This window comes from Ottowia flava (assembly GCF_008017535.1).
GTDB classification, from domain to species: Bacteria; Pseudomonadota; Gammaproteobacteria; order Burkholderiales; family Burkholderiaceae_C; genus Ottowia; species Ottowia flava.
This window is the reverse complement of record NZ_VRUA01000001.1, coordinates 1-57,671: the sequence shown is the minus strand read 5'-3', so window position 1 is coordinate 57,671 and position 57,671 is coordinate 1. Positions and strand designations below refer to the sequence as shown.

Here is a 57,671-nt window from a genome sequence, read left to right as displayed (position 1 = left end):
ATCGACTGTGGTGGCGGTGCCGATCCCGTGTGACGCATTGCCGCTCAGGGAACAAAAGATGCAGTTTGCCGCATCGCCCCGGACACAAGCACGCGGGTTGTGGAGAATGGGTGCGTCTGTCCAGCGCTCCAAAAAATGAAGCACTCCAGAAGCATTGCGTTCGCTGCAGGGGACGGGGCAGGAGCCCGTTCACACCTGCCTTTCCTTCTTCGCACCTTGGTGGCGGTCGGCATGGTGTGGGCGATGAGCCACCCCGCTGCAGCGGACGTGCTGTTTGTCGATACCAACAATGCGCCCCCAGAAATCCAGGCGGTGCAGCGCACGCTGGCGCCCGGCGAAAAACTGTGGATCATTCCGTCGTACGCGCGCCTGCCGCAGGCACAGCGCGAGCGGGCCTCACGTGCCAGCACCGAGAACGAGCGCCTGACCAAGCTGGCGCTCGATTGCGCGACCGACGAGCCCGGTACCAATGCCGCCGCCTGCGATGCCGTGGGCGATGGACTGCGCCAGAGCGAGCTTGATCGGGTGGCCGCGCTGGAAGGTTATGTGGGCGACACCTTGCTGAACGAGCTGAACGACCTGGTGACCGACGGCCGGCGCTGGCATTCCGTTGTGGTGTCGGGGCACCACGAGAACGGGTTCTTCGCCGGCGAGCTGGTGTCGCTGTCCAGGCAGCAGATGCACCAACTGCTGTCCGTCAGCCTGAACCAGACCGATGCGGCGCCCAATCTCTACCTGCTTGGCTGCGACACCTTGACACCCCGGGCGCTCAACGAGGTGCTGCTGCCGGCAATGCAAACCCGCGGCGACGTGTTGATCGTGGGCGCTGAAGACAAGGCTCCCACCAAATACGAGCCGCGCAACATCGCATTCGTCGAACGGGCGTTCAAGCGGGCGCCCGGTCTGCGCCAGGTCAGCACGGTCGATCAGCTGCAGCGTGAGCAGCACGTTTTGCGGGCCAACAACTGGCCGGTTGCGCTGTGGCTGGATGGGCAGTATGTGGCCTTGCATGGCCACCAGCGCATTGCGGTGCCTTTGTCTGCGCCGTCGGCGTTGCCAGCGGTGGTGGGTGAATCAACCGCGACGCTGGCACTGCCTTCTGCGGAGCCGACGACCGAGAACGCCGCCTCGCCGCGCTAAACCGATCTCTTGACGCGCCCCGACAGCCAGGCGCGAGACGTGGGGCCACCGCCGGGTGCGGTCGTGAGCGCCGTGGCCAAGACGCCCGACCGGATGGTTACAGCCACGCGCTAACATTCCCGGTCTCTGCACGACCCCATAGAGCGCACCGATGCCCCTGACCTTTGCCCAACGCCTCGACAACGTCGAAACTTCCGCCATTCGTGAACTCTTCAAGCTGCTGGGCAAGCCCGGCATCGTCAGTTTTGCCGGCGGCTTTCCCGATGTGACGCTGTGCGATGCGCCCGGCATCACCGAGGCGGCCAACGCGGCGCTCAAGCAAGACACCGCCGCCGCGCTGGCCTACGGCGCGACCGAAGGCTACATGCCACTGCGCGAACAGCTGACCGCCTTCATGCGGGCCAAGGGCGCGACTGACGTCAAGGCCGAGCAACTCATCGTCACCACCGGCAGCCAGCAGGGCATGGACCTGCTGGCCAAATGCATGATCTCGCCCGGCGACAAGGTCATCGTCGAAGGGCCGACCTTTCTGGCCGCCATCCAGTGTTTCCGTCTCTATGGTGCCGAGGTCATCACCGCGCCGATCGACGCCGACGGCGTGCGGGTCGATGTGCTGGAAAAGCTGGTCGAGCAGCACCAGCCGAAGCTGGTCTACCTCATCCCCACCTTCGGCAACCCGAGCGGCGCCACGCTGACGCTGGAGCGCCGCAGGCGTGTGCTGGAAATGGCCGCGCGCACCCAGACCCTGGTGATCGAAGACGACCCCTATGGCGATCTGTACTTTGACGCACCGCCGCCGCCCACCCTGCTGGCGCTGTCGCAAGAGGTGCCGGGCAGCCGCGGCTACCTGGTGCACTGCGGCTCGCTGTCCAAGATTCTGTCCGCCGGCCTGCGCCTGGGCTGGCTGATTGCACCGCCCGATCTGCTGGCGCGCACCGTCATGTGCAAGCAGTTCAGCGACGCCAACAGCAGCACGCTGGCGCAGACCACCGCCGCGCAGTACCTGGCCGCGGGCCGCATGGCAGCCACGCTTGACCACGCGCGCGCCGCCTACGGCCAGCGCGCCCGCACCATGTGCGACGCGCTCAGCGCTGGCCTGGGCGACCGGCTCGAGTTTGTGCGACCGCAGGGCGGCTTGTTCGTGTGGGCGCGCCTCACGGGCGCTGGCGGCGCGTTGAAAGACGCCAAAGCGTGGAACGAGCGCGCCGTGGCCGAGGGCGTGGCCTTCGTGCCGGGCGCGCCCTTCTACGCCAGCAACGCCGACCCGGCCACACTGCGCCTGTCCTTCGCCACTGCCGACGATGCCAAGATCCGCGAAGGCGTGCACCGCCTGGTCAAGGCGCTGGGCTGACCGGTCGTGGTGCAGGGCGAGGGCGCGGCAGAGCAGGGCGCTGCGCCGCCCGGCGCGTCGGCGCAGCTGGAGCGCCTGGTCACCCTGTCCATGCCGTACGGCAAGTACAAGGGCCGGCTGCTGGCCGATCTGCCCAGCGCCTACCTGGACTGGTTTGCGCGCCAGGGCTTTCCCAAGGGCGAGATTGGCCGCCTGCTGGCGCTGATGCACGAGGTCGACCAGGCCGGCGCGCGGGCGCTACTGCAACCCCTGCGCGGTGGCGCTGCCGGAATTCAAGCCAAATCGGTCTCCAGCCCTAGATAGAACTGCGCAAGCAGCTATCAAAATAGAAGTAAAAATCGGCCGAAATGGCGGAGGATCGTGCGGGCTTTCGAGCGTGTTTCCGGGGCATCCCTCGCCCTTGCAATGGCCCGCACCGCCCCCACGTGCAGACCTATGAAAACCCTGCAATCCCCCTCTCGAACCGCGGCCGTGCTGGCGCAATTGCTGGAGCGGCTGGATGCGAGCCGCGTCCCCGTCGACGCGCACCAGTACCGCACCGTGGTCGCTCGGCTGGTCGAATTCCTATCCGACGACAGCGTCGACTGGCAACCGCTGCTCGACGAAAGCCCGGCTGCGGCCACCGTGTACGAAAACATGTTCTACAACGAGGCCGGCCTGTGCCGCTCTCAGCTCGACGCCGCCATGAACGCCGAACTGCAGGCCCGCAAGGCGATCGACACCGCACGCCGCACGCCGTCGGGCCCCGCCGCCGACAGCGCGGCCCCCGACGCCGCCCCTGCCGCCTAACCCGGAGATTGCCGTGAGCGAAGCCGAAGCCCTGCACATCGTTTGCCCCCACTGCCAGACCACCAACCGCGTGCGCGCCGAACAACTCGGCAGCGACCCCACCTGTGGCCAGTGCAAGCAGCCCCTGTTCACCGGCCACCCGGTGGCGCTGAACGACGTGACGGCTTTCGACAAGCAGATCGGCCGCAACCAGATCCCCGTGCTGGTCGACTTCTGGGCGCCCTGGTGCGGCCCCTGCCGCATGATGGCGCCCGCCTATGAAAAAGCCGCCGCCGAACTGGAGCCGCACGTGCGCGTGGCCAAGGTCGACACCGAAGCCGCGCCCGCCCTGGGCACGCGCTTCAATATCCGCAGCATCCCGACGCTGGCGCTGTTCGTGGGCGGCAAGGAAGTCGCCCGCCAGCCCGGTGCCATGACCAACCCAGCGCAGATCGCGCACTGGGTCAAGGCGCACACGCCGCCGGGTTGACCCCTTCCCAGGTCCTCAGACCTGCCTGCCTCCGACCTGTGTCGGGGGCTTTTTTTTGCCCGGCTCCGGCACAAGCGCCTTACCTGACGGGTAATTGCCGCGCAGCCGCCGCCTGCGGAAACTGCTACACAGGGCAGACCAAGGGGGTCTGCCCACCGTGACAGGAGAAACCGCATGAAGCACACCCATCCCACCTCTTTCCTGCGCCAGGTGCTGCTGGCGGACGGCGCCATGGGCCTGGCCGTCGCCGCTGTCCACCTGCTGGCCGGTGCGCTGCTGGCGTCGTGGCTGGCGCTGCCTTCCGCGCTGTTGCTGGGTACCGGCGTGTTCCTGCTTGGTTGGGGCGTCGGCCTGATCTGGCTGGGCCGCGCCGACGGGCTGGGCGCCGGCGCCGTCTGGGCCGTGATCGGTGGCAACGCCTTGTGGGCGCTGGCGGCGATCACGCTGCTGCTGGGCGACGTGGGCGCGCAGGCCAATGGCTGGGGCCGCGCCTACCTGGTGCTGCACGCGCTGATCGTCGTGGTGTTTGCCGAGCTGCAATGGTGGGGCCTGCGCCGCTCGCGCGCCGCGCTTGCCCTGCGCCCGGCCGGCGCCTGACGCTGCACCCACCGTTTTGGGGCGACACTGCCCCTTGTTCTAGGAGATCACCATGAACTTCGACCTGCTTCCCCTGGCCGTCGCCTTCATCGTCGGCGTGCCCGCCGCGGCGTCCTGCATCGGCATCGGCCTGGCCGCCGCGCACCTGCTGGACGCCAGTGCGCGCCAGCCCGAGTTGGGCACCGAGCTGCAAGGGCGCTTCTTCATCGCCGCCGGTCTGCTGGACGGCGCCTTCATCATCGCGACCGGAATCGGCCTGTGGTTCGCCACCGCCAACCCGTTCAAGGGATGAGCGCCATGCCTTCCGCCCACCCCGGCCGCGGCGCGCCGCACGGCCTGCGCACGGCGGCGCGCCGCGATGTCGGCCCGCTGCTGCGCGAATGGCGCCAGCGCCGCAAGCTCAGCCAGCTTGCCCTGGCGCTGGACGTGGGCATCTCGCCGCGCCACCTGAGCTTTGTCGAAACCGGCCGCTCGCGGCCTAGCCCGGAGCTGCTGCTGTCCATGAGCGAACACCTGGCCGTGCCCCTGCGCGAGCGCAACGACCTGCTGCTGGCCGCCGGCTACGCCCCGCGCTACGCCGAAACTTCGCTGGACGCGCCCGACATGCAGGCCGTGCGCGCCGCCCTGCAACGCCTGCTGGCCGCGCACGACCCGTACCCCGGCCTCGCGCTCGACCGGCACTGGAACGTGGTGCTGGCCAACACCGCCGCGCAAGGCATGCTGGCGCTGCTGCCGCCCGCGCTGGCCACCACGCCGATCAACATGCTGCGCGCCAGCCTGCACCCCGACGGCTTTGCCGCCCACACGCTGAACTTCGCCGAATGGGCGGAGCACCTGTTGCACGAGCTGGAACGCGCCCGCGCAGCCACGGACGATCCGGCGCTCGCCGCGCTGGCCGAAGAAATCGCCGCCTACCCCAACGTGATCGCGCTGCGCGACGGAGCGCCGGCGCAGCGCCACGGCTACGCCGAATCGCTGCTGATCCACTGCGTGCTGGCGGACGGGCAGGGCGGCCAGCTGTCGATGTTCACGACACAGGCCACGTTCGGCTCGCCGCGCGACGTGACGCTGGCGGAACTGACGGTGGAGCTGTTCTACCCCGCCGACGCGGCGACCGAGGCCACGCTGCGCGCTCAGGCTGAAGCAACGGTGGGTTGAGTGTTCCCGGTTGCTAGCAAAAGCATAGCTGTCCGCGCAGGTGATTGTAGCGCTTGAGGCCTATTTTTATGAAAAATTCGCCTGATCTTCGCTGCCAGCTCATGGGGGCGAAGCTGCGCGTCCTGCGGCGCCCATGCCACGCACGGTGTCCCGCGCCAGCGGGCCGATGAAGTCGGGCGCGCCCGCGTCGCCCTCCCACAGCTCAATGCGCATGGTGCTGGGCACGGGTACGCGGCCGATCATGGCGGGCGTCATCGGCGTTTCGATGATGGGGGCGATCAGCGCCCGCACGGCGCGGTCCTGGGCGGCGTCGCCCAGCAGCTCGTAGCGCTCGATCACGCCCTCGGACGAGATCCACAGCTGCAGCAGCACGCGCGGGTGCGTCGAGGGCCAGGGGCCGTCGGCCAGGCGCCAGGTGTTGTCGATGGGGGCGGGCGCCTGGTCGGCGTTGGTCGCCTCCAACCAGCCGCCCTGGGCGCGCGCGGTGCGCGATGTGTCGGGCAGGGCGCTGGACGCGGGCGGTTGCGGCGGCTCGGCGGGTGGCTCCGGCGCGACCGCGGGGGGCGGCGCTGGGCGCGGCGGTTTCGGCGCGGGGCGAACGCGCGGGCGCGGCTGGGGGCTGGGCGCCGGCGTGGTGGCGGGTTCAGGCGGCAGCGGGACGGGCGCGACCGGCGCAGGTATTGGGGCGGGCGCCGTGGCCGGCGCAGGCGCAGCCGCGGTGCGAAAGCTGACGTGCCAGGCAGCGGGCCGGGACTGCGCGGGCGGGCGAACCTCGACGCGCTGCGTCCACAGCAGCAGTACGGCGTGCAGCACCAGCGCGCCAGCCAGTGCCGCGGCCCACGCGGTCGGAGATGGACCCGACGGCCGCAACGGTGGCGACGGCCACGCTGGCACCGCCTGCGACTGCATTCAGCGCCGCACCTCGTCCACCAGCGCGCGGAATTCGTCGATATCCTCGAAGCTGCGGTACACGCTGGCAAAGCGCACGTAGGCGACCTTGTCGAGCTTTTTCAGTTCGCGCATGACCAGCTCGCCCAGGCGCGCAGAAGGCACTTCGCGCGCGCCGGTGGCCAGCAGCTTTTCTTCGATGCGCTCGATGGCGCCGTCGATCTGTTCGGTGCTGACCGGGCGCTTGCGCAGCGCGAGGTCGAGCGAGCCCTGCAGCTTGGCGCGCTCGAACGCCACGCGCCGGCCGTCTTTTTTGACGATGCTGGGGAAGCTGACATCCGGGCGCTCGTAGGTGGTGAAGCGCTTGCCGCAGTGCCCGCACTGGCGCCGCCGCCGCACGAAGCCGCCGTCGTCGGCCACGCGGGTGTCGACGACCTGGGTTTCGGTGTGGGCGCAGAAGGGGCAGTGCATGCGTGGAACCGGTGGTTTTGAATCAAAACGGCTTGCAGCGCTACAGCCATCTGCGCAGCCAGCTATCAATATAGCAGCGAATCAGACCTGGAAAAACGGCGCCGTCCTGACGGAGCGGCGCCGTGGTGTCGGCCCAGGCGAAGGATCAGCCGCCGTAGACCGGGAATTTCTTGGTCAGCTCGGCCACCTTGGCGCGCACGGTGGCCAGGTTGGCTTCGTCCTTGGGCTTGTCCAGCACGTCGGCGATCAGGTGGGCCGTGGCGCGGGCCTCGTCTTCCTTGAAGCCGCGCGTGGTCATGGCGGGCGTGCCTACGCGGATACCGCTGGTCACCATCGGCTTTTCCGGGTCGTTGGGGATGGCGTTCTTGTTGATCGTCATGTGGGCGCTGCCCAGCACCGCTTCCGCTTCTTTGCCGGTGATGCCCTTGGGGCGCAGATCCACCAGCATGACGTGGCTTTGCGTGCCGCCGCTGACGATGCGCAGGCCGCGCTCGGTCAGGGTGTCGGCCACGACCTTGGCGTTGGCTTTCACCTGCTTGGCGTACTGCTTGAACTCGGGCGCCAGCGCTTCCTTGAAGGCGACAGCCTTGGCCGCGATGACGTGCATCAGCGGGCCGCCCTGCAGGCCGGGGAAGACGGCGCTGTTGATCGCCTTTTCGTGCTCGGCCTTCATCAGGATGAAACCGGCGCGGGGGCCGCGCAGGCTCTTGTGCGTGGTGCTGGTGACCACGTCGGCGTGCGGCACGGGGTTGGGGTATTCGCCACCGGCAATCAGGCCGGCGTAGTGCGCCATGTCGACCATGAAGATCGCGCCCACGTCCTTGGCCACCTTGGCAAAGCGCGCGAAGTCGATTTCGAGGCTGTAGGCCGAGGCACCCGCGATGATCAGCTTGGGCTTGGTCTCGTGCGCCTTTTTCTCCATCGCGTCGTAGTCGATGGCTTCTTGGTCGTTCAGGCCGTAGCTGACCACGTTGAACCACTTGCCGGACATGTTCAGCGGCATGCCGTGCGTCAGGTGGCCGCCTTCGGCCAGGCTCATGCCCATGATGGTGTCGCCGGGCTTCAAGAACGCCATAAAGGCAGCGATGTTGGCGCTGGCGCCGCAGTGCGGCTGCACGTTGGCGGCTTCGGCGCCGAAGAGCTGCTTGACGCGGTCGATGGCCAGCTGCTCGACGATGTCGACGTACTCGCAACCGCCGTAGTAGCGGCGGCCGGGGTAGCCCTCGGCGTACTTGTTGGTCAGCTGGCTGCCCTGGGCGGCCAGCACGGCGGGCGAGGTGTAGTTTTCGCTGGCGATCAGCTCGATGTGGTCTTCCTGGCGCTGGTGCTCTTTCTGGATCGCGGCCCAGACGTCGGCGTCAACGGAAGACAGGGGATGGGTGCTGCGGTTGAACATGGCAGTCCTTGGTGCAAGGTGATCCCGGATCGGCGCGCAAAGCCAACCAGGGCTGCCCAGGCGAACGGCGGAAAACGCCGCGCGAGAAGAAAGGTTCTCAGCGGGCGGCGCGCTTCCCCGTGGTGGGTGGTCGAAAGCATCGACCGGAAATCCACGTCGGCTCCGCCAGGGGCGGGCCTATCGCCAGTTGCGCACGCGCGAGAGTTTAGCCGACGAAGCGACCAGTGCAGCGCGCCAGTGACGGCTGAGAAGACTTGTGCAAAAAAAGAAAATGGGCCCGAAAGGGCCCGTTCTGGCGGCAGCGTGGCCGACGTGTCAGGAAATCGACGCCACCTTGACCGCGTCGACCGTTTTGACCGGGGCAGGCGCTGGTCTGGCCTCGGCGCGCAGCCCCGGGCTGGTCGGCATGGGCTTGCCCTTGGCCACTTGGTACAGGCGGCCGTGCTCGGCCAGCACCTTGTCGGCGTAGCCGCTGTCGGAGGGCAGGTTGGCGGCGCCGACGTACCACTTCAGGCCGGCCTCGACCGAGCCGGCGCGGGCGATGCATTCCTGCAGCACCTTGACGCCGACGCGCAGGTTGGTCTTGGGGTCGAACGCTGCGTACTGCCCGCCGAAGTGCTGGTACTTGTCGGAATGGATTTCGGTCATCACCTGCATCAGGCCCTGCGCGCCCACGGGGCTTTGCGCGAAGGGGTTGAAGCTGGATTCGATCGCCATCACGGCCAGGATCAGGGTGGGGTCGAGCTTGTTGGCGCGGCCGACTTCATAGGCCTCGGCCACCAGCGCGGCGACGGGCTCGGGCGCGACGCGGTACTTTTTGGCGATCCACAGCGCCACCGTGGCCTGCTCGCGCGGCAGATCGCTCGGGTTGGCGGCGGTGGCACGCTCGATGGCGCCCAGCTCGGGCTGGATGCCCATGGCGGCCACCTTGCGGGCGGTCAACCAGCTGGTCAGGCGCTCTTCGCCCTGCGCACGCAGGTCGGGGCGGGTCGCCAGCAGGGCCGCGATAACGACGACGGCCACCCCGAGGAGGGCCAGGCTGTTGTGGGTGATCTCAAAAAAACCTTCGGCCACATCGGTGGCGAAGGTTCGAGCGCCGCGTCCCACTGCGGCGAATCTCGCTTTGGCTGTCATAGCACTCCTTGTCATGACGTCCCCGCACGCACCGTCCATGGGGCCAAGCGCCTCAGGAGCGAACGGGTACTGCGGGGGCGTCCTGCACTTCAGTCCATGGCCGTGGGCGGTGCCGGTCAGACGGTCGCTGACCCAAGGCACTGACGCATCGTGTGGGCGTTGGCCGCACGGCTTGCCGGGGATCGGCAGCAAGTCAGGATCTCTATCTCCTACCAATTTGGTCGGAATCGGTGGATTTTAGGATCCTCTATATGGCCGGTCAAGCTAAAAAACTGGAGTTGAAATTCTAAAAACGCATAAAAAACCCCGATGCCAGCCCATCGAAACCACGGGTTTACCCGCCACAAGCGCCGCAGCGCGGCGTTGGCAAGCGAGCGGGCACCAACCGATTGAGTTGCCCAATCTGACTGAAGCGGCATATTGAATTTTTCCGTTGGCGTGCGCACTGATCCGCTTCTAAAGTGAGACCGTCCGAGCTACTCGGGCATCAGGCTGACAGGAGCCGGTCAGTTGCAGACGATGCAGCAGAATGGGCCCACCTCCAGCCATCCATTGAAGGCAATCCTTGCCTTCCCGCATCTGGAAACAACCAGCTTTCCTGTGCGGAAAACCGGCAGATCACGGCGCTTTTGCCACACTGCCTAGAAAGCCCGGCGGGCAGGCCCCAGGCCTCGAAGCCGGGCTTTCCTCGCTCTGCACACCCTGTTTTCACGCGGCGCCGCTAGCCGCAACCGCTGCGCGGGGGAAGAGGGAGTGTGGCGTGCAGCGCACCTGCGTGTGATATCCCGCACAGATGTGCGCCCCAGTTGCATTGGGTTGCCAGGTTCTGACGTGGTTCGGCAACAGGGCTTGACCCTGCGGCGACAATGCGCTCATGACGTCTGGCGCCAGCGAATCCCCCGAGTCCACCCCCTCCGCCGCACCGCCAACTGCGCCGCCCCAACGCCCCGTAGGCGGGCGGTTGAAGCGCCACCTTCCCGCCAACCGCTGGGCGCGCCGCGCGGTCTGGACGGTGACCGGTGTGCTCGGCCTGTGGGCCGTCGGCTGGCTGGCCGTGCCGCCGCTTTTGAAATGGCAGGCGCAGAAGATCGCCAGCGAACAGCTGGGCCGCGCCGTGACCATTGGCGAGGTCGACTTCAAGCCCTGGACGCTAGAACTCACGCTGCGCAACCTGGCTGTGGCCGGCGCTGCGGGCGCCCCGCCGCAGGTGCAGATCCAGCGCGCTTACGTGGACGCCGACATCGAATCGCTGGTCCGCCTGGCGCCGGTGATGGACGCGATCCAGGTCGATGCGCCGGTCCTGCGCCTCAAGCACCTGGGCAACGGCCACTACGACATCGACGACATCCTGGCCAAGTTCGCCGCGCGCCCACAACCGGCCGAGCCGGGCGATCCGGCGCGCTTTGCCCTCTACAACATCCAGGTGCAGGGCGGCCAGATCGACTTTGACGACCAGACCGTCGGGCGCCAGCACCAGGTGCGCGATCTGCATCTGAACGTGCCTTTCATCAGCAACCTGCCGTCGCAGCGCGAGATCAAGGTGCAGCCCAAGCTGGCCTTTGTCGCCAACGGCAGCGCGTTCGACTCCAGCGCCTCGGCGCTGCCCTTCACCGATTCGCGCCAGACCGACGCCGCCTTCCGGTTCAGCAAGCTCGATCTGGCGCCCTACCTGGGCTACGTGCCGGCCGGCCTGCCGATCAAGCTGGAAGCGGCCACGCTGGATGCCGACCTGCGCCTGGGCTTCGAGCAGACGCCGCAGCCCAGCTTGCGCGTCCTGGGCGGGCTGGAGGTCAGCGGTCTGAAGGCCAAGGACGGGCAGGGCGCCGACGCCGTGGCCTTCGACGGCCTGAAGGTGCAACTGGCCGACGTGCGGCCGCTGGAAGGCAAGATCCACCTGGCCAAGGTCGATTTGACCAACCCGCACGTCGCCGTGCGCCGCGACAAGGGCGGGCGCATCAACCTGCTGGTGTCGGAGTCGGCAGCAAAAACTCCTCAAACAGTAGCTGCCCGCGCAGATGGCAGTAGGGCTGAAGGCACATTGGATGCCAAATCGCCGGTCAGCGCCGCCAGCGCAGCGCCGCCGGCCGCGCCCGCCTCCGCAACGGCGTCTGCTTCTGTGCTGACCCCCGCATCGCCCGCGTCCGAGGCCGCCCGGCGCGCGTCCGGCGCATCGGCTGCGGCCACCGGCGCCAAATCGGCGGCCCCGGTCTGGAAGGTGCAGGTCGACGAACTGGCCGTGCACGGCGGCACGGTCGATGTGACCGACGACACCACGCTGAGCGACACCAGCGCCGCCGCCACCGTGCGCCTGAACGAGGTCGAGCTGGCCGCCCAGCGCATCGCCTGGCCGATGGCACAGGCCGTGGCCTTCAACGGCTCGGCCGCGCTGGTCGGCACCGAAGGGCTGACCAAGGCCTTGCCCGCGCCAGCGACCGCCAAGCCGGCCACCAAAGCCGCCGCCAAGGCGGACGCGAAGGCCGCCAAAGCCGGCGGCAAGGCGGTTGCCAAGACCGACGACGCGAAGGCCGGCGCCCAACCCAAGGCTGGCGCCAAAGCCGACACCCCACCACATCTCCAGACCGCCGCAGCGCCCGCAGGCGCGGCCTCGGCGCCGGTGTCCACCGTGCACGCCTCGGCCCTGGGCGCCGTGCCTTCGCTGGAATTCCAGGGTACGGCCAGCCTGCAAGGCGCCGAGGTCAACGCCCGCATCGCCGCGCTGCCGCTGGCGCTGGCCGCGCCCTACCTGGCGCCGCACCTGGTGCCGCAGCTGACCGGCAACCTCGACGCCCACGTCGGCCTGCAATGGGCGCCGCCCAAGGCCGTCGACCTGCCGCCTGAGCTCAAGGTCGCCGCCGATCGCCTGGTGCTCAGCCACCTGCTGCTGACCGACGAGAGCGGCGCCACGGCGCCCGCCGCGCCGGCGCGCGGTGCCCGCAGCCGTGCCCGCGCTCCGGGCGTGCTGGGCAGCGTGGACGAATTGGCGCTGGACCAGGTGCTAGTCGACCTGCGCAGCCGCGCCGTCACCGTCGGCAAGGTCGCGCTGCAAAAGCCGCAGATCGACGTGGCGCGCGACGCCGAGCAGCGCCTGATGTTCGAGCGCTGGTTGCGCCAACCCGCAGGCGAGCCGGCCGCGGACAAGGGCAAGCCCGCTGCCAAGTCGCCCGCCGCGGCCAGCAAGGGCCCCAAGACCGACTTTCCCTGGAAGGTGCAGGTCGCCGAACTCGCGGTGGACGACGGCAACGTCGGCTGGCAGGACCTGGCCATGGCCGAGCCGGTGCGCGCCGAGCTGACCCAACTGCACCTGACGGCCAAGCAGATCGACCTGAACGCCGCCCAGCCGATGCAGGTGGCCCTGGTCACCCGCCTGGGTGCGGGCCGGTCCGACCCCGGGCGCCTGTCCTGGCGCGGCCAGGTCGGTGTGCTGCCCGCGCTCAGCGCGCAGGGGCAGGTCGACGCGGTGCGCCTGCCGGTGCACGCCTTCGAGCCGTACTTTGGCGAGGCGCTGAACATCGACATCCTGCGCGCCGACACCAGCTTCAAGGGCAAGGTCGACTTCACGCAGACCGCGCAGGGCCCGCGCGCCCGCGTCACTGGCGACGCGCTGGTGGAAGAGCTGCGCACCCACAGCCGGCCCGGCAGCGCCGCCAGCGGCGGTGCCGACGCACCGCCCGCGCCCGGCGCGCCGGCATCGACCACGCACCGCAACCTGGGCGGCAGCCGCACCACCACGGCCACCGGTCCGGCGCGCCCGGCGGCGGCCCGCGGTGATCAGGCAAGCGCCGTGGCGCGCGCCTCGGGCGGATCGCAAGCCCCGCTGGCACCCGGCGCCGGGGCCGACCGCGCCGGCGGCCTGGGCGAAGAACTGCTCAGCTGGAAGCAACTGCGCCTGGGCGGCGTGGACGTGCAGCTGGATCCCGGCAAGCCGCTTCAGGTCGACGTGAAGGACACGCAGCTGTCCGACTTCTACGCCCGCCTGCTGATCCACCCCAATGGCCGCATCAACCTGCAGGATCTGGTCAAGTCCAAGGACGGCGACGCCACGGTCACCGCCGCTGCCGCGCCAGTGGCCACGCGCAGTGCCGCCGTCGGCCAGCCCGCGGCCGGCGAGAACAGCGGTGACGCTACAGGTTCTGTAGCTGCCGCCGCAGGTCCAGCGACGGTCGCAGCCCCAATCGTTCAACAGGTTGATCCGAACGCGCCGGTCATCCGCTTTGGCCCGGTGAAGCTGAGCAACGGCAAGGTGTTCTTCTCCGACCGCTTCATCCGGCCCAACTATTCGGCCGATTTGACCGAGCTGAACGGCTCGCTCAGCGCCTTCAGTTCGGTGCCTCCGGGTGGCGCACCGCAGATGGCCGATCTGGAGCTGACCGGCCGCGCTGAAGGCACCGCCGGCCTGGACATCCGCGGCAAGCTCAACCCGCTGGCCAAGCCGCTGGCGCTGGACATCCAGGCCAAGGTCAGCGATCTGGAGCTGCCGCCGCTGTCGCCGTATTCGGTCAAGTACGCCGGCCACGGCATCGAGCGCGGCAAGCTCAGCATGGACGTGGCCTACAAGGTCGAGCCCGACGGGCGCCTCACGGCCACCAACAAGCTGGTGCTGAACCAGCTGGAATTCGGCGAAGCCGTCGCCGGGGCGCCCGCCAGCCTGCCGGTCAAGCTGGCCACGGCGCTGCTGGCCGACAGCAAGGGCGTGATCGATCTGGACTTGCCGATCAGCGGCTCGCTGAACGACCCGCAGTTCTCGGTCGGGCCGATCATCGTCAAGGCCATCATCAACATCATCGGCAAGGCCATCACCGCGCCGTTCACGCTGCTGGCTCGCGCGCTCGGCGGCGGGCCGGGCGACGACATGTCGAACGTGGCCTTCGCGCCCGGCAGTGCGCAGCTGAACGCCAAGGCGCGCGAGCAGCTCGACAAGGTCGCCAAGGCGCTGACCGACCGGCCGACGCTGAAGCTGACGGTGGTCGGCACCTCCAGCCTGGCGGCCGAGCGCGAAGGCTACAAGCGCGAACGGCTGAAGACCCTGGTCGCCGCGGAAAAACGGGCGAATCAGGGTGCAGCCAGCGCCACACCAGCGCAGGCAGCTTCGGAATCTGTAGCGGCTGCGGCCCCCGCGACGGGCGCGAGTGCGCCAGCGGGCGCCGCCTCGGGCGCCGCGGCCGCGGTGACGGTGACCGACGCCGAATACCCGCAGCTGCTGCGCCGCCTGTACCGCCGCGCCGACCTGCCGGGCAAGCCGCGCAACGCCATCGGCCTGCAAAAGGACATCCCGGTGGCCGAGATGGAGGCGCTGCTGATGGCCCAGATCGAGGTCGGCGAAGACGCCATGCGCCAACTGGCCACGCAGCGCGGCGTCGCCGTCAAGGACTACCTGGCCGCGCGCAAGCTGCCGACCGACCGCGTGTTCCTGGGCGCCGCGCGCAGCGGGGCGCAGCCGGCGAAGCAGGCCACGGCCGCCGACGCGCCCGCCAGCGCGGCCAGCGGGGCGGAGGGCGCGACCCGCAGCGCCTGGTCGCCGCGGGCCGAACTGAACCTGAGCGCCCGCTGAGGGCGCCGCGCCAGGGTTGCCCAACGGCCCTGCGGCGTGCCGGCCGATGGCCCTGATCGGCCTCTGTCATCGGCGCGATGTGCCCCGCCGATGACCGTGGGAAGGGCCCGGCATGGGTCCATCGGTGCCGTGGTCACACCTCGCCCGCAGGGCTGAAGCATTTCCGGGTGAAAATACCCAGTTCCGGGCGCGCCGTGTCTGCGCGCGCCAACGATCGATTCCATAGCCATGTTTCCCTTCTCTCGCGAACCCAAAGACCCCCAGCCCGAGGCCGCCGCACCCGCGCCCAAGGCCGTTGAAGCGCACCCGCTCGACGCCATGACGGGCGGCGTGTTTTCCGCCGCCACTTCGGGCGAACGCGCCCAGCGCGTACGCGATTGGCTGGCCAGCGACCCCACGCCCGACCAGATGCAAGAGGTCTACAAGGAACTGTCGTCCAAGGACAAAGGCGCGGCCAAGGCCTTGCGTGAAAAGCTCGAAGAGCTGCGCCGCGCCAAGGGCCAGGAGGCGGTCGCCGCCGAATGGGAAGCCAAGGCCCAGGCCCTGCTGCAGGCCGCGCGCCTGAACATCGCCGACTCCCTGGCCTGGCAGCGCGACGCCGCCAAGGCCGGCGCGCCGCTGTCGCGCGAGCCGCTGGCCAGCCTGCGCGCGCAGCTGGTCGACCGCGTCAAGAAGGTCGAAGACCTGCAGCAGCGCGTGATGGTGCAGCGCGAAGCCGCCGTCATGCTGGCGCAGCGCATCGAGCTGCTGTCCACCAAGCCGCTGGCCGACGCGCAGGCGCAGCAAGCCGGTCTCGCCACCGACGTCGAACAGTGGCGCAGCCACGCGCGCCTGCTGCTGGCCGACCCGCAGTGGTTGAGCGTGGACGTGCGCTACCCGCCGCAACTCGAAGCCGCGCAGGCCCAACTGACGGCCGTGCGCGACGCCTTCGTCGCCGCGCTGGCGCAGGCCACCGCGGCGGCTACCGACAAGGCCGCGCCGCTGCCGCCCGTACCGGTGTGGGCCGACGAGCTGCGCGCCGCGCGCGGTGAAGCGCCCGTCGCCGCCGCTGGCACCGAAGACGCCGCCAAACCCGCCGCCAAGCCGCGCGTCGACCCCGAGCAGCGCAACGCCGCGCAAAAGGCCGTTGAAGCCGGCGTCAAGCTGCTGGAGCAGGCCGTCACCGCCGGCCACACCAAGAACATGCACAGCGCCACGCAGGCGCTGCGCCAGTCGCTCAAGGCGCATGGCCGCCTGATCGACGACGCGCTCGAAGCGCGCGTGCACGCCACGCTGGTGTCCGCGGGCGAGCTGGAAGGCTGGCAGCGCTGGAGCGCCGACAAGGTGCGCGAACAGCTGGTCGCCAAGGCCGAGGCGCTGATGGTCAAGCGCAAGATCAAGGGCGCCGCCGACGCCAGCGCCCAGGCCAACGAAGCCACCACCGCGACCGAGCAAGCCGGCGCCGCGCAGGACGCGCAAGCCACGTCCGCCGCTGCCAGCGCCGAGGCCAACACCGCCACCACGGCGACCGAAGCCGCCGGCCAAGCCGAAGCCGCCGCTGCTACAGAAAACGCAGCTGCCGGCGCAGACGGTTCTAGCGCTGACGCCGGAAAACCCGCTGAACCGGCCGCCGATTCGGCCGCCGCCAGCGCCGAGGCCAACGCCGCCACCCGCGCCACCGAAGAAGCCGGTGCGATGGAAGACGCGCAGGCCGCCGCCCATCAAGTGAACGCGCCCGCCGACGCCAGCGCCAACGCGCAGAACGCCGAAGCCAACGCCGCCACCACGGCCACCGAACAGGCCGGCGCCGCCGAAGACGCGGCCGCCGCCGCGCCCAAGGCCGCGCCCGCCGCCGAAGCGCTGGAGCCCGGCTACGAACTCGTGCCCGCCATGGGCGGTCGCAAGCTGCAGGACACCATCCGCAAGCTGCGCGACGAATGGAAGGCCGCCGACCAGGGCGGCGCGCCCAACCACGGCCTGTGGAAGCGTTTTGACCGCGCCATCAACGCCGCGCACAAGCACGTCGACGAATGGCTGACCAAGGTCCGCGCCGAAGCGGCCGAACACAAGTCGCAGCGCATGGCACTGATCGACGAGGTCAAGGCCTTCGGCGCCGCGCACGCCGGTGCGGGCGAGGGCACCGACTGGAAGGCCTTCAACCGCCAGATCCACCAGTTCTCCGACCGTTGGCGCAACGCCGGCCACCTGAGCGAAAAGGCTTTTGGCGAACTGCAGGGCAAGTGGAAGGAAGCCATCCACGCCGCCGCCGCGCCGCTGGAAACCGCGCAAAAGCACAGCACCGCGCGCCGCCAGGGCCTAATCGCCGAGGCCGAAGAGCTGGGCGCCGCGCCGCAGCTGCGCATCGACGCCGTCAAGTCGCTGCAGCAGCGCTGGCAGGCCGAAGCGCAGGCCGTGCCGCTGGACCGCAAGCACGAACAAAAGCTGTGGGACGCCTTCCGCAAGCCGATCGACGACGCCTTCAACCGCAAGACCGTTGACCGCGAAAAGCACGCCGCCGCCATGAGCGCGCACGACCGCGCCGTGCTCGACGCCGCCAAGGCGCTGGAAGAAGCCAACGCCAGTGGCGATGCCGCCCGCATCCGCGCCGCCATGGCTGCGCTGGAAGCCGCCACGCGCGCCCAGCCGGCACCGGCCGCCGCACCCGCTGCTGCCGCACCAGCACCCGCCGCCTCGGAAGAAAAAGCGCCTGAAACCGGCGCGGAATCTGCGCAACCAGCTACAGAAAACGCAGCGGATGCCGCCCCGGCCGCCGAAGGCGAAGCCACCGACGCGCCCGCGGCTGAAACGCCGGCCCCCGCCGCACCGCCCAAGGCGCCACCCAAACCCGTCATCGCCATGCGCGGCGACGACCGCCCTGGCGCCAAGCGCGCCGAGCCCGCCCCCGCGGGCCGTGGCGGCAAGTTCGGTGACCGCCGCGACGGCCGCGGTGGCCCCGGTGGGCGCGACAACCGCGGTGGCCCTGGTGGCGACCGAGGCGGCCGTTTTGGTGACCGCCGCGACGGTGGTGGCCGCTTCGGCGACCGCGGGCCGCGCGAAGACCGCGGCCCGCGCCTGGGCGACGCCGCCTTCCGCGCCCAGCGCGACGCCGTCGAACACGCCCAGGCCCAGTTGCGCAAACTGGCCGCGCAAGCGCACGGCGAAACGCTGACGCAACTCATGGGCGCCTGGGCCGACCGCCAGGCCGACAAACTGCCCAGCGCGCAAGAGCTGGGCAAGGGCGTCAGCGGCAGCACCCGCACCGCCTGGGTGCAGGCCGTGCAGGCCGCGCCGCAAGGCAGCGCGCCCGAAGCCCTGCTGCGCCTGGAAATGGCCGCCGACGTGCCCACGCCCGCCGAGCACCTGGACGCCCGCCGCGCGCTGCAGCTGCAACTGCTGACCCGCCGCAACGACCCGTCGCCCGCCGACACCTGGGCCGCCGACACCGGCAAAGTCCTGGCCACACCGCACGATGAAGCCACCGCCCGCCGCCTGCAAAACGCACTGAAAGTGCTGATGCGCAAGTAAGCGCCTGCGCAGCCAGCTTCTTTTTCAGGAGCAGTCCATGCCCGCGCCGCGCCTCACCATCACCCGCCTTGGCGGGCCGTTGGTGGGCCGCGGCGCTTTTCATCGGGCGTACGGCACATCGTGGACATACAAGGCGAGCGCGTGCGCGAGCCGCGCCGCCAGCCGTGGGCGGGCGCAGGGCAGGGCTTTGGTGGCATCTGCGAACGGCGCCTCGGCACCTGCGCACGACTTCCCGGCACAGTGCGCGCAGCACGCGCCATGCCCACGCGCAGACCCGTCTGCCGCGCCTTCGCCCATCGCACCGCCGCAGCGGTGCCTTCCCCACAAGGCCTGAATTCCCATGCGCTGGCTCGAACACCGCATCCCCCCGCCCGTCATCGACCTGGCCGGCATCGGCCTCATGTGGTGGCTGGCGCGCACGTTTCCGGCCGCCCAGCTGTGGCCCACGGGCGCCTACCCGTTCGGTGTGGGCGCCGCCATTGGCCTGGCGCTGGCCGGCGGCTGCATCGCGCTGGCCGGCGTCGTCGAATTCCGCCGCGCCCGCACCACCATCAACCCGCTCGCGCCCCAGCGCGCCAGCACCCTGGTGCAAACCGGCGTCTTCGCCATCACCCGCAACCCCATGTACCTGGGCATGCTGATGGTGCTCATCGGCTGGGCCGCCTACCTGGGCAACGCCGCCAGCCTGGTCGTGCTGCCGTTGTTCGTGTGGGTGCTGAACGCGCTGCAGATCCAGCCGGAAGAACGCATCTTGCGCGAACGCTTTGGCGAGCATTTCACCCGCTATGCGGAGCGTGTGCGGCGTTGGGTGTGAGGGGCGAGAGGGCGGCCAGCGCGGCGGCCCGTCACCGGTTGGAGGCGCGCCGCTTCCACCGAACCCACCCGCGGGTCAATCGATTTGTTGCGCGAAATACTATTCATTTGATAGCTGGCCGCGCTGGTGACTCTAGCGCTGGAGGGCGATTTCATTGAAAAACGCCGCCTTTCTCCGACGGGCGTGCCTTGCGCGCTTGCCGCCGCTGGCGCGACCTGAGCGCGCCCCTGGGGGCGCAAAAAAACCCGCGATGTGCGGGCTGTTCTTTTTTACGAAGCGCCTGCGGCGGGCGCAGGCGCAACGCTCAAGCGGCGTCAGAAATCGTGGCGCATGCCAACACCGTAGCTGTTGGTGCGGTCTACACGCAGGTAGTTAGCATAGACAAAGGTGCGTTTGGAGAACGCATAGCGCCCCTCAACCAGCCCATTGGTGTTCTTCCTGCCTTTGTACTTGATGTTGTTGACAACGTACTCCGACTTCGTGTCTCGAGTCAGGCCAACCGTCACGCTGGCCGCACCGAAATTGGCTTTACCACCCAGCGACACACCACTACCACGGCCCACAGCGCCAGCAATGGGTTGACCGGTAATGTCATCGTTGTAGCCACCGTTTTCAATATGGTGGTAGCCCGCGGCAAGCGCAAACATGCCGAAGCGGTACTGCGCACCCAGAGCGTAGTTGGCTTTGGAATTTTTCTCTTTGTTGTAGGACACGCCGGCACTCAGCGGCCCATTGATATAGGTCAGGCCGAGATCGACCTTGGCACGGCCGCCGTTGTCGGGTTTGAACACGTAACCCAGTTCGGCCGCGAAGCCGCCAAAGTCGGGCGTCTTGTAGCTGAACTGGCTGCTGTTGCGCGGGCCGTTGCCGCCAAGATTCCCGTAGCTCGCGGCAGCCACCGAGTTGTTCGCGTCCCCCGTGATGTCCCACGCCGCGAAGGCGTTGCGGCTGGGCGAGAAGGCACGACCCAGGCGGAACGTGCCCCAATTGCCGCCAAGCCACAAATTGGCCTGTCGTTGCCAAATGGTCGGTATCGAATAGTTCGCCTTGTCGTCCGTGCTGCCGTCTTTCAGATTGATGCCCTGCTCGAACTGGAAGCCCGCCTTCAGGCCACCACCCAGATCTTCCGTCCCGCGAAAGCCCAGATAGCTGTTGCTGGTGTTGACCGCGGTATTGCCTTGCATGCCGACTTTGCCATGTCCCAACTTGCCCACGCCTGCATCTGCCGTCCCATACAGCGTCACAGACGATTGCGCGAAAGCGCCGGTGCTGGCGGCCAGCACGGCGAGGGAAATCAGGGTCTTTTTCATGGTGTGGTTCGCTCCCGAAACTTGGGTTAAGTGCTTGATATGTAAACAGAAGTTGCGCGGTGGCGGTGTGCGCCGGGCGATGCACCGATTGAACCCCACCTGGCTGACAGCGGGCCTGCAAACGTGACAAAGTTGGCAAATAAACGACAGGTTTTGACCGGCTTTTTGCGCGGGTCGGGCGGCGGCGAAACCTTTTGGCTTAGGTCTGCGCGGGGGCGGTGACCAGGGCAGCGTCGACGGTTGCACCGGTCGGGGGCAGGCGGGGCGGCGTTCACACCGGTCGGCGAGAGCAGCCGGGCGAAGGCCGATTGGCGGGAAGGGCGCTTCGGGTGAGCGTCCGAGCCCGTGTTGCCGCAGTGCAGTCGGTGCGTGCGTGCTCCGGCCTCCGTTCAGGCCCGTGCCCAGGCCCTTGGCGATCACGCGTGGCCAGTCATTAGCTATGAATTGAGTAGCTGCCTGCGCTGATGGTTGTATGGCGGAACTCGATTTTTATTCGAAAACCTGCTCTGTCACCCGCTGCGCTCGCCTCGTTGCTGGGCAGCCTCGAACGCTCCATGGCCGGGGTGGCGTGGCGCCTGAGGCGCAGCAGGCGCTTTTCCTGGCGTTTGCAGCCACCGCTTGCAGGACACGGCAGCGCTCTGTTAGCGTCGTTTCCCTTGATTTGGCCGGAGGTTTTGCGATGACCCTAACCCCAATGGACGACGGCGCGGCCGACGCCGCGCGGCGCATCGACCAGAAGATCGCGGCGCTGGCCGACTGGCGCGGCCCGGCGCTGGCGCAGCTGCGCCAATGGATTCGGGCGGCCGACCCGGCCATCGCCGAAGCCGTGAAATGGGTCAAGCCCAGCAACCCGGCGGGCGTGCCGGTGTGGTCGTGCGGCGGCATCCTGTGCACGGGCGAGGTGTACAAGGACAAGCTGAAGCTGACGTTTGCCGAAGGCGCGGCCTTGCCCGACCCGGCCGGGCTGTTCAACGCCAGTCTGGACGGCAACCAGCGGCGCGCGATCGATGTGCGGGAGGGCGAGGCGCTGGACGCGGGCGCCTTGCAGGCCTTGGTGCGCGCTGCGGTGGCGCACAACGTGGCCCAGAACGCGGCGCGCGTGGCGGCGAAGAAGAAGCGCTGAGCGGGCAGAGTGGCAGCGTGCGCCTGGGCCGCGCCGCTGCGTGGTCAGCGACGCGCCGCTGCGTGCGTCAGCGCAGCCGGTTGCTGGCGCCGATCAGGTCGTTGTACTTGCGCACCAGCGCGTCGGGCGAGCCGTTGACCATCCAGCCGCCGCCACCGCCCAGGTTCATCTTCTCGCCCTGGCTGTAAGGCACCTTGTCGCGCACGCGGCGGATGCGCTGCTTGGCGGCGACCAGGAAGTCCTCCACGGCCGAGCCCATGGACGAATACATCATCGGCAGCTCGTCCTTGGGCGCCTGCTTGGCGAAGTCGGTCAGGCCCTGGGCGGCGTCTTCGAAGGCCTTCAGCGCGGCGCTGGCCTGGTCGACGTCGAAGCTGTCTTCGCTGATCAGCTTGGTCAGCTTCTTGGCGTTCATCATGGTGGCGATGTGCCAGTAGTTGAACTTGCGGCCTTCGGACTTTTCCAGCTCGGCCAGCTGTTCGGTCTGGCGCTTGTCGTTGGCGGTTTCCAGCGCCTGGCTGAAGGCTTTGGACGCGGTGTCGAAGGCCTCGAAATGCTTGACCAGGTCGGCGTGCATGGCCTTGCCCTTGGCCATTTTGTCGTCCTTGTAGTCCTGGCGGCTGTAGTACTTGTCGGCTTCTGCCAGCGTGCCGGCCCAGGCGGTGAGGGCGGCGGCGTAGGGCTTGGCGGCCTGGTCCAGCTCGGGCAGGGGCGGGGCGGCGTCGGCCAACTCGGGCAGCTTGGCGCATGCCTTCACGCTGTGGTCGGACACGGTGTAGACGCCGAGGACGTTGCGCTCCTTGCCCGTGGGGCCGGTCTTCATGTCCTGCACCCACCGGCGGTAGCGGTTCATGGCGTCGTGCGCGCGGCTGTCGGCGCCGTTGTAGCAGGCCACGTACTCGTTCAGCTTCTGGGATTCCGACGCAGGGGCCTTGGCTTGCGGTGCCGGTGGGGCTTTCGGTGCGGGTGGTGCGGGCGGCGCTGTTGGCGCAGGGGCCGCCGCAGGGGCCGGTGCGGGCGCGGGTGCCGGGGCGGTTTTCTCGCCGCAAGCGCTCAGCGCGGCCAGCGCCAGGGCGGTGGCGGCCACGGGCCAGCCGTGCAGGGGGCGGGATGGGTATCGGGTCATGACGGGGTTCCTCCTGAAATCAGACGGCGCGGACCGTGGGGGTCCACGTTGCTAAATAACTGGCAGGGAGTATGTTCGAGGGCGGCAGGGGCGCTGCAACAAAACGTAGGTGGACGGCGGCGCGTTCCACGACCGCTGTCGCCCTGGCGCAGCGGGCGATGCGCGGCGAGGGCCGTGCTTGCCGCGTCGGCCACAGGCGGGCCGGGGGGCGCAAGGCGGCAGCCACGCCGACGCGCGTGGCTACGGTTACGGCGATGAGGAAGCCAGCGTGGCAGCACCGGCCGGGGCCGCGCTCCTGCGCGCCTGCGCGAAGCGCCGGGTGCGTGCTGGGCTGCCTGCCCACCGGCCTCAGGCCGTTGGGTACGTCCCCGGCCGCAGGATGCTTTGGTCCACTTGGCCGATCTGCGTGTGGCCGCAGAAGGCCATGGTGGTGTCCAGCTCTTTCTGGATGATCTCCAGCGCCTTGCTGACGCCCGCTTCGCCCGCGGCGCCCAGGCCGTACAGGAAGGCGCGGCCGATGTAGGTGCCGCGTGCGCCCAGCGCCCAGGCTTTCAGCACGTCCTGCCCGCTGCGGATGCCGCTGTCCATGTGCACTTCGATTTGATTGCCCACCGCGTCGACGATGGCGGGCAGGGCGTGGATGGCCGAGGGCGCGCCGTCCAGCTGGCGGCCGCCGTGGTTGCTGACGATCAGCGCGTCGGCGCCGCTGTCGACGGCCAGGCGCGCGTCTTCGGGCTCCATGATGCCTTTGATGATGATCTTGCCGCCCCAGCGGTTCTTGATCCATTCGACGTCGCCCCAGTTCAGGCGCGGGTCAAACTGCCCGGCCGTCCAGGCGCCCAGGTTGCTCATGTCGGTCACGCCTTTGACGTGGCCGTGGATGTTGCCGAACTTGCGCCGCGGCGTGCCCAGCATGCCCAGGCACCAGGCCGGTTTGGTCGCCAGGTTGATCAGGTTGGCAAGGGTTGGCTTGGGCGGGGTGGACAAGCCGTTTTTGATGTCCTTGTGGCGCTGGCCGAGGATTTGCAAATCCAGCGTGATCACCAGCGCGCCGCAGCCGGCGGCCTTGGCGCGGTCGATCAGCCTTTCGATGAAGTCGCGGTCGCGCATCACGTACAGCTGGAACCAGAAGCCCGGGCCCGCGTGTTGGGCCACGTCTTCGATCGAGCAGATGCTCATCGTCGACAGCGTGAACGGGATGCCCGCCTTCTTGGCCGCGCGCGCCGCCAGAATCTCGCCGTCGGCGTGCTGCATGCCGGTCAGGCCCGTCGGCGCAATGGCCACCGGCATGGCCACGTGCTGGCCGATCATGGTGGTGGCCGTGCTGCGGCCTTCCATGTTGATGGCGACGCGCTGGCGCAACTGGATGGGCTGGAAGTCCGCCTGGTTGGCGCGGTAAGTGCCTTCGGTGTACGAGCCGGAATCGGCGTAGTCGTAGAACATGCGCGGCACGCGGCGTTGGGCGATCACGCGCAGGTCTTCGATGCAGGTGATTTTGGACAGGTCGGGCATTCGGGCGGCTCCTCAGTGGCGCCATCGTAGCGCCTGCACGCGTGCATTTGCCTGACACCGCGGCGCGTTTGGCCGGCGATACTGCAGGCCCCACCGCCCCGAGCACGCGCCCCATGTCCGACCCCGCTGCTAACCTTTCCCCCCTGGCCGACACCGTGCAAGTGCTGGCCTTCGACATCTTCGGCACCGTGGTCGACTGGCACGGCAGCATCGTGCGCGAACTGCAGGCGCTGGTCCCGGACGTGGACGCCGACGCCTTCGCCACCGCCTGGCGCGCCGGCTACGCACCCGCCATGGCCGCCGTGATGCGCGGCGAGCAGCCCTGGACGCTGATCGACGCGCTGCACCGCCAGATTCTGGAGACGCTGCTGCCGCGCTTTGGCCTGGCGCACCTTCATGAAGCCGCGCGCGCCCACCTCAACCGCGTGTGGCACCGTCTGCAGCCGTGGCCCGACAGCGTGGCCGGCCTGGGCCAGCTGAAGCAGCGTTTCATCGTCGTCAGCCTGTCCAACGGCAACCTCGACCTGCTGACCCGCATGGCCAAGCGCGCCGGCCTGCCGTGGGACGCGGTGCTGAGCGCCGAGGTCTTTCGCGCCTACAAGCCCGATCCGGCCACCTACCTGGGCGTGGCGCGCACCTTCGACGTGCCGCCCGACGCCGTCATGCTGGTCGCCGCCCACCACGACGACCTGGCCGGCGCCCGCGCGTGCGGCCTGCGCACCGCATACATCGAACGGCCGCTGGAATTCGGCGCCGCACGGCCCAAGGACGTGTCGCCGCGCGCCGAGAACGACCTGCACGCCGCCAGCCTGACCGACCTGGCGCGGCAACTGGGCGCCAGCGGCCCCGATGCGGCCACCGGCGCACCGTGGAACACCTGAACCACCTAATCGCCCAGTACGGCTACTGGGCCGTGGCCCTGGGCTGCCTGCTGGAAGGCGAAACCGTGCTGATCCTGGCCGGGCTGGCGGCGCGCCACGGCCCTGCCCACGGTGATGGCGCTGGGCGCGGCCATGGGCGCCCTGAGCGACGTGGCGCTGTTCGCCCTGGGCCGGCGCCACGGGCCGGCGGTGCTGGCGCGCTGGCCGCAGCTGGGCGCCTACCGCGACCGGCTGAACCAGGGCCTGGCGCGCTGGGGCGCGGGCATGGTGGTGGGTGTGCGCTTCATGTACGGCCTGCGCATCGCCGGGCCGATCCTGCTGGGCACCACGCGCCTGCCTTGGCAGCGCTTTGTCGCCTTCAACGCGCTCGGCGCCGCCGTCTGGGGCGTGGCCGTGGCCGGCGCTGGCTGGCTGTTCGGCCACGCGGCCGAGCGCGCGCTGCACGGCATCGAACACGCCGAACACTGGGCCGGGCTGGCGCTGCTGGTCGTCATGCTGGCGGCGGCGCTGTGGCATTGGCGGCGGCGCCGCGCGCAGCGGCGGGTAGACAGCACGGGTGGCTGAACGCCGTGGCTGGCTGAAGGGGGCGCCGGTTCGGACGCGCTGTCGTGGCCTGAACTGGCGGATTGTGAGCTTTTTAGGCCGCAGGCCTTACAACCATCAGCGCGAGTAGCTATCAAAATGCAAGTGATTCGGGCGCCGCGCATGCGCGATTGGCCGCGCTGCCTGGCACCGTGCAGTTTTAGGTGATTTCGCCCGCCAGCCCTACACCCATCAGCGCAGGCAGCTACCCAATCCATAGCAAAGCAAAGGGTCCGCAGGCCCTTGGCTTAGTCACCTCAAGTTACCCGCTGCTGCCTCAGCGCCCCCCGCCGCGCAGCGCAGCCCCCACCGGCCAGCGGCGCAGCCCCAGCGCGCCGATCAGCCCGCCCAGCAGGATCAGCGCCCACTGGCCTAGCGTCGGCACCGCTACCGGCACGGCCGCTAGCAGCACCGGGGCGAACGGGTCGATGATCACGCCGGCTGCGACGGTTTCGCTGTCGCCCGCGCCATCGTCGTCCAATAGGTAACTCACCGTCCGGCGGGAAGCCGACAGGTTCAGCCCCGGCGGGGCAAACCAGGCCTGTGCAGCGCCCGCGGCCGGCGGGCCCCACTTCAGCAGCACCAGGCCTGCCGGCAGCGGCTCAGGGTAGGTGATCGTCACCGTCAGCGTATCGCCCGCGCAACCACTGGCGCGCAAGGTGAAGGCGCCATAAGGCAGCGTCGCCCCCGGGTGCAGCGCTTGCAGCTCCGCCTCGGCCGCCGCACCGGGCGAAGCCACAAAGCCCGTGGCCGCCGACGTGTCCAGCGTGCAGGTGGCGCTGCCACCCGTCACCGCCACACCACCGCTGCCCGTCATGCCCGGCACCGGGCCCGTCCAGTCGGTCTGAGCGGTGAACGTCAGCGTCTGCGACACATCCTCGGCCGGTTGCCACTGCGCATTGCCCGCCTGGCGCGCCACCACCGTGCAGGTGCCTACGCCCACCATCGTCAGCGTGGACACGGCTGGATCGGCCAGCGTGCACACGCCGGCCGGGCCGGCGCTGTAACTCACCGGCAGGCCAGAGCTGGCCGTGGCGGCGCCGAAGGCCACGCTGCCGCCCGGCACCAAGGGCCGGCTGGCCGGGTTGGGTGCGTGGAAGGTGAGAGTTTGGGGCGACACGGCGCGCAGATCGCCCGAGAGGCGGGCCACGAAACCGTCGGCGATACCCTTGAGGACCCTCTGCGCCCCATCCTGGGGGCAGGTGGGGGTTTGCGCGCTGGACGCGATGGTGCTGCCGGCGGCGCAGGGCAGGTTGGTGGAATAGGTATAGCCGCCCACGATCACCTCAAAGCTGCCGTCGCTTTGGGGGGCCACGGCCAGGGCGGTGATGAGGTCGTAGCCTCCGCCCCCCAGGTAAGTGCTCTGCCGCAGGGTGCGCAAGTCGCCCGAGAGGCGGGCCACGAAGCCATCCCAGAGGCCGCCCTTGTAGACCTTCTGAGCCCCATCCTGGCGGCAGGTGGGGTTGAGCGCGCTGGAGGCGGTGGTGCTGCCGGCGGCGCAGGGCAGGTCGGAGGAGGTGGTATAGCCCGCCACGATCACGTCAAAGCTGCCGTCGCTTTGGGGGGCCACGGCCAGGGCGGTGATCCGGTCGTCGCTTCCTCCCCCCAGGTACGTACTCTGCAGCAGCGGATCGATGGTCAGGGGGTACGCCGGATCGTGCGCGCCCAGGGTAAAGCCGTAGCGGGCGCTGGCGGAGGTGCGGTTGGCATGGATGGCTTTGGCGGCTGGCTTGCCGCGCTGGCCCGCCTGCTTGTCCAGCAGCGCATAGCGCACTGGCACCGGCACGCGTTGCCCCTCGATGGTCTGCCAGGCCACGGGCGGGGTGTAGGCCACATCGCCGTTGCCGGTGCTGGCGATCAGGCTGCCGTCGCTGCCCAGCGTCAGGGCTTGGGCACCACCGACTTGCAACTGGATCTGGCGCGCATCGGCGCCGGGGGCGACGTGAAAGAGCTTCTCCACGTTGTTGCCGCGCGCGGCCAGCTCCAGCGCGATGCCCGGCCAGGCCTGGCCCATCTGGATGCTCTGGTAGGTGACGCTGTGGTAGCTGCCTTGCGGCGTGAAGCGGCTGACCTGGGTGGCCGCCTGCTGCTGGCCCTGGGGCGACAGCGGCAGTGCGCCCACCAGCGTCTCGCTCAGGCGCCAGCCGGGGCCGCGCTCGGTGGGCTGCTGGCGCTCCTTGGGCAAATCCGACGTCTTGGCCGCGGCCGACTCAAGCACCTTGCCCGGCAAGTCGTAGACGATGCGGCCATCGCGCATCACCACCACGTTGCCGGCAAAGGTCTTGGCCAGGTAGGCCACGCCGGCATCCCACTGGCCGGTGTTGGCCTCAAACGGCACGCCCAGTCCGCCCAAGGCCTTTTGCACCTGTTCGGTGCTGGGGGCAGACGACGACAGGGCCGCGGCCGAGGTGGTCGAAGTGCCGGCCAGTGCCAACAGCAAGGCGGTGGCCATGCGATGCGAGCGGCGCGGCAGGATCTGGCTCAAAGACGAGGGAGCGAGGTGCATGGTGTGGCGCCAAGGGTGAGCAGCGAATCCCCGGGGGCGGGGCTGGCTTGTATACATACGTTACCCACCCCTATTCCAACTTTTGGTGGACGGTCTTGTCTATCTTTGAGTTGGCATTGACGTGACCGCCATGCCTGGGAAAAACCCTTGGTTGGGTGCCAATTGACCTGGCATCGCGGATGAACAGACAGCGCAGGGTGCGCGTGTGGCCGGCGCGGGGTGGCTGCGGCCGGGGGCGAACCAAGAAACTAGAAAAGCACCTGAATCACGGGGGCGTATCCGTCGCCCGGGTGCGCGACCCACCCCCGCTCAGGTTGACCCGATGGCGGGGGTGCGTTGACCCGACCGAATCGCCCATCAAGGTCAAAAAGCGGCTTCAGCCCCCGCCAGACGAGCGCAGGCAGCTATGAAAATCAGAGCCTGGTGACTTCGCGCAGCGTGACGAACTCTTCTGCCGTGGTCGGGTGGATGCCCACCGTGCGGTCGAACTGCGCCTTGGTCGCGCCGCATTGCAAGGCGACGGCAAAGCCTTGCACGATCTCGCCGGCCTCGGCGCCGACCATGTGCAGGCCCACCACGCGGTCGGTCGCCGCGTCGACGATCAGCTTGACCAGCGTGCGCTCGGTGCTGCCGCTCAGCGTGTGTTTCAGTGGCTTGAAGTCGCTGCGGAACACGCGGATGGCGCCGTACTGCTTGCGCGCGTCTTCCTCGCCCACGCCCACGGTGCCGATCGGCGGGTGGGTGAAGACGGCGGTGGGGATCAGCGCGTAGTCCAGCGGCTCGCGCGCGGGCTTGCCGGGCGCGGGGCCGAACAGGTGGTCGACCAGCACCATGGCTTCACCCAGCGCCACCGGCGTCAGGTCTTTGCGGCCGATGGCGTCGCCCAGCGCGAAGACGCTGGGCACGCTGGTGGTGAAGTGCTCGTCCACCTCGATGTGGCCGTTCTTGGTCTGGCGCACGCCCACGGCGGCGAGGTTCAGGCGGTCCACATTCGGGCGGCGGCCGGTGGCGTACAGCACCACGTCGGCGTCCAGCGTGCTGCCGTCGGTCAGGTGCAGGCGGCGCGCGCCGTCCGCCAGCGCTTCGATGCGCTGCACGTCGGTGCCGGTGCGGATCTGAACGCCGGCCTTGGCCATTTCGCCCGCGGTGAAGGTGCGCACCTCTTCGTCAAAGCCGCGCAGCACCTGCTCGCCCCGGTACACCAGCGTCACCGCCGCGCCCAGGCCGTGGAAGATGCTGGCCATCTCGCAACCGATGTAGCCGCCGCCCACCACCACCAGGCGTTGGGGGAAGGTGGGCAAGTCGAACACGTCGTCCGACACCACCGCCAGCTCGGCGCCGGGCAGGTCCGGCTTGAAAGGCGTGCCGCCGGTGGCGATCAGGATGTGGCGCGCGGTCACGCGCCGCTCAGGGCCCGCGTCCAGTTGCACCGCCACCGCGTGCGCGTCGACCAGGCTGGCGTGGCCCTGCAGGCGCTCGGCCCCTGCACCGGCCACGATGCCGTCGTAAATGCCGTTCAGCCGCGTGATCTCGGTCGCGCGGTTGGCCTTCAGCGTCGCCCAGTCGAGCGTCGGCGTGCCCGGCAACTGCCAGCCAAAGCCGCGCGATTCGGCAAAGCTTTCAGCGTAGTGCGCGGCAAAGCTGTAGAGCTTTTTGGGAATGCAGCCCACGTTCACGCAAGTGCCGCCCATGCGCCCGCTTTCGGCCACCCCCACGCGCGCCCCGCGCTGCGCCGCAAACCGCGCCGCCCGCACGCCGCCGGAGCCGCCGCCGATGATGAAAAGGTCGAAGTCGAAGTCGGACATGAAAAGCGCCGCAAAGCCTGGGAAAAAACCCAAACGAGTGTAGGCCGTGCGCGAAAACGGCGCGGCCAGCGGGCCTTTCGTTCGTGTGCTGGAAGAAGACAGACAGGCCGATGGGCTTGCTCGCTCAGCGGACGAGCGAGCGGCTCCTCGGCGCGTCAGCGCGGTGTGCGGCGGGCGTCTGGCGCTTTGACGGTGGCGCCCCTGACCTCCACCCGCCTTTCATCGTGCACACGCCCTTGCGCGTCGCGCAGCTGCACGGTGTGGCGACCGGGCCAGGGGAGCCATTGGGCGCGTTCTCCGCGGCCGATTTCGCGTTCGCCGATCCACCAGCGCAGCTGGGCCGGGGGGGCGCTGCCGGCTTCGGCGCTCAGGGTCAGGCGTTGGCGCGCGGGGGGGATGTCGGGGTCGAGCGCGAGGGTGGTGCCGTCTTGCGGGGCGGTGATGCGCGGGGCGATGGCGTCGTCGCTGGCGCTGTTCCCAATTGAATTTTTTGAGCCTTTTGGGCCACTGGCCCTAGAGCCATCTGCGCGGCCAGCTTCTGATTCGATAGCAAATAGCGCCTGCTGCGTGCCGGGGATGAACCATTCGCTGCGCGCCGCCTCCAGCCCATTGCCAAAGCTGACGCGCTGCGCAACCACGCCAGCGGGCGGGGTGGGGGCGCGCGATGGCGCGGCGCCGGGGCCGTGCAGGGCGCGCATCAGGGCGGCCCAGACGGGCGCGGCGCCGCTGGTGCCGCTGACGTCCCACATGGCGGCGCCGCTGGCGTTGCCGACCCACACGCCGACGGTGTAGCGCTGGCTGTAGCCCACGGCCCAGTTGTCGCGCATGTCCTTGCTGGTGCCGGTCTTGACGGCGGTCCAAAAGCGCGTGGCCAGCAGCGAGTCGGAGCCGAAGGTGGGCGCGCGGGCGTTGGTGTCGGCCAGGATGTCGCTGACGATGAAGCTGGCGGCCGCATCCAGCACCTGTTTGAACTGCGGCGCCGGGCCACCCGGCAGCAGCGCCGTGAGGCTGAAGCGCCCGTCGTTGGCCAGCGCGCGGTAGGCGTTGGTGAGCTGCAGCAGCGGCATTTCAGCGCTGCCCAGCGCCAGGCTGTAGCCGTAGTAGTCGCCGCCTTCGCGCAGGCCGATGCCCAGGGCGCGCAGCTGGTGTGCAAACGCGTCGGGCGACACCATGACCAGGGTGCGCACGGCCGGCACGTTCAGCGACGACGCCAGTGCGGTGCGCGCCGACACCCAGCCTTTGAAGCGCCGGTCGTAGTTCTGCGGGATGTACAGGCCGCTGCCGGTTTGCAGCGCGGCGGGGGAATCGTCGATGAGCGATGCGGCGGTCAGCCGCCGCTCGGCAATCGCCTGCGCGTACAGAAAGGGCTTGAGCGTGCTGGCGGGCTGGCGCGGGGCCAGCACGCCGTCGACCTCGGCAGCTGCACTCAAAGCGCCGGTGGAGCCGACCCAGGCCAGCACGTCGCCGCTGGCGTTGTCCAGCACGACGACGGCGCCGTCTTCGACGTTGCGGCCGTGTAGCTCTTTGACGTGCTGCGTCAGCGTTTGCAGGGCCAGGCGCTGCACGCGCGCGTCCAGCGTGCTGCGCAGGCTGGCGGGCAGGGGCTCGCCCGCGTGGGCGGCGCGCCAGGCGGCCAGCACGCGGCGCGCGGCGTGGGGCGCCACGCCGTCGCTGGGCGCAAAAGCGCGGCGCGACAGGGCCATCTCGGTCTGCATGTCCAGCGCCACGCAGTCGACCTGGGCCTGCGGGCCGCGCATGTCCTTCAGCACGCCGCAGGCGCGTTCGGCCACCAGGGCCGGGTGGGCATTGGGGGCGCGCACCAGGGCGGCGGCGATGGCGGCTTCGTGGTCTTGCAGGCCGTGTGGCGCCTTGGCGAACAGGGTGCGCGACAGCGCGTCGATGCCGACCAGCTCGCCGCGGAAGGGCACGAGGTTGAGGTAGGCCTCCAGGATCTCGTCTTTGCGCCACTGCGTCTCCAGCCGCGTGGCCATCACGGCCTGGCCGATCTTCTGGCGGATCGACCGCCCGCCCGTGCCCAGGCGCAAATCGTCGTCCAGCAGGCCAGCCAGCTGCATCGTCAGCGTGGACGCACCGCGCGTGCGGGTGTGCCACAGGTTGGCCCACGCGGCGGCGCTGACGGCGCGCCAGTCCACGCCAGCATGTTCGTAAAAGCGCTTGTCTTCCGACAGCACCAGCGCCTGGCGCAGCGCGGGCGATATGCGCGCCAACGGCACCCAGTCGCCTCGGCGCACGCGGGTGTCGGTGCGCAGGCGCTGCAGGGGCTCGCCGCGGCGGTCGAGGATTTGCGTGTCGGACGGGCGGTGTTCGGCGCGCAGGGCGTCGAAGGTTTGGGCACCCGCCATACCGGACAGCAGCCAGCCCAGCAGTGCCGCTGCGACCAATTTGCGCGCGCGCGTAGAAGCGGCTGGGCGCGCACCCTTCACTGCATGAATGTCATTGCGCACATGCAATTGGGTGAATACACCCCTATGTAGTTGTCCCCACCACGAGCAATGGAATGCTTCACGGCCGTGGGGCCATTGCGAAGGGGCTGGCCCTGTAAAAAAACGTAAGGAATAATCGCACACGAAAGTCACCATTGCGCCTATAGGGGGTTGCCAACCGCATACCCCAGACTGCATCCATCATGTTCGATTGGCTGGTCAAAATGCTTCGCCGCACCCCAGTGGAGGTGGGCCGCGGCACGCCTGCGCCGATCGGGGATGCCGAAACGCAGTTGTTCGCGCCGGCGCCACCGGCACCGCGGGGCGCGGCCGGCGCGTGGGAGCCGACCGTGTTGCTGGCCGACTTGGCCGATGGCGCGGACGGCGCACGCGACGAGTCCGAGCGCCGCAGCCTGGCGCTGCTGCAGGCGCGCGGCATGTCGGCCCTGCAGTACGTGGCCGAAACCGCGGCGCGCATCTGTGAAACCCCCATCGCCGCCGTGTCGATGATGGATGGCGAGGCGGTCTGGTTTCAGGCCATCGTCGGCGCGGAGCTGAAGAAGCTGGCGCGCGACGCCTCGTTCTGCACGCACGCGGTTGGCGGGATGCCCGACGTGCTGGTGGTGCCCGATGCCCGGGCCGACGCGCGCTTCAACCGCCTTGCCCTGGTGAACGAGCCGCCCTGCATCCGCTTCTATGCGGGTGCGCCGTTCATGACCGCTGGCGCCGTGTCGATGGGCGCCGTCAGCGTGGCCGACACCGTGCCGCGCGACTTGACCCCGGTGCAGGTGCGCACGCTCGAGTTGCTCGCCCGCCAGACCGTGATGTTGCTCGACGCGCGCATGCGCAACGAGGAAGTGCCCGCGCGCTAGGGGCCCGGAGAAGCGTACGCGGCGGCGCCAGAGGCCCAGGCGCGCCGCCAATTCAGCTACCAAAAGAAGAGCTGCTTGCGCAGGTGGCTGTAGGGCTGAGGGCATGAAACGCCTGGAATTTTTACAGGCACACCGTCTTCGGCTCCAGCGGCGCTGGCCTGCGCCCGCGGGGCGGCGGTGCGCCCCCGGCCAGGCCGCTGAGGATGTCACGGCAGCTTCACCGACAGTCGCGCATTCGGCGCCTCGCCGTACATCTCGGGCGCGTACAACGCTTCAACGCGGGTCGGCGGCAACTGAAAGCTGCCGGCGTTGTTCAGCCGCACCGTGTATTCCAGCTTGGCCGTGCCCTTGGGCAGGTACTGGTAGTACGCGCGGAAGGCTTCGAAGCTGCGTTCCTCGAACGCGGGCAGGGTGGTGCGGCCGATCTTCTCGCCCAGCGTGGCCAGGGTCGAATCGCGGCCCAGCCCGCCGCCCAGGATGGTGGCGCCGGCGGGGATCGGGTCGCTGACGGCCACCCAGGTCATGTCGCTGGCGCCGGTCACGTCCAGCGTCACGCGCAGCACGTCGCCGCGCGAGTACTGGCCTTCGGGCAACTGCTTGTTGGCCTGTTCCACCGCGGTGACGGTCTTCTTGATCTGGTAGCCGGCGGAGAACGGCGCCTTGAGCGGCACCGCGGCCAGCGCCTGCAGCGTGAGCCAGGGCTTGCCGGTGCCGGTGTGGGTGACGGCCAGGGTCGCATCGGCCCCGGTGGCCCAGGGCAGCAGCGCCCGGTTGTTGGTCAGCGTGTCGGAACCCGCGGGCGCGCCCGTGCGGGTGCTGGCCGGGGCGCCCTGCGCGTCGGCCGCGGTGCGCCGCGTGACCTTGGCCCAGTCGATGTCGGCCGAGGCGCTGCCCAACGTGGCGCGGGTGCTGCCGGTGACGGGTTCGGACTCGTGCTGGCGCGAGAACTGCTGCAGGGCCAGGCCGCCCCACAGGTTGGCGGTGGTCGTGTTCCAGGCGCCGTTCTGCTGGCGCGCGATGAAGCCGGTGACCAGGCGGCCCAGCTCGTCCTTCCAGGCCGGGTTGTCCATCACCGTCAGCAGCAGGCGCGCGCTGTTGACGTCGCCGCCGGCCATCAGCCACCACCAGTGGTCGTCCTTCTCGGTCGAAAAGCCCAGCCGCGTGCCCTGCACGGTCAGGCGCGTACGCAGGATCTGCTCTGCTTGTGATAGCTGGTCGCGCTGATTGGGTATGCCCTGGACGCGCTTGAGGATGTTCATCCAGTCGATCAGCGCGCTCGTCGGCCACTGGTTGGGCGCGATGGTCAGGCTGCTGAGCATGCCCGGGCGTGCGGCGCCGTAGCGCGACAGCGCCTCGATGGCGGCGAGCTTGCGCACGTCCAGGTCGTCGCGCGGCGACCAGTGCTTGCGCTCGATCTTGCCTTCGACAAAGCTGGCCAGCCCGGCCAGCATCTGCGCGCGCGCGGCGTCGGGCAGGGTGAAGCCGGGTTTCAGCTGCGCGGCCTCGTGCGTGGCGGCCAGCAGCCAGGCGGTGAGGGTGTCGCTGCCCTGGTGCGTCTCGCCGCCGCGCGGCGGGAAGTAGTAGGCCAGGCCGTCTTCGTCCAGGTAGCCAGGCAGCTGCGCCGTGGTGCGCTGCCACAGCTGGTCGTCACCCAGACCGATCGCCTTGCTGGCGGTCTGCTCCAGGCAGCTGTAGGGGTAGCGCGCGAACCAGTCGCGCACGCCGGGGAGGCCGTCAGCCAGCTTGGGCTGCAGCGCGATCTGCACGCCGCCGCGCTTGGCGCCGCCGGCCGGCAGCGCGTCGGCGGGTGCGGCGACGGCCAGCGAGTAGGGCGCGGCCAGCTGCACCAGCGTGGCCTGGCGCACGGTGAGCGGCACCGCGGGCACGATGCGCTGGCTGAGCTTGAGCGCGTCCCGCACGCCGCTGTCGGTGTCGCGCGCTTGCACTTCCCACTGTAGGGCGTCGACGCGGCCGCTGACCGGCTGTTCGGGGGCAGTCACATCCCACTGCACCTCGCGCGCTTCGCCTGCGGGGATGTCGACGGTCTGGGCGGCCAGCTCGATCAGGCTGGCGCGCGGTGTGACTTCGACTTTCATCGGCTTGGCTGTGGTGTTGCGCAGCGTGAGCTGAGCGCGGAACTGGTCGCCCTCGCGCACCAGCGGCGGCAGCCCGCTGATGATCTGCAGGTCCTGCGTGGCGCGGATGGTGGTCTGGCCGGTGCCGAACAGGCCCAGGCCTTCGTCTGCCACCGCCACGATCTGGAAGCTGGTCAGGCTGTCGTTCAGCGGCACCTCGACCACGGCGCTGCCCTGGGCGTCCAGTTTCAGGTGCGGCTGCCACAGCAGCAGGGTGTCGAACAGCTCGCGCGTGGGGCTGCGGCCGCCGCCGTCACCGCCCGTGGGCACGGCCTTGCGGCCGTAGTGGCGCCGGCCAACGATTTCCATCTGCGCGGTGGCAGTTTCCACACCCCAGGCGCGGCGCTGCATCATGGCCTCAAGCAGGTTCCAGCTGCGGTTGGGCATCAGTTCGAGCAGGGCTTGGTCGACCGCGGCGAGGGCGACTTCGGCACCCGCAGCGGGCTGGCCGTCGGGGCGCTTCACGGTCACCGTCACGCGCGCCTTGCCGCGCACGGGGTAGCGCTCCTGATCGGCCTTGACGGCGACGTTGAGCGCGTGCTGGGCGGTGCCGATGCGGATTTCGGCCATGCCCAGGCGGAAGGCCGGCTTGCTGAGGTCGACCAGCGCGGTCGGCGCGACGAAGTCCTTGCTGTCGTGCCAGAACGCCTGCCACCAGGCGCGTGGCGACTTGTAGCCCCAGGTGAAGAAGCTGTACCAGGGCACGTCGTACAGGCGCCCACGCAGCGCCAACACGCTGACGTAGACGTTCGGGCCCCAGGCCGGGTCGACCTTCAGGCTGACGGTGGGGTCGTCGCCGCGCAGCTCGACCACTTCGGTGTGCAGGATGCCTTCGCGCTCGACCGCGACCAGGGCCGTGGCCTGGCGGAACGGCATGCGCACCTGAAAGCGCGCGGTGTCACCCGGCTCATAGCTCTTTTTCTCGGCCAGCACGTCCATGCGGTCGTGGTTTTCGCCGCCGAACCAGAGTTCACCCTGTTGCGTGACCCAGACCGACGTGGCGGCCTGTGCAGCATGGCCCTGCGCATCGCGCGCGTTGACGACCAGTTCGACCTCGCCTGCCTGCGCGAGCTTGACATCGCACACGACCAGGCCGCGCGCGTCGCTGGTGCCGGTGCAGACGGTGCCCAGGTCCTTGGTTTCGGTGCGGTTGTCGTAGGTGTAGAAGCCGCCGACCATGCGCTTGCGGCTGGTGGTGGTGGTGCGGGCCACGGCCTTGACGTCCAGCGGGACGCCGGCGATCGGCTTGCCCTGCAGGTCGAGCGCGACGGCGTGCAGCTTGGCCGCCTGCTCGGTCGAGGCCCAGCGTTCGGCCTTGATGCCCGGGACGACCGACGCCGGCCACAGCGTGCGCGTGCCGCGCAGGGTCTGTATCTCGCCATTCGGGTCCGCAAACGTGGCCTCGATCAACAGATCGCGCGGGCGTGGCGAGGGCTTGAGGCCCTGAATGGTCAACTGGCCCTGGCCATTGCGGTCGAGCGTGAGCGGCAGCTTGTCGGCCACCACCTGCTGGTCTTCCTGGGCGGTGCTTTCTTCTTCGCCATCGCCGCCCTGGGGCGTATCGGCAGGTCGGGGCGGCTCAAAGCTGAATTCGTCGTAGTCTTTGAAGTTCACGCTCTTGTTGCGCGTCAGTGCCGACACGCGCACCGGCAGCGCGCCGGCTGGCCCGCCCGACACATAGCTGACCTGCACCTGCGTCGGTACGCTGCTGGCGGATACGAGCGGCTCCTTCGACTGTGGCCCAACGCTGCCCTGAAGCACCGGCAGGCGGAATTCCTCGACGCGGAATTGGCCGGTGGCGATCTCCTGCGGCATGTCGTTGCCGGCTTCGCCCTGCGCGGGCGCGGGCGTGCGCAGCGAGACTTGGTAGACCCCGAGCTTGGCCGCAGGCGGGATGGCCATCGTGCTTTCGGCGCTGCGCCCGCCGCTGGCGGTGGCGCGCCAGGCAAGCGGCTGGGTGAATTCCTGTCCGCTGCCGACGTGGGTGATGACCAGCGTGGCTGGGCTGGCCTTGGGCAGGCCGAAGCCGGCGCTGGTTTCGGTGCGCAGCACGTGTTTCATCGACACCGTTTCGCCGGCGCGCAGCAGGCTGCGGTCGAACACCGTGTGGGCGCGCAGGTTAGGCAGGTCGTCGCGGTTGGTGGGCACATTGAAGCGCCAGGGCTCGATGCCGCTCTGCCACGACGACCAGGTGAAGGCCATGTCCTGCGCACCGGCGTTGTCGGCCCGTGCGCTGACGAAGTACGCCTGCTGGAAGTCGCCGACGTAGTCGCCGTCCTGGCCGCATTGCGGCGCCTGGGCCGCAATCCCCTTGAAGCGGGCAATGCCCTTGGCGTCGGTGGTGGCGGTGGCCACTTCCTTGCCGGCGCAGGTAGACACGCGCACCGCCGCGCCGGCCACCGGCTTGCCGGTGTCCAGCGTGGTGACCCAGGCCAGCGCGTTCTCGCGCCCCAGCTTGAAATGCACGCCCAAATTGGTGACCAGGGCAGAGCTGCGCACATACATCGTGCGCTGGGCGCCATACTTTGGATCCAAGAGCGAGCTGCCCAGGCGCTGCGAGGCAATCTCCACCACATGAAAGCCCGGCGTGAGCGGGATGCCCACCACCTCAAACGGCCGCTCGCTGCCACCCGGTGCAGGCGGCAGCGCAAGGCGCTGGACATCCGGCGCGCCCTGCAGCAGCGACACGCTGCGCGCCTCGATGTAGTCCTCTGTTGGCTCGCTGACCGGTTTGGGAAGCATCTGGCGCACTTCGGCCGCCGCGACCTTGCGCGGCACCATGAACTGGTCAAAACGCTGCACCCGCGTGAACCAGGCAATGATCTCGGCGTCGCTCTGCGGTTGCACGCGACCGATCTGCAGGCCTTGGGCGGCCAGTGCGGGCTCGACATAGCGCAGCGTCACAGGCATCAGCGGCGTGCTGTTCTTGCCTTCGGCAAAGCGCTCGACCACGCCGAACGGGGCGGCGGCGAACTTGGCCAGCGGCGGCAGCGGGGCGGTCGCGAGCGACATCGGAAAGCCCGAGGCATTGGCCAGCGCGCGGCCGCTGGCGTCCTTGAGGTCGGGCGGCAGGCTCAGCTTGAGCGCGGTGCGCTCGGGCAGCGGCGCCGGAAAGCGCACTTCGTCAACCAGGGCATCGGCGTCGAGGCTTTCGTCAAACACCGGCCGGTACTCCGCCTTGTCCGCGCGCAGGCGCACCTCGCCAGCCAGGCGCCGAGGCACCGGTGCGCTGAAGCGCAGCGTGATGGGACGGATCGGCATGCAGGCCGCCTGCGCGTTCTCGCGCTCGCACGTCATGCTGGCGGTGAAGGGCTCACGCACCTTGAAGGCGTAGCGCTTTTCCACGTGGTTGATGACGCCGCTGGGCGTGGCGACGCCTCTGCCGTACACCAGTTGCACGCGGCTGGCGGGTGTCAGGCGGCGATTGCAGGACAGCGTCACATAGCGACCCGGCGCTTTCTCGGCCTCAACCTGCATGTGCAAGGCCTTGAGCAGCACGGTGCGCGGCTCGCCGGTCACCATGCGCACCGGCACCTGCTCACCTAACCCGTCGACCTGACACCACAGATTGTTCTGCAGGCTTTCCGTCGTGGCGGCGCCGTTGAGCCGCAGCACGAACACCTGGTCCTCTTCGATCGGTTGCGAGGTCGACGGCGTGACGCGCTGAACAAATGGACCGCCAGTATTAAATTGATAGCTGCTTGCGCTTGTCAGTACTGCGCCAGAGGCCGATTTGAACCCAGAAATCGGTTCAACCCGACAGCGCACGCCCGGCGGAAGGTCGGCCGCAAAGTCGTAGACCCATTCGCGCGCACTGTTCCATCGCGCCTGCCCCTTGGACGCCTCGGCATTGTCGCAGCTGACACTGAACGGCGCCGGCGCCTTGGGGTCGCCGAACTTGACCACGTCGTCGCTGAATTTGGCCACCACTTGGCGAACGGAGGCGACTTCGCCCTGGGGGGTTAAGGACGTGGTTGTGAAAGCAGAAGCCGATGACGCGCCCAGCAAAAACACAAAGGCCATGCCCGCGGCGCGCCGGCTTGAGATGAATGTCCGAATCAAGCACACACTCCTCAAATTGACTAAAGGGGAAGCTCTCACAACCCTATAAATTTCCGCCCAATTCAGAATGCGAGGCTTCAACCACACAGATCCCGCGATTTGATTGAATTTTGCGCAATTTCAGGCCTTTTCGGCCCCCTCTTTGCGCCTTACGCTGCCTTCAGACGCATCTGCATCTTTGAGGGCTTGGCTTTGTAGAACGCATCCACCTTGCGATCGAGGAACGATGCCAGGCGCTTCAAGTTGTAGCAAGCGGCCATCAGGGTCATCGTTGTTGATGCGCGGACTTGTCCAATCGAGCGCACGAACTTGCCCCCCATGTGGCGGATGCCTGCAAACACATGCTCGACCTTGGCCCGCTTCTTGGCGATGCGCTGGTTGCGCCTCTTTTGGCAGTCGGAGAGCGGCTTGCCCGCTTGGGCTTTGCGTTGCATGCCGTCTTTGAAGCCCAGAACCCTGAGCATTTCCCGGCGCTGTGCGCTGGGGTAGGCTTTGTCTGCGTTCACTTCTTTGCCGGTGTTGTGCGGGTCCAGCACCTCGTCAAAGTGGTGCCCATCGTGCTCGCTGGCGGTGCCCGTGACAACGCCCCGGATGAAGCCATGTTTGTGATCGACGCTCACGCTGAGCTTGTAGCCAAAGTAGCTCTTGCCATGTTTCTTGGTGTGGGTGGCGTCGGTGTCTTTGTAGCGGCGCTTGGTGTCACTCCAGTCGGGCTTCTGGCCTGAATTGAGTTGCTCACGCTCATCCTTGCTGATGCGTTGACGAGGCGCTGGCACCAAGGTGGCATCAATGGCTTGACCGCCTCGGGCGATGTAGCCATGGCGGTGCAATTGGGCATCGACCCCTTGCAGCAAGGCTGTTGCCCCCTGCACACCAATGCGCTCGCCAAAGCGCCAGATGGTGTTGCGGTCAGGGACATTCATGCAGTCTTGCAGCAGGCAAAAGCGCTGGTAGCTCATACGATCCAGCAACTGGTACTCCATCTGCTCGTCTGAGAGGTTGTACAGGCGCTTCAAGACCAGAATGCGCACCATCACCTCAGTGGGATAGGCGGGCCGCCCGCCCTTGCGGCCATCGCCACGCAGGGTGAAGGCATCGACCAAGGCAGCCAGTGCGGTGAAGTCGATGTGCTGAGCAATCACCTGCAGCGGATCGCCCCCTTCGTCGATCTTGCGTTTGCGTGAGGCTTCGGAGAATAGATCGAACTTCAGGGCGCTGCGGGGGGTGATCATGAGGTCAATTTATCGCAGTCTGGGGTCTGCTGGAACTATGGGGAGGTTTTGAGAGGTGCCCAAAGGTGCCATGCATTGTTGGCACGCGATGGCAATATAACGTCGGACAGTCGGAACATCGCCGCTAAGTGCAGGGAGGGCTGGGCCACTTTGCTCCTAAACCAGACGCAGTGCCCTTGCGTGCAGCTTTGAGCTCAATAGCGTCCAAACGGTGACGTGCCGAAGTAGCGCATCAACAGCTCTACCAGCGAATAGACCGAGTAGGGAATGAAAAGTGTCAAGAGCACCAGTTCAGAACTCTTATATTGACGTACTCCTGCCGTGATAGGCCCCAAGGAACAAGCCGCCAAAACTGCAACAGGGATCAAGTATCTGCCTTGTATGCCGTCGATCAAGAGCGTAGGGTAGGTGTTGAATCCGACGGCCAGGGCGAAGTAGGCAATCAATACGCTGCACATCGCCATCACGATGCCGCTTGCACGAATCCCGTCGTAAGCCTTTCTCCAAGGAAGACCTGCCAAAATCGTCACCACGGTACCGGCATACAGAAAGCCATAAATGTTCCTTGTTTTGGTGGACGAAAGCGGCGCATCCGACCATCCCAGCAGGCCAACAAAACCTTGTTGGACAAACTTGGCGAGCGGCTCGAAGTGCCAGGTCCTCCATAATGCGGAAAAAAACTCTCCAGGGTTCTGTAGATAGAGAAGAATGATTTCTTGGGTCGAATGATGCCGTTTTAAAAATGTTTGCCCGGACACGCTTGCGGCATAAACTTGCCAGCCCAGAACGCACACCACCAACGCTGTCAGCGCTGCTAACCGACGCCAGGTGAAGCGGTGATAAAGTAAGGACAGAGGAATCATCAGCGTGGTGAGCAGGTGCGTGCGCGTAGTACAAAGGATGAATACGATCCCGTAGAGAAACACTTCGTCGCGCAGGCGGCAACCGTCTGGAGATGTAAAGAGCTTGATCCAAAGGCCAAGCAAAAGCAGTAAAAGTGCCGCGGCCAGACCATCGACAGTGGGGGCGGTCCACTGAAAGAGCGACATGGGCGTCAAGAGCAGCATCAAGACGAGCACATTGGGTCGCCAAAAACTACAGGCAAAAAATGCAAGAGTAATCGAGAGTCCCGCTACAAGGGCCCGAGTGAGTTCGTAGCTGGCCAATAAGTTGAGGTTCAGCTGGTTTGAAATCCAAATCCCCGCGGCATGTGGGATGTAGATGAATGGCGTGTAGTAACCAGTGCCTCCTGCATTGGCCAATACCATTTTTCCGGACCAATCGTGGTTTTGCGCGATGTTCGACACTGAAAACCTAGCTGAACCGTTATCATGCTCTGTTCCGTAGAAGGGCCGCGACCGTGCGCCGTACTCTGCGAAATCGGCAAAGTCGTTGTTGACGAATCCGCTGTCGCGAATATTGGGATCAGTGGAAGGCTGCAGCAGGATCTGGCCGTTGGCCAGCATCGCCGCCCTAAGCAAATGGACGTTCTCGTCCGGCGATTGAAAGGGCGGAGTCAATCGAATAAACAAGGCCGCACACAGCATGGCGACAATCCACCAAAAGATCAATTGGCGCAAGCCGCGCGGGCTGAGGTGGTGGATCGGCGCCTCTGTCAATTTTTTCTCATTCGTCGAAGGTTTTAATTATTTTGTGCTTGCAAAAATGATAAGCAGGCCAGCAATTAGGAATGCTGTGCCGAGATAAAAACCTTTAGGGAATTGTTCGCCAAACATAATATGGCTCGCCAGTGGGACCAAGACAAATGCCAGAGCCATCATCGGATAAATCTTGCCAAGATCGGCATTTCTCAAGACAAGAACCCAGCCGATGGAGGTAATGCCGTACAGTGCGATGGTGGCGCTAAACCAGGCGAGCGGCGCAAGGCTGAATAGGGTGCCGGCAGAGTTGATCGCATTAGCGGTCAACTTGAACATGAGTTGACCTGCCGCGATGCCCAGAACGCAGATCAATCCCAAAAAATATACTGAAAAGCTCATTTTAAACCGGTTTTTTTGCGGATCGCAAGGGATCGAAAGATGGGCCTCTGCGGTTGATTTGCAATGTCGGCGCCCAAAAATGCCAACAGAAGCTGCACGCCTAGAATCAATGGCAGGGCTGCCAACATGACCGTTCCCGCGGTCGATGCGATGTTGTTTTGAACAGCAGATATCCAATGCGTAATACCGAATACTAGGCCAAAAAGGACCATGGCGATGCCCAAGGGTAATTCAAGCGATGCAAGAGAAAGATCGCGGAGATAATAGTTATAGAAAATTCGACGGAAAAAATTGGAGATGTGCTTTTTGAGAAATTCAGGGAGAATTTTCTTGATTTTCAGATTGCTTTCCTCATCCCCGTAGTTGGCGTCCATTGGAATGTCGACCACCAGCGCTCGCAAGGTGTTGAGCCGAAAAAGCATGTCAGTTTCAAAAAAATACCGACGGCTAACCTTGTCGAAAGGCAGGTGGCTGGCTACACGCGCTTGAATGGCCGTGTACCCATTGGTGGGATCGAACAGACTCCAGTAGCCCGTCGAAAATTTGCTCATGAACGAGAGCACGGCGTTTCCGAACTGCCGCGTGCGCGGCATCTGGTGAAGTTCGTCCAGATGGAAGAATCGGTTGCCCTTGGCGTAGTCCGCGTCGCCCGCGATCAGCGGCGCAATGAACTGCGGCAACAGCGCCGGGTCCATCTGACCGTCGCCGTCGATCTTCACGATGATGTCCATGCCCTCATCGATGGCAGCCTGATAGCCGGACAGGACGGCGCCGCCCACGCCCTGATTCTCGGCATGAAAGATCACCCGGACCCTGTCATCGGTGTTCTGGCCTTCAACGAATTCACCCGAGCCGTCCGGGCATTGATCGTCCACGACGTAGATGCGGGAGACCTCCGAGCCGATGCGCGCGATCACGTCCATCACGTGCCGCTTGACCTTGTAGCTGGGGATGACGACCGCGACCTGGGGAACTGCTGTGGCTGGGTCCATCGAACTTCCTACTGCTGACTACCTACTGCTTTGGCGCAGTACAAATCAAGGCACGAGGCGCTGACGATGCCGCTGTATCTGTCCCGCCACCTGAGAGGGCGCCGTCCCGCCCAGCGTATCCCGTGCCTCCAAACTCCCCCGCAAGCTGAGCACGTCGTACACGTCTTTCTCAATCGCAGAGTGAAAACCCTGCAGCACGTTCAACGGCAATTCAGACAAATCGCAGCCGTGCGACTGCGCGGCTTTGACGGCGTGGGCGACGGTTTCGTGGGCATCGCGAAAGGGTTGGCCTTTCTTGACCAGGTAATCGGCCAGGTCGGTGGCCGTGGCGTAGCCTTTTTGCGCCGCGGCCTCCATGGCGGTGGCGTTGACGGTGATGCCGCCGCTTTTCGTGCCGGTGGCCGGGTCAGCCTGGCCGCCGATCATCTCGACAAAGATGCGCAGCGTGTCGCGCAAGGTGTCGACGGTGTCGAACAGCGGCTCCTTGTCTTCCTGGTTGTCCTTGTTGTAGGCCAGAGGTTGGCCCTTCATCAGGGTGATCAGGCCCATCAGGTGGCCGACCACGCGGCCGGTCTTGCCGCGGGCCAGTTCGGGCACGTCGGGGTTCTTCTTCTGCGGCATGATCGACGAGCCGGTGGTGAAGCGGTCGGCGATTCGGATGAAGGCGAAATTCTGGCTCATCCACAGGATGAGTTCTTCGCTCAATCGGCTGATGTGCACCATCACCAGGGCGGCGGCAGCTGCGAATTCAATAGCAAAGTCGCGGTCGCTCACGGCGTCCAGGCTGTTCTGGCAAACGCCTTCCATGCCCAGCGTCTTGGCCACGCGCTCGCGGTCCAGCGGGTAAGTGGTGCCTGCCAAGGCCGCGCTGCCCAGCGGCAACTGGTTGACGCGGCGGCGCACGTCGCCCATGCGCGCTTCGTCGCGGGCAAACATTTCGACGTAGGCCAGCAGGTGGTGGGCGAAGCTCACCGGCTGGGCCACTTGCAGATGAGTAAAGCCAGGCAGGATGACGTCGACGTGCTTTTCCGCCACTTCAACCAGGGCCAATTGCAACTCGCGCAGCAGGCCGGTGATCAGGTCGATCTCGCCGCGCAACCACAGGCGGATGTCGGTGGCGACCTGGTCGTTGCGGCTGCGGCCGGTGTGCAGGCGCTTGCCGGCGTCGCCCACCAGTTGGGTCAGGCGCGCCTCGATGTTCAGGTGCACGTCCTCCAGCGCCAGCTTCCATTCGAATTGCCCGTCAGCGATTTCCTGGCGGATCTGCGCCATGCCGCGCTGGATGGCGGCCAGATCGTCTTTGGAGATGATGCCTTGCGCGGCCAGCATGTCGGCGTGCGCCAAGCTGCCGGTGATGTCGGCGTCGGCCAGGCGCTTGTCGAAGAACACGCTGGCGGTGTAGCGCTGCACCAGCTCGCTCATCGGTTCGGAGAACAGGGCAGACCAGGCTTCGGTCTTCTTGTCGAATTGGTTGGTGGACATGCGTGGAGGGATCTGGATAAAAGGCCGGGCAAGCCGCACGGCGAGTCGACGGGCGGCGCGCCTGGGTGGACCAACGCGCAGGTGCACGGCCTACACTGAGGCGCCACTGCCGGGACCCATGGACGATTCCCAAATTCTATCGACCTTCGTTGAACGCGCCCGCCGCCGACCGCCGGCACCGGCCGCGCCTGCGTTGGTGTTTGACGCCTGCCAGGTCGGCGTGGTGCTGCGTGCGGTGCTCTATGTCGAGGTGGTGGTGGCCGTCGCCGTCATGTACGCGGCCGACAGCGCCGCCGACTGGCTGACGCGGGTATCGCTGCTCACCGCAGGTGTCTTGCCTGCGACCTTGCTCTGGCTGATCGTCGGCTGCGCGCTCAAGCGCCCTCTGGCGCGGCTGAGCGAGGTGGGGCAGATGACGGCTGGCGTGGCTTTGGGCGGGCTCGCCGGGCTGTACGCGTGTGCGATGCTGGCGCTGCTGCGGGTGACCGGCTCGCCGCCGTGGCTGGCCAGCACCTGCACCGGCGCGCTGCTGGCGGCCGGGTTGGTGGCGGCGCTGGTGTGGCGCGTGCGCGGTCGCACACCTGCGGCGACCACGGCGCGGCTAGCAGAACTGCAGTCGCGCATCCGCCCGCACTTCCTGTTCAACACGCTCAACAGCGCGATCGCGCTGGTGCGCGCCGAGCCGGCCAAGGCGGAATTGATCCTGGAAGACCTGGCCGACCTGTTTCGCCACGCCCTGACCGATCAGGAGGGCAGCTCCACGGTCGGGCAGGAAATCGAGCTGGCACGGCGCTACCTCGAGATCGAACAGGTGCGTTTCGGGCGGCGCCTGCGGATCGAATGGGCGCTTGATGATCGCGTGAATGACGCGCGCCTACCGCCCCTGATCCTGCAGCCGCTCGTCGAAAACGCCGTCAAGCATGGCGTCGAGCCGAGCCCCCACGGTGCGCAGCTGCGCGTGTCGACCCAGCTGCGCGGGCCGATTGCGCTGATCAAGGTGACCAACACCGTGCCAGCAGGGCAGGGCGCCGCTGGCCATGGCATTGCGCTGGCTAACGTGCGTTCGCGCCTCAAGCTTCTGCACGACCTGCACGGTGGCTTTCGCACCGCGCTGGTCGATGGGGTGTACCAGGCACGGATCGAGGTGCCTATGCCCGAGAAAGCGACACGCGCGTGAAGCCGGTCACGCTCCCTTTGCGAAGTGCACCTGCCCACGGCCGTGCAAGGCGCCTGGCCGCTGCCGCTGGGGCAGACTCGGGCGCATGTTGCCCCGTAACGCGCGGCCCGGTGAACGCCACGATCGCCCCATGACCGCCCTGAACGTGTTGATCGTCGACGACGAGCCTCTGGCGCGCGCGCGCCTGCGCACGCTGCTGGGCGATTGCCATTCGCCCGCCGCCGCCGTGGGGGGCGAGGCCGACGGCGCCGCCCAGGCCTTGGCCCTGGTGGGCCGGGCGCACTTTGACCTGGTGCTGCTCGACATCCACATGCCAGGCACCGATGGCATGACGCTGGCTGAAACGCTGGCGCGGCTGCCGCAGCCGCCGGCGGTGGTCTTCGTCACCGCCCACGCCGAACACGCGGTCAAGGCCTTCGAGATCGACGCGGTGGACTACCTCACCAAGCCGGTGCGGCGCGAGCGCCTGCAGGCGGCGCTTCAAAAAGTGGAGCGGCTTGCGCAGGTCCATGCAGGGCCAGAGCCCGATTTGTCTGAAGAACAATGGCTGGTCATCCACGAGCGGGGCCGCACCCTGCGGGTGCCGGTGAGCGAGGTGCTCTATTTCAAGGCGGAGCTCAAGTACATCACCGTGCGCACGGCAGCTGCGACCTATGTGCTGGACGACAGCCTGGCCCAATTGGCCGAGCGCTTGCCGCCGCGCTTCGTGCGCATCCACCGCAACGCGCTGGTCGCCCGCGGCGCCATCCGCGCCCTGGTGCGCCAGCACGACCCGGTCGAGGGCGACGGCTGGGCCGTGCGCCTGGCCGGCATCGACGAGGTGCTGATGGTCTCGCGCCGCCAGGTGGCCGCGTTGCGCGAATCGCTGGGCGAGTAGGGCGCTGCCCGGCCGCGTTCCGGCCGGCACCGCGGCGCTGGCGTGCTGCGCCCACTGGCTGCCCACTTCCTGCGCTGTCGCAAGGCGGGCCGCACATGTCGGCGGGTACCATTGCGAGCTTCGCCAATTGATGAACCGAGCCGTTTCGCTATGCCCCTGCTGCTGACCATTGCCACCCGTGAAAGCCGCCTTGCCCTGTGGCAGGCCGAGCATGTGCAGGCGCTGCTGGGCGCGCGCGGCCACAGCGTTGACCTGCTGGGCATGACCACGCGCGGCGACCAGATCCTGGACCGCACGCTGAGCAAGGTCGGTGGCAAAGGCCTGTTCGTCAAGGAGCTGGAAACCGCGCTGCAGGAAGGCCGCGCCCAGCTGGCCGTGCATTCGCTCAAAGACGTGCCGATGGAGCTGCCCGAAGGCTTTGCCCTGGCCTGTGTCATGCAGCGCGAAGACCCGCGCGACGCCTGGGTGTCGGCCGGCTGTGCCGGTCTGGCCGATTTGCCGCAGGGTGCCGTCATTGGTACATCTAGCCTGCGGCGCACGGTACTGCTGCGCGAGGCGCTATCGAAGTTGGAGCGCAACGATGTCCGCATCGAGCCGCTGCGTGGCAACCTCGACACCCGTCTGCGCAAGCTGGACGAAGGGCAGTACGCTGGCATCGTGCTGGCCGCTGCGGGGCTGAAGCGCCTGGGCCAGGGCGACCGCATCCGCCACATCTTCAGCACCGACGAGATGCTGCCCGCGGCCGGGCAGGGTGCGCTGGGCATCGAGATCCGCGCCGACCGCAGCGACGTGGCCGAGGCGCTGGCGCCGCTGGTCGACAGGCCGACCTGGCTGGCGGTGGCGGCCGAGCGCGCCGTCAGCCGCGCCCTGGGCGGCAGCTGCTCCATGCCGCTGGCGGCGCACGCCACGCTCAGTGGGCAGCGCCTGCACCTGCGCGGCGCCTGGGGCGACCCGGAAGGCGCGCCGCAACTGGTGCGCGCCGAGGCCGAAGGCGACGTCGCCACCCTGGCCGAGGCCGAAGCCCTGGGCCAGCGCGTGGCCGAGGCGCTGGGCGCCGGCGGCGCGCATTGAGCCCTACCCAGCCGCCCGCGGCCGGCGCCCCGCGCGTGCTGGTCACGCGCCCCGCGCCCGAGGCCGACCGCTGGGCCCGGGCACTGGCAGCGCAGGGCATCGCGGCCGAAGCCTTGCCGCTGATCGACATCGTGCCCTTGCGGGACTCGCCGGCGCTGACCGCGGCCCGAGCCGCGCTGGCGGAAGTCGCCGTAGTGATGTTCGTCAGCCCCAACGCCGTGCGCGGTTTTTTTGAAGAAAATGCGGCGCCGGCCCTACAACCACCTGCGCAAGCAGCTATTGAAACAAGAGCTTGGTCGCCCGGCCCAGGCACCACGGCGGCGCTGGTCGAAGCCGGCTGGCCGCCCGACCGGATCGACGAGCCGGCGCCCGACGCACCGCAGTTCGACTCCGAATCACTTTGGGCGCAAGTCGCAGGCCAGATGCGCCCCGGGCTGCGCGTGCTGATCGTGCGCGGCGGGGATGCCGAAGGCCGGCCGACGGGGCGCGACTGGCTGGCCACGCAGCTGCGCGCCGTGGGCGCGGCCGTGGAAGAGGTGGCCGCCTACCGCCGCACGGCGCCTCCAGGCGATGGGCCGTGGACCGCGCGCGCTAAGGCCGCCGCGCACGACGGCAGCGTGTGGTTGTTCAGCAGCTCGGAAGCCATCGCCAACCTGCGCGAGGCGCTGCCGGCGCAGGACTGGGCCGGGGCGCGCGCAATCGCAACGCACCCGCGCATCGCCGAGGCCGCGCACGCGGCCGGTTTCGGTCGCGTGACGGCGTCGCGACCCACGCTGGACGCCGTTGCCGCGTCGATAAAATCGCTGCATGACAACGCCTGATTCCGACACCTCGACGCCGCCTTCTGCGCTGCCGTCGGTGCCCCAGGCGTCCGGTGCCTGGCCTCCGCCGCCCATCGCGCCGGAAGCGCTGCCGCCCGCTGCGCCCCCCGTTTCGCCGCCGGTCGCGCCGCCGCTGGGCCCTGGCGGGCCGTTGCCCGGCCAACCCCAGCGCAGTGCCTTTCCGCCCGCCGTCGTGGCTGGCTGGATGGTGGCGATCGTGGCGCTGACGGTGTCGGTGCTGCTGTGGCAGAAGGTCAACGGCATGCAGGAAGCGCTGGCGCGCCAGAACGCCGACGCTGGCAGCCAGTCGGTCGAAGCGCGCGCGCTGGCCCGCCATGCGGACGACGCCGTGCGCGACAGCGCCGCCAAGCTGGCCGCGCTCGACGCGCGCGTGGCCGACATGGCGGCCTACCGCACCCAGCTGGAAGAGCTGGCGCACAGCGCTTCGCGCGCCCGCGACGAGAACCTGGCCGTCGATCTGGAAACCGCGCTGCGCCTGGCCCAGGACCAGACGCAGCTGACCGGCAGTACCGAGCCGCTGCTGGCCGCCTTGCGCACCGCCGAGCGGCGCCTGGGCCGCTCGCAGGACCCGCGGCTGGCGCCGGTGGCGCGCGCCGTCGCGCGCGACCTGGAGCGCGTCAAGGCCGCCACCGTGGCCGACACCGCGGGCCTGCTCGGCCGCATCGACCAGCTGCTGCGCCAGGCCGACGATCTGCCGGTGGCCAACGAAGTCGGCCGCCCCAGCGGCGTGGCCCGCGCGCGCGAGCCGGCCGCGGCCGAGCCGACCAGCTGGTGGGGACGGCTGTGGGCCAACGTGCGCAGCGAAACGGAAAGCCTGCTGCGCGTGCGCCGCATCGAGCGGCCCGAAGCCACCATGCTCAGCCCCGACCAGGCCTTCTTCGTGCGCGAAAACCTCAAGCTGCGGCTGCAGGGCGCGCGCCTGGGCATCCTGGCGCGCCAGTACGAAGCGGCGCGCAACGACCTGTCGGCCGCCAGCACCGCCTTGGGCACCTGGTTTGACCCGGCTTCGCGCCGCACCCAGGCCGCGGCGACCCTGCTGCAGCAGGTGCAGTCCCAGACGCGCTCGGCCGACCTGCCGCGGGTGGACGAATCGCTGCTGGCCCTCGGCCACGTCGCCGCGGCCGAGCCGGCCCGGAGCAACTGAGCACCATGCGCGCCGCCCTGTGGCTGATGGGTCTGTTCAGTGCCGCGGTGGCGCTGGCGCTGTTTGCGGGCGACAACGACGGGACGGTCACCATCTTCTGGCCGCCGCACCGCGTCGACATGTCGGTCAACCTGCTGCTGCTGCTGCTGGTGGCGCTGTTCGTGCTGCTGCATTTCGCGCTGCGGGCGTTCGCGGCGCTGTTCGAGCTGCCCCGCCAGGCGCGGCGCTGGCGCTCGCAACAGCGCGAACGCGCGGCCCACACGTCGATGATGGACGCCATGACCCAGTTCGGCGCCGGCCGCTACCTGCGCGCGCGCAAGTCGGCTGAGGCCGCGCTGGCGCGCGAACAGGCGCTGCGCGAGGCAGGCGACGTGCTGCCGCACCGAGCGAGCCTGCGCACACTGGCACACCTGACGGTGGCCGAAAGCGCCCATGCGCTGCAGGATCAGAGCACGCGCGATCACCACCTGGCCCTGGCACTGGACCGCGCGAGCGCGCACGGTGCGTTGCCCGAGCTGCGCGAAGGTGTGCTGCTGCGCGCCGCCCGCTGGGCGCTGCACGACCGCGACCCCGGAGCCGCCATGGCCCGGCTGGACGAATTGCCCGCAGGCGCCACACGCCGCACCGCCGCGCTGCGCATCAAACTCAAGGCTGCGCGCCAGGCCGGGCGCCAGCGCGAGGCCCTGGACACCGCGCGCCTGCTGGCCAAGCACGGCGCCTTTTCGCGCGACGCCGCCGGCACTGTGGTGCGCGGCCTGGCCGCCGACCAGATCACCCAAGCGCGCGACGCCGCCGAACTGCAGCAGCTCTGGGCCGCGCTGGAGCCGGCCGAGCGCGCCATGCCCGAACTGGCTTTGCGCGCGGCGCAGCGCCTGCTGAACCTGGGTGGCGACCACGCCGTCGTGCGCGACTGGCTGCGCCCGGTGTGGGGCGAAATGCTGGCACTCCCCGAATCGTTTTCGCCCGCCCACCGCGCCCGTCTGGCGCGCGTGCTGGAGGCCGGCATGGCGCCCACCGGCGATGCGGCCGACCAGCAATGGTTGGCGCGCGTCGAGGCTGCGCACCAGGCCCACCCGCGCGACGCCACCCTGCAGTACCTGGCTGGCATGGCCTGCCTGCACCGCGGTCTGTGGGGCAAGGCCCAGTTGCTGCTGACCCAGGCGGTGCGCGGTCTGCAGGACGCCGAACTGCGCGCGCGGGCATGGCGCGCGCTGGCCGAGCTGGCCGAGCAGCGCGGCGACGCCACGGCCGCCGCCGAAGCCTGGAAGCACGCCGCCGGCGCCTGACGCCGACGCCTGACGCAGGGTTTTACTGAGCCCTGTATCTGAGGGTGCGTTCGCCGCCGAGAATCGGGATAAAAGTCGCTTTGACCCAGGACTGGAAAGCGCAAGCAGCTATCAAACTAGAAGCAATCGACAAGCGGTGCGGTGGCGCAGAACCGGCGATTCGCCCGCCAGGCACACGCCTGTCGCCAGCGCTACTCGGGGCCGTCAAACCCCTCCCTAGAATGCTTTTGGACAGCGCTCACTAGCTGTATCCACCCTTCGAGGAGACACCATGAAGATTCGCCCCCTTGTGCCCGCCGTTGCCGTGGCCGCCCTGTGCCTGCCCTTGGCCGGCGGCGCGGCCGACAACCCCAAGTTTTCCCGCAACGAGATCCTGATCGGCGTGTTGACCGACATGTCGGGCCCCTACGCCAGCCTCACGGGCGAGGGCGACGTGGCCGCCGCGCAGCTGGCCATCGACGAGTTCGGCGGCAAGATCCACGGCGTGCCGATCAAGCTGGTGTCGGCCGACCACCAGCAGAAAGCCGACGTGTCGTCGGCACGGGCGCGCGAGTGGATTGACCGCGATGGGATGGACCTGATCACCGGCCTCGGCCAGTCGGCGCTGGGCCTGGCGGTGCAGGGTGTGGCCTCGGCCAAGAAGGTCATCACCATGAACACTGGCGCGGGCTCGCCCGACCTCACGGGCTCGCAGTGCAGCAAGTACGGCATCCACTACAGCTGGAACACCCACGCCGTGGCGGTGGGCACGGCCGCCGCGGTGGTGGACGGCGGCGGCAAGTCGTGGTTCTTCGTGGCCGCGGACTACACCTTCGGCAAGTCGCTGCAGGACCAGGCCACCAAGGTGGTCGAGTCCAAAGGCGGCAAAGTGCTGGGCGGTGTGCGCGCGCCGCTGGGCACCAGCGATTTCTCGTCCTTTTTGCTGCAGGCGCAGGGCTCGAAGGCGCAGGTCATCGGCCTGGCCAACGCGGGGTCCGACACGCTCAACGCGCTTAAACAGGCCAACGAATTCGGCATCGTCAAGGGCGGGCAGAAAGTGGCGGCGTTGCTGATGTTCATCACCGACGTGCATTCGCTCGGCCTGCCGGTGGCGCAGGGCCTGCAGTTCACCACCGCCTACTACTGGGACCGCACCGACGCCTCGCGCGACCTGGGCAAGCGCTTTTACGCCAAGCGCAAGTCCATGCCCAACATGGACCAGGCCGGCACGTACTCGGCCGTGCGCACCTACCTGAAGGCCGTGGAGGCCGTGGGCACCGACAACAGCGACGCGGTGCGCGAACAGCTGGGCAAGATGGAAATCGACGATGGCTTCTCGAAAGGCCGCATCCGCGCCGACGGCCTGTTCCAGCACGACATGTACCTGGTCGAAGCCAAGAAGCCGAGCGAGTCGAAGGCCGAATGGGACTTGCTGAAGATCAACAAGACCATCCCCGGCAACGTCGCCTTCCAGAGCCTGAAGGACGGTGGCTGCGCGCTGGTGAACAAGTGAGCTGAGCGGCGCCAGGAGGCTGCGGCGCCTGGAGTGACTTTCAGGTGAAAACGGGCTGCCGCGCTACAGCAGAAAGCGCGGGCAGCTATTCTAGTGATAGCGGTGGGCGATGCCTTGAGGCATGGCCACGGCACGAAATCACGCGTCACATGTCTGTGGCGCTAGCCACGAGCCACCCAAAAAAAGCCCCGCTCCGGTTGTCACCGGGCGGGGCTTTGTAGCGTCAGGGCAGGCCCTGCGCTTCAGCCTGCGCAGGCTCAGGCCGTGACCGTTTCCTTGACCGCTGCGGCGCCGGCGTTGTCGGCCGGGGCGCTGTTGCGGATCAGGTAGTCGAAGGCGCTGAGCGCGGCCGTTGAGCCGGCGCCGGCCGCGACCACGATCTGCTTGTACGGCACCGTGGTGCAGTCGCCGGCGGCAAACACGCCGGGCACGTTGGTGGCGCCGCGCGCGTCGACCTCGATCTCGCCGAACTTGCTGCGCTTGACCGTGTCGCCCAGAAACTCGGTGTTGGGCACCAGGCCGATCTGCACGAACACGCCTTCCAGCGGCACGGTGGTTTCCGTGCCCTTGGCGCGGCACTTGAAGTCCAGCGCGCTGACTTTGCCGTCGGTGCCCTGGATTTCGGTCGTCTGCTTGTTGGTGTGCACCGTCACGTTGGGCAGCGAATGCAGTTTGTTGACCAGCACCTGGTCGGCCTTCAGCTCGGGCATGAATTCGACCACGTGCACGTGCTTGACCAAGCCCGCCAAATCAATGGCCGCCTCGACGCCAGAGTTGCCACCGCCGATCACCGCCACGTCCTTGCCCTTGAACAGTGGGCCGTCGCAGTGCGGGCAGTAGGCCACGCCCTTGGTCTTGTATTCCTGCTCGCCCGGCACGTTCACATTGCGCCAGCGCGCGCCGGTGGCCAGCACGACGCTGCGGCTCTTCAGGGTGCCGCCGTTGTCCAGCTGCACGGTGATCAGGCCGCCCGGTTGCTCGGCCGGTACCAGGCCGGTCACGCGCTGGGTGTTCATGATGTCGACCTCGTAGTTGCGCACGTGCTGCTCCAGCTGCGCGGCGTACTGCGGGCCGGTGGTTTCGGGCACGCCAGGGTAGTTGGCGATTTCCAGCGTGTCGTTGACCTGGCCGCCAAAGCGCTCGGCCACCACGCCGGTGCGGATGCCTTTGCGCGCCGCGTAGATGGCCGCAGCCGCGCCAGCGGGGCCGCCGCCGACGATCAGCACTTCATACGGCGCCTTGGCGCTCAGCTTTTCGGCGTCGCGCTTCGCGGCGCCGGTGTCGACCTTCTGCAGGATTTCTTCGACCGACATGCGGCCGTTGGCGAAGAACTGGCCGTTCAGGTAGACCGTGGGCACGCCCATGATCTCGCGCTCTTCGATTTCCTTCTGGAACATGCCGCCGTCGATCACCGTGGTCTTGACGCGCGGATTGTTGATGGCCATGAGCGACAGCGCCTGCACCACGTCCGGGCAGTTGTGGCAGGAAAGGCTCATGTAGATCTCGAAGTCGAGATCGGCGTCGAGGTTCTGAATCTGCTCGATCACGTCGGCTTCGACCTTCGGCGGGTGGCCGCCGGTCCACAGCAGCGCCAGGATGAGCGAGGTGAATTCGTGGCCCAGCGGGATCGCGGCAAAGCGCAGGTGCGTGTCGCTGCCGGCGCGCTGCAACGTGAACGAAGGCACGCGCGCGTCGCTGCCGTCGGTGCGCAGGGTGATCTTGTCGGGGCGCATGCTGGCGATTTCTGCCAGCAGTTCGCGCATTTCGGTGGATTTGTCGTCCGCGCCGAGCGTGGCCACCATCTCGAACGGCTGCTGAACGCGCTCGAGGTAGGCGGCGAGTTGTTGCTTGATGTCGTCGTCCAACATGGTGGATGCTCCTGAGTTGATAGCTGGCTGCGCTGACGGATAGGGCGCAGGAGCCGGAATTCTTGTGAAAATCGCAGGTAAAAAAATACCGGACGGCAGGGCACGCAGGCCCTGTCGCCGTCCGGTCAGTTTGCGCCGGCTCGGCGGCAGGCGCAGTCAGGCTGAGGAGCCTTAGATCTTGCCAACCAGGTCGATGGAGGGCTTGAGCGTCTTCTCGCCTTCTTTCCACTTGGCGGGGCAGACTTCACCCGGGTGAGCGGCGGTGTACTGGGCAGCCTTCAGCTTGCGCAGGGTTTCCGTCACGTCGCGGGCGATTTCGTTGGAATGCACTTCCATGGTCTTGATCGTGCCGCTGGGGTCGATCACGAACGTGCCGCGCAGGGCCAGACCTTCTTCGGGGATGTGCACGCCGAAGTTGTTGGTCAGCTGGTGCGTGGGGTCGCCCACCAGGAAGAACTTGGCCTTGCCGACGGCGTCGGAGGTCTCGTGCCACACCTTGTGCGAGAAGTGCGTGTCGGTGGTGACGATGTAGACCTCGGCGTTGGCCTTCTGGAACTCGGCGTAGTGGTCGGCCGCGTCTTCGATCTCGGTCGGGCAGTTGAAGGTGAAGGCGGCGGGCATGAAGATCACCACGGACCAGTTCTTGCCGTTGGACAGGTTCTTCTCCGTCACTTCCTCGAACTTGCCGTTGTGGAAGGCCTGAGTCTTGAACGGGAGGACTTTGCTGTTGATGAGGGCTGACATGCTGCTGCTTCTCCTGAGTTGATGAAAAAATCTGGGAATGGGTGTATCTTAGAAAAGAACTATTAAATAGTCCAATCCATTTTAGCTAAACTATTTTTAGGGATTGGCTATGAAGCACCCGTTGTCGGCGCACGTGGCGCCCACAACCGATCAGCTTACCCCGAATCCATGACCGCAGCCGTAGGCGGGTCGCGCAAAGACGGCGCCGGCCGCTGCGCGGCGGGCCAACGAGCGCGGGGATGTTAGAGGCGGAGGAGGTCGGGCGCGTTTTGGCGCACCCGGCGGGCATCAGCCCTTGACGCTGCGCGACGGCGCGCCGTCGCTGGCGGGCGCGGTGAAGGGCACCACGGTGGGGCCGCTGGCCGCGTCGCCCTGCATGCTGACGCTGCCGTGGTAGCGCGCACCCGGGTCGACCTGCAGGCTTTCGGTGCTGATGTTGCCGTGGATGTTGGCGCTGGCCTGCAGGTGCAGGCGCTGGGCGAAGACGTTGCCTTCCAGCCGGCCGAGCACCAGCAGGTCGGCCGCGTGCACGTCGCCCTTGACCACGCCGGTCTCGCCGATGATGGCGCGGCCTTCGGCGCGCAGCGTGCCTTTGATCTGGCCGTCGACCTTGACCGAATTCTGCGTGGTCAGATCACCTTCCAGGGTGCACTGCTCGGCGATCAGGGTGTCGATCTGCTTGCCGGCCGCGGCACTGACCGCAGGGGTAGCAAGGGGAGAGGGTTTGTCTTTGCCGGAGCCGAACATGGTGAAGCTCTCTTTCGCAGGTCAGGGGGCGGGCGCGGTTACCGGCGCGGTCAGCGCAAGGTACTGCTCGGGGTCAAGGCGCTGGCCGCGCCATTGCACTTCGTAGTGCAGATGCGGGCCGGTGGAGCGGCCAGTGGAGCCTACCAGGCCCACCGTGGCGCCTGCCTCGATGTGCTGACCCGGCTTGACATCCACCCGCGAAAGGTGGGCGTAGACGGTGCTGTGGCCCAGGGCGTGGCTGACGGTGACCACGTTGCCATAGCCGCCCAGCCAGCCCGCCTGTGTGACCTTGCCGCGCGCCGTCGCCCGCACCGGGTCGCCGGTCGCGCCCTTGAAGTCCAGGCCGCCGTGCGATTCACTGCCGCGGCCAGTGAACGGATTGGGCCGCCCGCCGTACTGTGAGCTCAGCACGCCATCGTGGGGCACACCCAGCGGGACCGACTGCAGCGTTTGTAACAGGTCGCCGGCATCGCGCACGAAGCTGCCGGTGAATGGCACCGGGCGCGCGACCGGCACCGCCGGTCCGCCGGCGGCGGGGTTGGGCGCGCCCTTGGGCGGTTCGATCGAAACCGGCTTGACGTTGACGCCGCGCGCGCCCAGGTAGGCCTGCAGGTCGCTGATCATCTGTTCGGACTTCTTCAGCGCCGCCAGCTTGGCGTTGATTTCAGCCGAGGTGAAGTTCTTCAGGTCATGTACCTGCGTGCGCAGGCTGTCGATCTCGGCGCGGCGCGCGCTTTGTTCGCTCTGGTGTTCGGCGCGCGCCAGCAGGTAATGCACGCCGCCCGCCGTGAGGCCAATGGCCAGCACCGTCGAAGCGCAGGCCAGGCCGATCAGCGCGGGCTTGAGCCATCGCAGCACGCGCGTGTCGACTTCCAGCGACTGGGTCTGGTGGGGCGTGACGATGAGAACCGTGGAGCGTGTCATCTCGGGCGTGCGTTGGCGTTGGGCGGCGCGGGCTTCGACCCCAATGCCAGATGGGCGATGCGGCGCCCGACGCGCCGCATGTCATGAAAGAAGCAATGCGCGAGCCTAAGGATGGTGTTCAAAACCCCGGTCAAGCCCGAATGGCGTGAGCGGTGTGCGGCAGGAACAATGGCGTC

At 68.1% G+C, this 57,671-nt stretch carries 44 protein-coding genes; 22 read left to right on the top strand and 22 right to left on the bottom strand.

The window, feature by feature from the left end; all coding sequences use genetic code 11:
• Window positions 1-243: 243 nt before the first annotated feature.
• From FVQ98_RS00210 to FVQ98_RS00175, 8 genes are all read left to right on the top strand, one after another.
• On the top strand, window positions 244-1,140 hold the full coding sequence (locus FVQ98_RS00210; RefSeq protein ID WP_147911412.1) for a hypothetical protein: 897 nt from the start codon (window positions 244-246) through the stop codon (window positions 1,138-1,140).
• A 157-nt stretch (window positions 1,141-1,297) separates the two neighbouring features.
• On the top strand, window positions 1,298-2,491 hold the full coding sequence (locus tag FVQ98_RS00205) for an aminotransferase-like domain-containing protein (protein ID WP_187265595.1): 1,194 nt from the start codon (window positions 1,298-1,300) through the stop codon (window positions 2,489-2,491).
• A gap of 66 nt (window positions 2,492-2,557) precedes the next feature.
• The gene (locus tag FVQ98_RS00200) at window positions 2,558-2,794 is read left to right on the top strand and encodes a DUF3820 family protein (protein ID WP_255507581.1); all 237 of its coding nucleotides are present in this window, start codon (window positions 2,558-2,560) and stop codon (window positions 2,792-2,794) included.
• A 132-nt stretch (window positions 2,795-2,926) separates the two neighbouring features.
• Window positions 2,927-3,280, top strand: coding sequence for a hypothetical protein (locus FVQ98_RS00195; protein ID WP_147911410.1), 354 nt, complete (start codon window positions 2,927-2,929; stop codon window positions 3,278-3,280).
• Between the two features lie 13 nt (window positions 3,281-3,293).
• Window positions 3,294-3,749: a thioredoxin TrxC gene (trxC, locus tag FVQ98_RS00190; RefSeq protein WP_147911409.1), complete on the top strand. Its 456-nt coding sequence runs from the start codon at window positions 3,294-3,296 to the stop codon at window positions 3,747-3,749.
• A gap of 174 nt (window positions 3,750-3,923) precedes the next feature.
• A complete protein-coding gene (locus FVQ98_RS00185; protein WP_147911408.1) occupies window positions 3,924-4,346 on the top strand; it encodes a hypothetical protein in 423 nt (140 codons plus the stop codon).
• A 52-nt stretch (window positions 4,347-4,398) separates the two neighbouring features.
• Complete coding sequence (gene atpE, locus FVQ98_RS00180; RefSeq protein WP_147911407.1) at window positions 4,399-4,638, top strand: F0F1 ATP synthase subunit C; 240 nt, start codon at window positions 4,399-4,401, stop codon at window positions 4,636-4,638.
• A gap of 5 nt (window positions 4,639-4,643) precedes the next feature.
• Window positions 4,644-5,504: a helix-turn-helix domain-containing protein gene (locus FVQ98_RS00175; protein WP_147911406.1), complete on the top strand. Its 861-nt coding sequence runs from the start codon at window positions 4,644-4,646 to the stop codon at window positions 5,502-5,504.
• 99 nt (window positions 5,505-5,603) lie between these two features.
• Here FVQ98_RS00175 and FVQ98_RS00170 read toward each other — a convergent pair whose 3' ends face one another.
• From FVQ98_RS00170 to FVQ98_RS00155, 4 genes are all read right to left on the bottom strand, one after another.
• Window positions 5,604-6,413, bottom strand: a complete 810-nt coding sequence (locus FVQ98_RS00170) for a hypothetical protein (RefSeq protein ID WP_147911405.1) — start codon at window positions 6,411-6,413, stop codon at window positions 5,604-5,606.
• The gene (gene nrdR, locus FVQ98_RS00165; protein WP_147911404.1) at window positions 6,414-6,863 is read right to left on the bottom strand and encodes a transcriptional regulator NrdR; all 450 of its coding nucleotides are present in this window, start codon (window positions 6,861-6,863) and stop codon (window positions 6,414-6,416) included.
• A gap of 145 nt (window positions 6,864-7,008) precedes the next feature.
• The gene (glyA, locus tag FVQ98_RS00160) at window positions 7,009-8,259 is read right to left on the bottom strand and encodes a serine hydroxymethyltransferase (protein WP_147911403.1); all 1,251 of its coding nucleotides are present in this window, start codon (window positions 8,257-8,259) and stop codon (window positions 7,009-7,011) included.
• 315 nt (window positions 8,260-8,574) lie between these two features.
• Complete coding sequence (locus FVQ98_RS00155) at window positions 8,575-9,393, bottom strand: lytic transglycosylase domain-containing protein (protein WP_147911402.1); 819 nt, start codon at window positions 9,391-9,393, stop codon at window positions 8,575-8,577.
• Between the two features lie 874 nt (window positions 9,394-10,267).
• On the opposite strand from FVQ98_RS00155, the gene FVQ98_RS00150 reads away from it, so the two are divergent.
• The 3 genes from FVQ98_RS00150 (at window position 10,268) to FVQ98_RS00140 (ending at window position 19,259) form a co-directional block, all read left to right on the top strand.
• On the top strand, window positions 10,268-14,941 hold the full coding sequence (locus FVQ98_RS00150; RefSeq protein WP_147911401.1) for a DUF748 domain-containing protein: 4,674 nt from the start codon (window positions 10,268-10,270) through the stop codon (window positions 14,939-14,941).
• Between the two features lie 228 nt (window positions 14,942-15,169).
• Window positions 15,170-18,445, top strand: a complete 3,276-nt coding sequence (locus FVQ98_RS00145; protein WP_147911400.1) for a DUF349 domain-containing protein — start codon at window positions 15,170-15,172, stop codon at window positions 18,443-18,445.
• A 340-nt stretch (window positions 18,446-18,785) separates the two neighbouring features.
• The gene (locus FVQ98_RS00140; RefSeq protein WP_147911399.1) at window positions 18,786-19,259 is read left to right on the top strand and encodes a methyltransferase family protein; all 474 of its coding nucleotides are present in this window, start codon (window positions 18,786-18,788) and stop codon (window positions 19,257-19,259) included.
• 314 nt (window positions 19,260-19,573) lie between these two features.
• Here FVQ98_RS00140 and FVQ98_RS00135 read toward each other — a convergent pair whose 3' ends face one another.
• On the bottom strand, window positions 19,574-20,569 hold the full coding sequence (locus FVQ98_RS00135; RefSeq protein ID WP_147911398.1) for a porin: 996 nt from the start codon (window positions 20,567-20,569) through the stop codon (window positions 19,574-19,576).
• A 679-nt stretch (window positions 20,570-21,248) separates the two neighbouring features.
• Here FVQ98_RS00135 and FVQ98_RS00130 point away from each other — a divergent pair.
• Window positions 21,249-21,692, top strand: coding sequence for a DUF1801 domain-containing protein (locus FVQ98_RS00130; RefSeq protein ID WP_147911397.1), 444 nt, complete (start codon window positions 21,249-21,251; stop codon window positions 21,690-21,692).
• A 67-nt stretch (window positions 21,693-21,759) separates the two neighbouring features.
• Here FVQ98_RS00130 and FVQ98_RS00125 read toward each other — a convergent pair whose 3' ends face one another.
• Together FVQ98_RS00125 and FVQ98_RS00120 are read right to left on the bottom strand one after the other, a co-directional pair.
• A complete protein-coding gene (locus FVQ98_RS00125) occupies window positions 21,760-22,818 on the bottom strand; it encodes a YiiG family protein (protein ID WP_147911396.1) in 1,059 nt (352 codons plus the stop codon).
• A 348-nt stretch (window positions 22,819-23,166) separates the two neighbouring features.
• Entirely contained in the window at window positions 23,167-24,330 is a 1,164-nt protein-coding gene (locus tag FVQ98_RS00120) for an alpha-hydroxy acid oxidase (RefSeq protein WP_147911395.1), read from the bottom strand.
• A 113-nt stretch (window positions 24,331-24,443) separates the two neighbouring features.
• On the opposite strand from FVQ98_RS00120, the gene FVQ98_RS00115 reads away from it, so the two are divergent.
• Window positions 24,444-25,211: a haloacid dehalogenase type II gene (locus FVQ98_RS00115; protein ID WP_147911394.1), complete on the top strand. Its 768-nt coding sequence runs from the start codon at window positions 24,444-24,446 to the stop codon at window positions 25,209-25,211.
• Window positions 25,212-25,216: 5 nt separating this feature from the next.
• Here FVQ98_RS00115 and FVQ98_RS19950 read toward each other — a convergent pair whose 3' ends face one another.
• Window positions 25,217-25,345: a hypothetical protein gene (locus FVQ98_RS19950; RefSeq protein ID WP_255507552.1), complete on the bottom strand. Its 129-nt coding sequence runs from the start codon at window positions 25,343-25,345 to the stop codon at window positions 25,217-25,219.
• Between FVQ98_RS19950 and FVQ98_RS00110 the strand changes: the two genes are divergently transcribed.
• Window positions 25,344-25,775, top strand: a complete 432-nt coding sequence (locus tag FVQ98_RS00110) for a DedA family protein (protein ID WP_187265574.1) — start codon at window positions 25,344-25,346, stop codon at window positions 25,773-25,775. The two genes, FVQ98_RS19950 and FVQ98_RS00110, sit on opposite strands and share 2 nt — an antisense overlap.
• Window positions 25,776-26,070: 295 nt before the next feature.
• Here the strand turns inward: FVQ98_RS00110 and FVQ98_RS00105 are convergent, their stop codons facing one another.
• The 3 genes from FVQ98_RS00105 to pbpC all read right to left on the bottom strand — a co-directional run bounded on the left by FVQ98_RS00105 (window position 26,071) and on the right by pbpC (window position 32,467).
• Complete coding sequence (locus FVQ98_RS00105) at window positions 26,071-28,299, bottom strand: IPTL-CTERM sorting domain-containing protein (protein WP_147911392.1); 2,229 nt, start codon at window positions 28,297-28,299, stop codon at window positions 26,071-26,073.
• A gap of 413 nt (window positions 28,300-28,712) precedes the next feature.
• Window positions 28,713-30,104, bottom strand: a complete 1,392-nt coding sequence (gene gorA, locus FVQ98_RS00100) for a glutathione-disulfide reductase (protein ID WP_147911391.1) — start codon at window positions 30,102-30,104, stop codon at window positions 28,713-28,715.
• A gap of 155 nt (window positions 30,105-30,259) precedes the next feature.
• Window positions 30,260-32,467, bottom strand: coding sequence for a penicillin-binding protein 1C (gene pbpC, locus FVQ98_RS00095; RefSeq protein ID WP_147911390.1), 2,208 nt, complete (start codon window positions 32,465-32,467; stop codon window positions 30,260-30,262).
• A gap of 305 nt (window positions 32,468-32,772) precedes the next feature.
• Here pbpC and FVQ98_RS00090 point away from each other — a divergent pair, with 305 nt between their 5' ends.
• On the top strand, window positions 32,773-33,420 hold the full coding sequence (locus FVQ98_RS00090; RefSeq protein WP_147911389.1) for a GAF domain-containing protein: 648 nt from the start codon (window positions 32,773-32,775) through the stop codon (window positions 33,418-33,420).
• Between the two features lie 206 nt (window positions 33,421-33,626).
• Here FVQ98_RS00090 and FVQ98_RS00085 read toward each other — a convergent pair whose 3' ends face one another.
• The 6 genes from FVQ98_RS00085 to argH form a co-directional block, all read right to left on the bottom strand.
• Window positions 33,627-39,578 carry an alpha-2-macroglobulin family protein gene (locus tag FVQ98_RS00085; protein ID WP_147911388.1) on the bottom strand — a complete coding sequence of 1,984 codons (5,952 nt, stop codon included), beginning with the start codon at window positions 39,576-39,578 and terminating at the stop codon, window positions 33,627-33,629.
• A 188-nt stretch (window positions 39,579-39,766) separates the two neighbouring features.
• The gene (locus FVQ98_RS00080) at window positions 39,767-40,846 is read right to left on the bottom strand and encodes an IS5 family transposase (RefSeq protein ID WP_255507580.1); all 1,080 of its coding nucleotides are present in this window, start codon (window positions 40,844-40,846) and stop codon (window positions 39,767-39,769) included.
• 197 nt (window positions 40,847-41,043) lie between these two features.
• Window positions 41,044-42,468, bottom strand: a complete 1,425-nt coding sequence (locus FVQ98_RS00075) for a DUF2142 domain-containing protein (RefSeq protein WP_147911386.1) — start codon at window positions 42,466-42,468, stop codon at window positions 41,044-41,046.
• A 27-nt stretch (window positions 42,469-42,495) separates the two neighbouring features.
• Window positions 42,496-42,786: a DMT family transporter gene (locus tag FVQ98_RS00070; protein ID WP_255507551.1), complete on the bottom strand. Its 291-nt coding sequence runs from the start codon at window positions 42,784-42,786 to the stop codon at window positions 42,496-42,498.
• 59 nt (window positions 42,787-42,845) lie between these two features.
• Window positions 42,846-43,841, bottom strand: coding sequence for a glycosyltransferase family 2 protein (locus FVQ98_RS00065; RefSeq protein WP_147911384.1), 996 nt, complete (start codon window positions 43,839-43,841; stop codon window positions 42,846-42,848).
• 45 nt (window positions 43,842-43,886) lie between these two features.
• Complete coding sequence (argH, locus tag FVQ98_RS00060; protein WP_147911383.1) at window positions 43,887-45,323, bottom strand: argininosuccinate lyase; 1,437 nt, start codon at window positions 45,321-45,323, stop codon at window positions 43,887-43,889.
• Window positions 45,324-45,441: 118 nt separating this feature from the next.
• Here argH and FVQ98_RS00055 point away from each other — a divergent pair, with 118 nt between their 5' ends.
• The 7 genes from FVQ98_RS00055 (at window position 45,442) to FVQ98_RS00025 (ending at window position 53,212) form a co-directional block, all read left to right on the top strand.
• Entirely contained in the window at window positions 45,442-46,500 is a 1,059-nt protein-coding gene (locus tag FVQ98_RS00055; RefSeq protein ID WP_147911382.1) for a sensor histidine kinase, read from the top strand.
• 130 nt (window positions 46,501-46,630) lie between these two features.
• The gene (locus FVQ98_RS00050; RefSeq protein WP_187265573.1) at window positions 46,631-47,377 is read left to right on the top strand and encodes a LytR/AlgR family response regulator transcription factor; all 747 of its coding nucleotides are present in this window, start codon (window positions 46,631-46,633) and stop codon (window positions 47,375-47,377) included.
• A gap of 150 nt (window positions 47,378-47,527) precedes the next feature.
• On the top strand, window positions 47,528-48,448 hold the full coding sequence (gene hemC / locus FVQ98_RS00045; RefSeq protein ID WP_147911381.1) for a hydroxymethylbilane synthase: 921 nt from the start codon (window positions 47,528-47,530) through the stop codon (window positions 48,446-48,448).
• Entirely contained in the window at window positions 48,445-49,269 is an 825-nt protein-coding gene (locus tag FVQ98_RS00040) for a uroporphyrinogen-III synthase (RefSeq protein WP_147911380.1), read from the top strand. The genes hemC and FVQ98_RS00040 overlap by 4 nt, the downstream gene beginning before the upstream one ends.
• Complete coding sequence (locus FVQ98_RS00035) at window positions 49,256-50,434, top strand: uroporphyrinogen-III C-methyltransferase (protein WP_147911379.1); 1,179 nt, start codon at window positions 49,256-49,258, stop codon at window positions 50,432-50,434. Before FVQ98_RS00040 ends, FVQ98_RS00035 begins: the two co-directional genes overlap by 14 nt.
• A 5-nt stretch (window positions 50,435-50,439) precedes the next feature.
• Complete coding sequence (locus FVQ98_RS00030) at window positions 50,440-51,720, top strand: heme biosynthesis HemY N-terminal domain-containing protein (RefSeq protein WP_147911378.1); 1,281 nt, start codon at window positions 50,440-50,442, stop codon at window positions 51,718-51,720.
• Between the two features lie 271 nt (window positions 51,721-51,991).
• The gene (locus tag FVQ98_RS00025; protein ID WP_147911377.1) at window positions 51,992-53,212 is read left to right on the top strand and encodes an ABC transporter substrate-binding protein; all 1,221 of its coding nucleotides are present in this window, start codon (window positions 51,992-51,994) and stop codon (window positions 53,210-53,212) included.
• A 257-nt stretch (window positions 53,213-53,469) separates the two neighbouring features.
• Here the strand turns inward: FVQ98_RS00025 and ahpF are convergent, their stop codons facing one another.
• From ahpF to FVQ98_RS19830, 5 genes are all read right to left on the bottom strand, one after another.
• The gene (gene ahpF, locus FVQ98_RS00020; RefSeq protein ID WP_147911376.1) at window positions 53,470-55,080 is read right to left on the bottom strand and encodes an alkyl hydroperoxide reductase subunit F; all 1,611 of its coding nucleotides are present in this window, start codon (window positions 55,078-55,080) and stop codon (window positions 53,470-53,472) included.
• 171 nt (window positions 55,081-55,251) lie between these two features.
• The gene (gene ahpC, locus FVQ98_RS00015; RefSeq protein ID WP_147911375.1) at window positions 55,252-55,824 is read right to left on the bottom strand and encodes an alkyl hydroperoxide reductase subunit C; all 573 of its coding nucleotides are present in this window, start codon (window positions 55,822-55,824) and stop codon (window positions 55,252-55,254) included.
• A gap of 288 nt (window positions 55,825-56,112) precedes the next feature.
• Entirely contained in the window at window positions 56,113-56,571 is a 459-nt protein-coding gene (locus FVQ98_RS00010; protein WP_147911374.1) for a bactofilin family protein, read from the bottom strand.
• Window positions 56,572-56,592: 21 nt separating this feature from the next.
• Window positions 56,593-57,495 (bottom strand): M23 family metallopeptidase, encoded by a 903-nt coding sequence (locus tag FVQ98_RS00005; RefSeq protein WP_147911373.1) that lies wholly within the window; start codon window positions 57,493-57,495, stop codon window positions 56,593-56,595.
• A partial coding sequence (locus FVQ98_RS19830; RefSeq protein ID WP_222707530.1) for a hypothetical protein occupies window positions 57,492-57,671 on the bottom strand: 180 nt, incomplete at its 5' end. The genes FVQ98_RS19830 and FVQ98_RS00005, both read right to left, overlap by 4 nt.

What these genes read in the sequence shown, in the direction of transcription:
- FVQ98_RS00150 (WP_147911401.1), top strand. Translation starts at nt 10,268, where the DNA reads ATGACGTCTGGCGCCAGCGAATCCCCCGAGTCCACCCCCTCCGCCGCA.
- pbpC (WP_147911390.1), bottom strand. Translation starts at nt 32,467, where the DNA reads ATGGCGGGTGCCCAAACCTTCGACGCCCTGCGCGCCGAACACCGCCCG.
- hemC (WP_147911381.1), top strand. Translation starts at nt 47,528, where the DNA reads ATGCCCCTGCTGCTGACCATTGCCACCCGTGAAAGCCGCCTTGCCCTG.
- ahpC (WP_147911375.1), bottom strand. Translation starts at nt 55,824, where the DNA reads ATGTCAGCCCTCATCAACAGCAAAGTCCTCCCGTTCAAGACTCAGGCC.
- nrdR (WP_147911404.1), bottom strand. Translation starts at nt 6,863, where the DNA reads ATGCACTGCCCCTTCTGCGCCCACACCGAAACCCAGGTCGTCGACACC.
- gorA (WP_147911391.1), bottom strand. Translation starts at nt 30,104, where the DNA reads ATGTCCGACTTCGACTTCGACCTTTTCATCATCGGCGGCGGCTCCGGC.
- FVQ98_RS00140 (WP_147911399.1), top strand. Translation starts at nt 18,786, where the DNA reads ATGCGCTGGCTCGAACACCGCATCCCCCCGCCCGTCATCGACCTGGCC.
- FVQ98_RS00175 (WP_147911406.1), top strand. Translation starts at nt 4,644, where the DNA reads ATGCCTTCCGCCCACCCCGGCCGCGGCGCGCCGCACGGCCTGCGCACG.
- FVQ98_RS00035 (WP_147911379.1), top strand. Translation starts at nt 49,256, where the DNA reads ATGACAACGCCTGATTCCGACACCTCGACGCCGCCTTCTGCGCTGCCG.
- FVQ98_RS00030 (WP_147911378.1), top strand. Translation starts at nt 50,440, where the DNA reads ATGCGCGCCGCCCTGTGGCTGATGGGTCTGTTCAGTGCCGCGGTGGCG.
- FVQ98_RS00090 (WP_147911389.1), top strand. Translation starts at nt 32,773, where the DNA reads ATGCTTCGCCGCACCCCAGTGGAGGTGGGCCGCGGCACGCCTGCGCCG.
- FVQ98_RS19950 (WP_255507552.1), bottom strand. Translation starts at nt 25,345, where the DNA reads ATGGCCGCGCCCAGCGCCATCACCGTGGGCAGGGCCGTGGCGCGCCGC.
- FVQ98_RS00085 (WP_147911388.1), bottom strand. Translation starts at nt 39,578, where the DNA reads ATGGCCTTTGTGTTTTTGCTGGGCGCGTCATCGGCTTCTGCTTTCACA.
- FVQ98_RS00025 (WP_147911377.1), top strand. Translation starts at nt 51,992, where the DNA reads ATGAAGATTCGCCCCCTTGTGCCCGCCGTTGCCGTGGCCGCCCTGTGC.
- FVQ98_RS00155 (WP_147911402.1), bottom strand. Translation starts at nt 9,393, where the DNA reads ATGACAGCCAAAGCGAGATTCGCCGCAGTGGGACGCGGCGCTCGAACC.
- FVQ98_RS00135 (WP_147911398.1), bottom strand. Translation starts at nt 20,569, where the DNA reads ATGAAAAAGACCCTGATTTCCCTCGCCGTGCTGGCCGCCAGCACCGGC.
- FVQ98_RS00130 (WP_147911397.1), top strand. Translation starts at nt 21,249, where the DNA reads ATGACCCTAACCCCAATGGACGACGGCGCGGCCGACGCCGCGCGGCGC.
- FVQ98_RS00115 (WP_147911394.1), top strand. Translation starts at nt 24,444, where the DNA reads ATGTCCGACCCCGCTGCTAACCTTTCCCCCCTGGCCGACACCGTGCAA.
- FVQ98_RS00210 (WP_147911412.1), top strand. Translation starts at nt 244, where the DNA reads ATGAGCCACCCCGCTGCAGCGGACGTGCTGTTTGTCGATACCAACAAT.
- FVQ98_RS00145 (WP_147911400.1), top strand. Translation starts at nt 15,170, where the DNA reads ATGTTTCCCTTCTCTCGCGAACCCAAAGACCCCCAGCCCGAGGCCGCC.
- FVQ98_RS00195 (WP_147911410.1), top strand. Translation starts at nt 2,927, where the DNA reads ATGAAAACCCTGCAATCCCCCTCTCGAACCGCGGCCGTGCTGGCGCAA.
- FVQ98_RS00170 (WP_147911405.1), bottom strand. Translation starts at nt 6,413, where the DNA reads ATGCAGTCGCAGGCGGTGCCAGCGTGGCCGTCGCCACCGTTGCGGCCG.
- FVQ98_RS00105 (WP_147911392.1), bottom strand. Translation starts at nt 28,299, where the DNA reads ATGCACCTCGCTCCCTCGTCTTTGAGCCAGATCCTGCCGCGCCGCTCG.
- ahpF (WP_147911376.1), bottom strand. Translation starts at nt 55,080, where the DNA reads ATGTTGGACGACGACATCAAGCAACAACTCGCCGCCTACCTCGAGCGC.
- FVQ98_RS00110 (WP_187265574.1), top strand. Translation starts at nt 25,344, where the DNA reads ATGGGCGCCCTGAGCGACGTGGCGCTGTTCGCCCTGGGCCGGCGCCAC.
- argH (WP_147911383.1), bottom strand. Translation starts at nt 45,323, where the DNA reads ATGTCCACCAACCAATTCGACAAGAAGACCGAAGCCTGGTCTGCCCTG.
- FVQ98_RS00125 (WP_147911396.1), bottom strand. Translation starts at nt 22,818, where the DNA reads ATGACCCGATACCCATCCCGCCCCCTGCACGGCTGGCCCGTGGCCGCC.
- FVQ98_RS00120 (WP_147911395.1), bottom strand. Translation starts at nt 24,330, where the DNA reads ATGCCCGACCTGTCCAAAATCACCTGCATCGAAGACCTGCGCGTGATC.
- FVQ98_RS00185 (WP_147911408.1), top strand. Translation starts at nt 3,924, where the DNA reads ATGAAGCACACCCATCCCACCTCTTTCCTGCGCCAGGTGCTGCTGGCG.
- glyA (WP_147911403.1), bottom strand. Translation starts at nt 8,259, where the DNA reads ATGTTCAACCGCAGCACCCATCCCCTGTCTTCCGTTGACGCCGACGTC.
- FVQ98_RS00050 (WP_187265573.1), top strand. Translation starts at nt 46,631, where the DNA reads ATGACCGCCCTGAACGTGTTGATCGTCGACGACGAGCCTCTGGCGCGC.
- FVQ98_RS00070 (WP_255507551.1), bottom strand. Translation starts at nt 42,786, where the DNA reads ATGTTCAAGTTGACCGCTAATGCGATCAACTCTGCCGGCACCCTATTC.
- atpE (WP_147911407.1), top strand. Translation starts at nt 4,399, where the DNA reads ATGAACTTCGACCTGCTTCCCCTGGCCGTCGCCTTCATCGTCGGCGTG.
- FVQ98_RS00010 (WP_147911374.1), bottom strand. Translation starts at nt 56,571, where the DNA reads ATGTTCGGCTCCGGCAAAGACAAACCCTCTCCCCTTGCTACCCCTGCG.
- FVQ98_RS00005 (WP_147911373.1), bottom strand. Translation starts at nt 57,495, where the DNA reads ATGACACGCTCCACGGTTCTCATCGTCACGCCCCACCAGACCCAGTCG.
- FVQ98_RS00065 (WP_147911384.1), bottom strand. Translation starts at nt 43,841, where the DNA reads ATGGACCCAGCCACAGCAGTTCCCCAGGTCGCGGTCGTCATCCCCAGC.
- FVQ98_RS00055 (WP_147911382.1), top strand. Translation starts at nt 45,442, where the DNA reads ATGGACGATTCCCAAATTCTATCGACCTTCGTTGAACGCGCCCGCCGC.